Source organism: Arenibacter lacus (assembly GCF_008711145.1).
Lineage (GTDB): Bacteria > Bacteroidota > Bacteroidia > Flavobacteriales > Flavobacteriaceae > Arenibacter > Arenibacter amylolyticus.
Genome location: NZ_VVIN01000028.1, coordinates 1 through 49,242 on the forward strand (window position 1 = coordinate 1; position 49,242 = coordinate 49,242).

42 protein-coding genes are annotated in these 49,242 nt (G+C 41.1%); 15 read left to right on the plus strand and 27 right to left on the minus strand.

Annotated features, from left to right (window positions below):
* The 5 genes from F1E73_RS09740 to F1E73_RS09760 form a co-directional block, all read right to left on the minus strand.
* A partial coding sequence (locus F1E73_RS09740) for an isocitrate/isopropylmalate family dehydrogenase (RefSeq protein ID WP_262714302.1) occupies nucleotides 1-665 on the minus strand: 665 nt, incomplete at its 3' end.
* A 54-nt stretch (nucleotides 666-719) separates the two neighbouring features.
* Nucleotides 720-2,237, minus strand: coding sequence for an alpha-isopropylmalate synthase regulatory domain-containing protein (locus tag F1E73_RS09745; RefSeq protein ID WP_086477657.1), 1,518 nt, complete (start codon nucleotides 2,235-2,237; stop codon nucleotides 720-722).
* A 136-nt stretch (nucleotides 2,238-2,373) separates the two neighbouring features.
* The gene (leuD, locus tag F1E73_RS09750) at nucleotides 2,374-2,970 is read right to left on the minus strand and encodes a 3-isopropylmalate dehydratase small subunit (RefSeq protein WP_086477656.1); all 597 of its coding nucleotides are present in this window, start codon (nucleotides 2,968-2,970) and stop codon (nucleotides 2,374-2,376) included.
* Nucleotides 2,971-3,039: 69 nt separating this feature from the next.
* Complete coding sequence (gene leuC / locus F1E73_RS09755) at nucleotides 3,040-4,449, minus strand: 3-isopropylmalate dehydratase large subunit (RefSeq protein ID WP_086477655.1); 1,410 nt, start codon at nucleotides 4,447-4,449, stop codon at nucleotides 3,040-3,042.
* Between the two features lie 329 nt (nucleotides 4,450-4,778).
* Nucleotides 4,779-6,341, minus strand: coding sequence for a M28 family peptidase (locus tag F1E73_RS09760; RefSeq protein ID WP_150451798.1), 1,563 nt, complete (start codon nucleotides 6,339-6,341; stop codon nucleotides 4,779-4,781).
* Nucleotides 6,342-6,637: 296 nt separating this feature from the next.
* On the opposite strand from F1E73_RS09760, the gene F1E73_RS09765 reads away from it, so the two are divergent.
* From F1E73_RS09765 to F1E73_RS09780, 4 genes are all read left to right on the plus strand, one after another.
* Nucleotides 6,638-7,543: a dihydrodipicolinate synthase family protein gene (locus tag F1E73_RS09765; RefSeq protein ID WP_086477653.1), complete on the plus strand. Its 906-nt coding sequence runs from the start codon at nucleotides 6,638-6,640 to the stop codon at nucleotides 7,541-7,543.
* Between the two features lie 132 nt (nucleotides 7,544-7,675).
* A complete protein-coding gene (locus tag F1E73_RS09770; RefSeq protein ID WP_150451799.1) occupies nucleotides 7,676-9,259 on the plus strand; it encodes an aldehyde dehydrogenase (NADP(+)) in 1,584 nt (527 codons plus the stop codon).
* A 6-nt stretch (nucleotides 9,260-9,265) separates the two neighbouring features.
* On the plus strand, nucleotides 9,266-10,273 hold the full coding sequence (locus F1E73_RS09775; protein WP_150451800.1) for a 4-hydroxyproline epimerase: 1,008 nt from the start codon (nucleotides 9,266-9,268) through the stop codon (nucleotides 10,271-10,273).
* Between the two features lies 1 nt (nucleotide 10,274).
* Nucleotides 10,275-11,525 carry an NAD(P)/FAD-dependent oxidoreductase gene (locus tag F1E73_RS09780; protein WP_150451801.1) on the plus strand — a complete coding sequence of 417 codons (1,251 nt, stop codon included), beginning with the start codon at nucleotides 10,275-10,277 and terminating at the stop codon, nucleotides 11,523-11,525.
* 128 nt (nucleotides 11,526-11,653) lie between these two features.
* On the opposite strand, the gene F1E73_RS09785 is transcribed toward F1E73_RS09780, so the two are convergent.
* The 4 genes from F1E73_RS09785 to F1E73_RS09800 all read right to left on the minus strand — a co-directional run bounded on the left by F1E73_RS09785 (nucleotide 11,654) and on the right by F1E73_RS09800 (nucleotide 18,585).
* Complete coding sequence (locus F1E73_RS09785; RefSeq protein WP_086477649.1) at nucleotides 11,654-12,814, minus strand: efflux RND transporter periplasmic adaptor subunit; 1,161 nt, start codon at nucleotides 12,812-12,814, stop codon at nucleotides 11,654-11,656.
* Between the two features lie 10 nt (nucleotides 12,815-12,824).
* Nucleotides 12,825-17,162: a CusA/CzcA family heavy metal efflux RND transporter gene (locus F1E73_RS09790; protein ID WP_150451802.1), complete on the minus strand. Its 4,338-nt coding sequence runs from the start codon at nucleotides 17,160-17,162 to the stop codon at nucleotides 12,825-12,827.
* Between the two features lie 69 nt (nucleotides 17,163-17,231).
* The gene (locus F1E73_RS09795) at nucleotides 17,232-17,630 is read right to left on the minus strand and encodes a hypothetical protein (RefSeq protein WP_086477647.1); all 399 of its coding nucleotides are present in this window, start codon (nucleotides 17,628-17,630) and stop codon (nucleotides 17,232-17,234) included.
* Between the two features lie 250 nt (nucleotides 17,631-17,880).
* On the minus strand, nucleotides 17,881-18,585 hold the full coding sequence (locus F1E73_RS09800; RefSeq protein ID WP_086477662.1) for a LytR/AlgR family response regulator transcription factor: 705 nt from the start codon (nucleotides 18,583-18,585) through the stop codon (nucleotides 17,881-17,883).
* A gap of 357 nt (nucleotides 18,586-18,942) precedes the next feature.
* Here F1E73_RS09800 and F1E73_RS09805 point away from each other — a divergent pair, with 357 nt between their 5' ends.
* A complete protein-coding gene (locus tag F1E73_RS09805; RefSeq protein WP_223883403.1) occupies nucleotides 18,943-19,860 on the plus strand; it encodes a hypothetical protein in 918 nt (305 codons plus the stop codon).
* 264 nt (nucleotides 19,861-20,124) lie between these two features.
* Here the strand turns inward: F1E73_RS09805 and F1E73_RS09810 are convergent, their stop codons facing one another.
* The 3 genes from F1E73_RS09810 to F1E73_RS09820 form a co-directional block, all read right to left on the minus strand.
* Complete coding sequence (locus F1E73_RS09810; protein WP_086477645.1) at nucleotides 20,125-20,658, minus strand: hypothetical protein; 534 nt, start codon at nucleotides 20,656-20,658, stop codon at nucleotides 20,125-20,127.
* A 122-nt stretch (nucleotides 20,659-20,780) separates the two neighbouring features.
* A complete protein-coding gene (locus tag F1E73_RS09815) occupies nucleotides 20,781-21,485 on the minus strand; it encodes a Crp/Fnr family transcriptional regulator (protein ID WP_086477644.1) in 705 nt (234 codons plus the stop codon).
* Between the two features lie 385 nt (nucleotides 21,486-21,870).
* Nucleotides 21,871-22,518 (minus strand): alpha/beta hydrolase, encoded by a 648-nt coding sequence (locus tag F1E73_RS09820; RefSeq protein WP_150451803.1) that lies wholly within the window; start codon nucleotides 22,516-22,518, stop codon nucleotides 21,871-21,873.
* A gap of 71 nt (nucleotides 22,519-22,589) precedes the next feature.
* Here F1E73_RS09820 and F1E73_RS09825 point away from each other — a divergent pair, with 71 nt between their 5' ends.
* The 8 genes from F1E73_RS09825 to F1E73_RS09860 all read left to right on the plus strand — a co-directional run bounded on the left by F1E73_RS09825 (nucleotide 22,590) and on the right by F1E73_RS09860 (nucleotide 29,783).
* A complete protein-coding gene (locus tag F1E73_RS09825) occupies nucleotides 22,590-23,012 on the plus strand; it encodes a PaaI family thioesterase (protein WP_086477661.1) in 423 nt (140 codons plus the stop codon).
* A gap of 1 nt (nucleotide 23,013) precedes the next feature.
* On the plus strand, nucleotides 23,014-24,126 hold the full coding sequence (locus F1E73_RS09830) for a chorismate-binding protein (RefSeq protein ID WP_150451804.1): 1,113 nt from the start codon (nucleotides 23,014-23,016) through the stop codon (nucleotides 24,124-24,126).
* A 55-nt stretch (nucleotides 24,127-24,181) separates the two neighbouring features.
* Complete coding sequence (gene menD / locus F1E73_RS09835) at nucleotides 24,182-25,951, plus strand: 2-succinyl-5-enolpyruvyl-6-hydroxy-3-cyclohexene-1-carboxylic-acid synthase (protein ID WP_150451805.1); 1,770 nt, start codon at nucleotides 24,182-24,184, stop codon at nucleotides 25,949-25,951.
* Nucleotides 25,952-25,974: 23 nt separating this feature from the next.
* On the plus strand, nucleotides 25,975-26,319 hold the full coding sequence (locus tag F1E73_RS09840; RefSeq protein WP_086477640.1) for a DUF2853 family protein: 345 nt from the start codon (nucleotides 25,975-25,977) through the stop codon (nucleotides 26,317-26,319).
* Nucleotides 26,320-26,405: 86 nt separating this feature from the next.
* Complete coding sequence (locus F1E73_RS09845; RefSeq protein WP_150451806.1) at nucleotides 26,406-27,236, plus strand: CvfB family protein; 831 nt, start codon at nucleotides 26,406-26,408, stop codon at nucleotides 27,234-27,236.
* 241 nt (nucleotides 27,237-27,477) lie between these two features.
* A complete protein-coding gene (locus tag F1E73_RS09850; protein ID WP_086477638.1) occupies nucleotides 27,478-28,086 on the plus strand; it encodes an SPOR domain-containing protein in 609 nt (202 codons plus the stop codon).
* A gap of 1 nt (nucleotide 28,087) precedes the next feature.
* The gene (gene menA / locus F1E73_RS09855; protein ID WP_150451807.1) at nucleotides 28,088-28,993 is read left to right on the plus strand and encodes a 1,4-dihydroxy-2-naphthoate octaprenyltransferase; all 906 of its coding nucleotides are present in this window, start codon (nucleotides 28,088-28,090) and stop codon (nucleotides 28,991-28,993) included.
* A 37-nt stretch (nucleotides 28,994-29,030) separates the two neighbouring features.
* Nucleotides 29,031-29,783 carry a LytR/AlgR family response regulator transcription factor gene (locus F1E73_RS09860; RefSeq protein WP_086477636.1) on the plus strand — a complete coding sequence of 251 codons (753 nt, stop codon included), beginning with the start codon at nucleotides 29,031-29,033 and terminating at the stop codon, nucleotides 29,781-29,783.
* Nucleotides 29,784-29,833: 50 nt separating this feature from the next.
* Here F1E73_RS09860 and F1E73_RS09865 read toward each other — a convergent pair whose 3' ends face one another.
* The 13 genes from F1E73_RS09865 to F1E73_RS09925 all read right to left on the minus strand — a co-directional run bounded on the left by F1E73_RS09865 (nucleotide 29,834) and on the right by F1E73_RS09925 (nucleotide 42,934).
* On the minus strand, nucleotides 29,834-32,386 hold the full coding sequence (locus F1E73_RS09865) for a c-type cytochrome (RefSeq protein WP_150451808.1): 2,553 nt from the start codon (nucleotides 32,384-32,386) through the stop codon (nucleotides 29,834-29,836).
* Between the two features lie 107 nt (nucleotides 32,387-32,493).
* Nucleotides 32,494-32,865: a VOC family protein gene (locus F1E73_RS09870; RefSeq protein WP_150451809.1), complete on the minus strand. Its 372-nt coding sequence runs from the start codon at nucleotides 32,863-32,865 to the stop codon at nucleotides 32,494-32,496.
* A gap of 163 nt (nucleotides 32,866-33,028) precedes the next feature.
* Nucleotides 33,029-34,009: an urea transporter gene (locus tag F1E73_RS09875; RefSeq protein WP_086477634.1), complete on the minus strand. Its 981-nt coding sequence runs from the start codon at nucleotides 34,007-34,009 to the stop codon at nucleotides 33,029-33,031.
* Between the two features lie 20 nt (nucleotides 34,010-34,029).
* Entirely contained in the window at nucleotides 34,030-34,734 is a 705-nt protein-coding gene (locus tag F1E73_RS09880) for a hypothetical protein (protein WP_086477633.1), read from the minus strand.
* 5 nt (nucleotides 34,735-34,739) lie between these two features.
* Nucleotides 34,740-35,552: an urease accessory protein UreD gene (locus tag F1E73_RS09885; protein ID WP_150451810.1), complete on the minus strand. Its 813-nt coding sequence runs from the start codon at nucleotides 35,550-35,552 to the stop codon at nucleotides 34,740-34,742.
* Nucleotides 35,553-35,555: 3 nt separating this feature from the next.
* Nucleotides 35,556-36,197: an urease accessory protein UreG gene (ureG, locus tag F1E73_RS09890; RefSeq protein ID WP_150451811.1), complete on the minus strand. Its 642-nt coding sequence runs from the start codon at nucleotides 36,195-36,197 to the stop codon at nucleotides 35,556-35,558.
* A 31-nt stretch (nucleotides 36,198-36,228) separates the two neighbouring features.
* Nucleotides 36,229-36,924 carry an urease accessory protein UreF gene (locus F1E73_RS09895; protein ID WP_150451812.1) on the minus strand — a complete coding sequence of 232 codons (696 nt, stop codon included), beginning with the start codon at nucleotides 36,922-36,924 and terminating at the stop codon, nucleotides 36,229-36,231.
* Nucleotides 36,925-36,927: 3 nt separating this feature from the next.
* Nucleotides 36,928-37,431: an urease accessory protein UreE gene (gene ureE / locus F1E73_RS09900; protein WP_086477629.1), complete on the minus strand. Its 504-nt coding sequence runs from the start codon at nucleotides 37,429-37,431 to the stop codon at nucleotides 36,928-36,930.
* Between the two features lie 146 nt (nucleotides 37,432-37,577).
* The gene (gene ureC, locus F1E73_RS09905; RefSeq protein WP_150451813.1) at nucleotides 37,578-39,299 is read right to left on the minus strand and encodes an urease subunit alpha; all 1,722 of its coding nucleotides are present in this window, start codon (nucleotides 39,297-39,299) and stop codon (nucleotides 37,578-37,580) included.
* A complete protein-coding gene (locus tag F1E73_RS09910; RefSeq protein ID WP_086477627.1) occupies nucleotides 39,296-39,670 on the minus strand; it encodes an urease subunit beta in 375 nt (124 codons plus the stop codon). Before F1E73_RS09910 ends, ureC begins: the two co-directional genes overlap by 4 nt.
* Nucleotides 39,671-39,686: 16 nt before the next feature.
* Nucleotides 39,687-39,989: an urease subunit gamma gene (gene ureA / locus F1E73_RS09915; RefSeq protein ID WP_086477626.1), complete on the minus strand. Its 303-nt coding sequence runs from the start codon at nucleotides 39,987-39,989 to the stop codon at nucleotides 39,687-39,689.
* Nucleotides 39,990-40,562: 573 nt separating this feature from the next.
* Complete coding sequence (locus tag F1E73_RS09920; RefSeq protein ID WP_150451814.1) at nucleotides 40,563-41,414, minus strand: ChaN family lipoprotein; 852 nt, start codon at nucleotides 41,412-41,414, stop codon at nucleotides 40,563-40,565.
* 155 nt (nucleotides 41,415-41,569) lie between these two features.
* Nucleotides 41,570-42,934 carry a mercuric reductase gene (locus tag F1E73_RS09925; RefSeq protein WP_150451815.1) on the minus strand — a complete coding sequence of 455 codons (1,365 nt, stop codon included), beginning with the start codon at nucleotides 42,932-42,934 and terminating at the stop codon, nucleotides 41,570-41,572.
* Nucleotides 42,935-43,314: 380 nt separating this feature from the next.
* Between F1E73_RS09925 and F1E73_RS09930 the strand changes: the two genes are divergently transcribed.
* Complete coding sequence (locus F1E73_RS09930; protein WP_086477623.1) at nucleotides 43,315-43,905, plus strand: hypothetical protein; 591 nt, start codon at nucleotides 43,315-43,317, stop codon at nucleotides 43,903-43,905.
* Nucleotides 43,906-43,947: 42 nt separating this feature from the next.
* Here the strand turns inward: F1E73_RS09930 and F1E73_RS09935 are convergent, their stop codons facing one another.
* The gene (locus tag F1E73_RS09935; protein WP_150451816.1) at nucleotides 43,948-45,042 is read right to left on the minus strand and encodes a PepSY-associated TM helix domain-containing protein; all 1,095 of its coding nucleotides are present in this window, start codon (nucleotides 45,040-45,042) and stop codon (nucleotides 43,948-43,950) included.
* Between the two features lie 60 nt (nucleotides 45,043-45,102).
* Nucleotides 45,103-47,487 carry a TonB-dependent receptor gene (locus F1E73_RS09940; RefSeq protein ID WP_150451817.1) on the minus strand — a complete coding sequence of 795 codons (2,385 nt, stop codon included), beginning with the start codon at nucleotides 47,485-47,487 and terminating at the stop codon, nucleotides 45,103-45,105.
* 270 nt (nucleotides 47,488-47,757) lie between these two features.
* Between F1E73_RS09940 and F1E73_RS09945 the strand changes: the two genes are divergently transcribed.
* Nucleotides 47,758-49,035, plus strand: coding sequence for a hypothetical protein (locus F1E73_RS09945; RefSeq protein ID WP_150451818.1), 1,278 nt, complete (start codon nucleotides 47,758-47,760; stop codon nucleotides 49,033-49,035).
* Nucleotides 49,036-49,242: the final 207 nt, after the last annotated feature.

The following is a 49,242-nucleotide window of genomic DNA, read 5'->3' on the forward strand; positions in this document are numbered from 1 at the left end:
GCATCCACAAATTCGTAGGTAACGGTTACTTCTGGATAGTCCTTTTCCATGGCTTGTACGGTTTCGCGCCATAGTCTGGAAGTTTCCAAAACATTGGCTTTGTCTACACAACATAATTTTTTGGAGCGGGTCATAGCTAATTCAAATCCCTTTTTGGCCAAACGCTGTACTTCCTCACGAGAATAGGTACAAGTGTCATAGGCAGTATTGTCATTATCTTCCCTACCTCTTTTTCCAAAATAAATACCTCCTGTAAGTTCTCTTAAAATAATAAGGTCTGTCCCTTCTATTCGCTCTCGCTTTAGAGGAGATTTATCAATAAGGGAAGGAAAGGTAAAGGTGGGTCTTACATTGGCAAATAAGCCTAGCTTTTGTCTCATTTTAAGCAATCCTTGCTCTGGTCTTACCTTAGCAGACGGGTCGTTGTCGTACTTGGGGTCTCCAATAGCTCCAAATAACACGGCATCGGCAGCTTCACAAATGGCATGTGTCTCATCCGGGTAGGGCTCTCCTACGGCATCTATTGCCGCTGCACCAGTTAGGGCAGGAGTCCATGTGATTTCGTGATTGTATTTTTTTGCGATCGCATTGGATACTTTTACCGCCTGATCTATAACCTCAGGTCCTATTCCATCTCCTGCTAAAAGGGCAATGTTTAATTTCATTTTATGTGTTTTGGTTTATGATTTTATTAAGGCCGAAAACTAATTTCCTAGGCCCTAAATTATATTCAACATTTTTTCGGTGGCTTTAATCGCCGATACGGTCTGGTCAGAATCCAACCCTCTGGAAGTGAATTCCTTTCCATCCCTATCCCAAGTAATGATAGTTTCACACAGTGCATCCGAACTACTCCCTGGGGGAATCCGTACCGCGTAATCTACCAAGTTGGGTAATTTTAGTTTTTTGCTGGCATATACCTTTTTAAGGGCATTCATAAAAGCATCATACTGTCCGTCTCCTTGGGCATGGGCCTCAATTAACTCGCCATTAATCTCGATGGCGAGGGAAGTGGAGGGCATTAGGCCCTTGGAATGGGTAAGTACGTACGACTTTATAAAAACCTTTTGTTGATAGGCGTTGCTATCCAGTACATCGGAAATGATAAAGGGAAGGTCGTCCTTGGTGACCTTTTCTTTTCTATCTCCCAATTCAATGATCCTTGCCGTAACCTTTTGGAGTTCCTCATCGTTTAGGGTTAGTCCCAATTCCTGTAAATTCTTTTGGATATTGGCTTTACCAGAGGTTTTTCCCAAGGCATACTTTCGCTTTCTCCCGAAGCGTTCTGGCATTAGGTCATTAAAATATAAATTCTTTTTACTATCCCCGTCGGCATGGATGCCGGCAGTTTGAGTAAATACGTTGTCACCTACAATTGGTTTATTGGCCGGGATACCAAATCCGGTAAACGCAGATACCACCTTACTTACTTTGTGTAAGGATGTTTCGTTTACGCCAACGGATACCTCTGGCAAGAAATCGTTGATTACGGCAATTACACTGGCCATAGGAGCATTTCCAGCTCGTTCTCCCATACCATTTACGGTAAGGTGAAGCCCATGACAACCGGCCTTTACAGCCTCCATAACATTGGAAACACTTAGGTCGTAATCGTTATGTCCGTGAAAATCGAAATGCAAATCCGGATAAGCCGCTACAATTTCCGAGATAAACTCCTTGGTCTCATGATGGGTAAGAACCCCCAAGGTGTCTGGAAGCAATATTCTTTTTACGGGCTGAGTGGATAGAAAATCCAAAAACTCAAAGACGTAGGCTTTGGAGTCTTTCATCCCATTGCTCCAGTCCTCCAAATAAACATTGCTGTTGATGCCTTCCTGCTGCGCAGCAGCTAGGGTAGCTTCAATTTCTTTGAAGTGTTGTTCCGGGGTTTTCTTCAGTTGATGGGTCAGGTGGTTCATAGACCCTTTGGTCAATAGATTTTGAACTTTTGCACCGGCTTTTTTCATCCATTCCAAAGAAACGCCTTTATCTACAAAGGTTAGCACCTCTATGCGATCTAAATGTCCAACCTCCGCTGCCCATTCCGTAATCTGTTGTACGGCAGAAAGCTCCCCATCGGAAACTCTGGCCGACGCTACTTCAATCCTATCTACTTTCAGCTCTTCTAGCAAGAGTTTTGCCAAGGTAAGCTTCTCGGATGCTGAAAAGGATACCCCCGACGTTTGCTCGCCATCACGTAGGGTGGTATCCATTATTTCAATTTTTCTTTTTTTCATTTAAGCGGAACTAGTGTAGGTATGCCTATTACCCATTTAGCCACATAACCCTTATCTGCAACTCTCATACGTGGGAGTGCAGATAATGGGTGTAGTAAAGTGGGTAATTGTAAAATCAACTTTTTAGTAAAAAATATTATAAGGGAGCTTTTTCTGCAAACTCACGAATATCTTCCTTGATATTTAATAGATAGTCGATATCGTCAAAACCATTTAGCATGTTCTGCTTTTTATAGTCGTTGATGTCAAAGCTTTCCTTTTCACCGGTAGCGGTTAAGGTAATGGTTTGCTCTGGTAGACTTACCACAATCTCTGTCTTGGGATCTGCCTCAATCGCCGTGAAAATCTTATGAAGGAATTCTGGACTAACCTGTACTGGAAGCACTCCGATGTTAAGACAGTTGTTTCTAAAAATATCTGCAAAGAAGCTAGAGACTACACATCTAAATCCATAGTCGTAAACCGCCCATGCCGCATGCTCACGGGAAGATCCAGAACCAAAATTCTTTCCTCCAACCAATATTTTACCACCATAGATGGGGTTGTTTAAAACAAAATCCTTTTTAGGAGTATTGTCTGGATGGTATCTCCAATCGCGAAATAGATTATCTCCAAAACCTTTCCTTTCGGTGGCCTTAAGAAAACGTGCTGGAATGATCTGGTCCGTATCCACATTTTCTATAGGAAGTGGAACTCCGGTTGATTTTAAAACGTCAAATTTATCGTATGCCATTATTATTACTTTTTTTGCTTAGCGCTATGCGCTTAGTGCGAATTGTATTTTATTTCTTGTTCTTAGGATTTAGTGGGCCAATTCTTCCATCAACACCCTTGGATCGGTAACTTTTCCGGTAATTGCCGCTGCTGCTGCCACTAACGGACTAGCCAATAGGGTTCTAGCCCCAGGACCTTGTCTACCTTCAAAGTTTCTGTTAGAGGTACTTACCGCGTATTTTCCTGCAGGTATCTTATCATCGTTCATGGCCAAACAAGCAGAACAACCTGGTTCGCGCAAAGCAAATCCAGCTTCTTGCAATACTTCAAGGATGCCTTCCTCTTTTATGGCATTAACCACCTTATGTGAGCCTGGTACTAACCATGCCGTAACGTTATCTGCTTTTTTCTTTCCTTTTACAATAGAGGCGAAAGCCCGAAAGTCTTCAATACGCCCGTTGGTACAACTTCCTAGGAAAACAAAATCGATTGGTTTTCCAATCATATTTTCCCCTTCCTTGAAGTCCATATAATCCAAGGATTTTCTGAAGGTGTCTACAGCGCCCTCAACATCTTCGGCCATTGGGATGTCCTTAGATATTGCCATTCCCATTCCAGGGTTGGTACCAAAGGTGATCATGGGTTCTATGTCCGAGGCATCAAAGGTTATTTCTTGATCAAATTGGGCTCCTTCATCAGATTCTAAGGTACTCCAGTAGGCCATTGCTTTATCCCAAGCAGCTCCAACAGGGGTAAATTCTCTTCCTTTAATATATTCAAAGGTTTTCTCATCCGGGGCAATCATTCCACCACGGGCACCCATTTCTATACTTAGGTTACAAACGGTCATCCTACCTTCCATACTCATATTGCGGAACACCTCACCTGCATATTCAACAAAATATCCAGTAGCACCAGAAGTAGTAAGTTTAGAAATTATATAGAGTGCAACATCTTTTGGGGTAACCCCAAAGTTTAGCGATCCATGTACATTAATTCTCATGGATTTTGGCTTTTGTTGCATAATACATTGAGTGGCCAATACCATCTCTACTTCAGAAGTGCCTATCCCAAAGGCAATGGCACCAAAGGCTCCGTGGGTAGAAGTGTGCGAGTCCCCACAAACTATAGTGGCTCCAGGCTGGGTAATTCCATATTCGGGACCTACTACGTGAACAATTCCGTTCTTTTCGTGTCCCAATCCCCAATAGGAGATATTGTGTTCTGCCGAGTTTTCCTCCAAAGCCTTCAACTGATTGGCAGAAAGAGGATCTTGTACAGGTAAATGTTGATTGATGGTTGGGGTGTTGTGGTCTGCGGTAGCAAAGGTTTTTTCGGGATACATCACTGGGATGTTCCTGCTTTTTAGGCCACGAAAAGCTACTGGACTAGTAACTTCATGAATCATGTGGCGATCTATAAAAAGTACATCCGGACCATTTTCAATGGTGTGTACAACATGGGAATCCCAAACCTTATCGAATAACGTTTTCTTCATTTTCGTGTTTTATATACTACTTATTTTTTATTAGCAAGAGGTAATCGCTCTCAAATACAATCAAGCTAAATTAAGACTATCTTATAAAATCTTGAAATTAAGTTGGCGAGAATTACGATGTTCAACGTGGTAATTGGGGCTGTAGGGGAGCAAAAGTTGAATTAGTTCGCTCTGGAAATACCGCCAATCCTGTACCTTAGGAAGTAATGGTTGTGCCTATCACTAGTTGATGAACATCGGTGTCTAATTAAAAACGGGGAACAAAAAATATTTTTTGTTCCCCGTTGGTAGTTGATATTTCTTGAAAAATCAACTTAAAAAACTATCCTTTATTTAGCTGCCTTGTCTACCACAATTCTAGCATCCCTATTGGCTAACTCCCAAGCGGTAAGGAATACCAACCTGGTTCTGTTTTCCAATAGATCGTAGTTAATTTTGTCTGGAGTATCCCCTGGTCTGTGATAGTCGTCATGGGTTCCGTTGAAATAAAATATAATTGGAATATTGTGCTTAGCAAAATTGTAGTGGTCACTTCTATAGTAGAAACGATTGGGATCGTTGTCATCATTATAGGTGTAATCTAGCTCAATATTCATATACTTTTGGTTTACCGCCTCGGAAATATCATGAAGTTCAGTACTTAACTTATCGGCTCCAATTAGATAGATGTAATTTCTATCCCCTGTTCTTTTAGGGTCTATTCTACCTATCATATCAATATTTAAGTTTGCTACGGTTTCAGACAATGGAAATATTGGGTCGTGGTCTGTATAATATCTAGATCCCAACAATCCTTTTTCTTCTGCGGTAACGTGTAAAAATACAATGGATCTCTTAGGACCGTGGCCAGCATCTGCAGCCGCTTTAAAAGCCTGTGCTATTTCTATCATACCAACCGTTCCAGAACCATCATCGTCTGCCCCGTTAAAAATTTCCCCTTCCTTGTTAACACCTACGTGGTCTAAGTGGGAAGAGATAACAATGTATTCGTTCGGCTTCTCCGATCCTTCGATGATTGCTACCACATTTTCAGATTGTACATCCTCATTGCTGCTCTCAATATTTAAAACCAATTGGGTGGCAATGGTCTTGGAGGAATTTTCCTCTAGAATATTTGGCAATAAGGCATTAGCTATAGAGCTGTCTACCAATAAGTAAAAGAAATTCTCATTGTTGTCTGCCTTAAGACCCATACGGCCGCTATCATTAGCTTTCATATGGTTATACCTATTCTTAAAGCGGCCGTAGTTGTCCGTGTCAAAGTAAATTACACCCAAGGCACCTTTGTCTTGTGCCAACTCCATTCGCTTACCAATGGACTCGGACATATTGCTCCATACAGATTTCTCGGTAGTCCCGGAAACAAGGTAGTTGCCTTGTGCATCAACAGGTTCCCCTGCCTTCATCAAAACAATTTTACCTGCAACGTCCAATCCAGTATAATCCGAGTAGTTTTCATCCTCTATTCCATGGTCTACATATACAATCTGGTCATAATTACCCATTGCTTGTGTAAAGCTAAGGATACCTTCTCCATTCGCATATTCCTTTCCATTAATAGAAATACCTCCTGTAGGTAACTTGTTAATGGTTAAGGGCACGTCTTGATAATAGTTTCCATCTTCCTTGGCTGCAGGAATTCCCATTTTAACATATTCAGCCTTTATATATTCTACCGCTTTCTTTTGTCCAGGTGTTCCGGTATCTCTTCCTTCAAACTCGTCTGAAGCATAAATGTAGAGATGCTCTTTTAATTCCGATTCCGTAATGGTCTCCGCATAGCTAAAGGGGTCCACGTTTTCCAACGGTTCTACCGCTTGCTTGGAAACGGTCTTTTGCGATGAATTGCACGCCATGGTGAGTCCTAGCGCAACAAACAAAATTCTTTTCATTGTGTGATATTAATATTAATAGATTCTGAATTTGTCAAAAATAGGTAAAATAAAAGGGATACTTATGTAGTATTATTAGAAAACTGGAAAGGATTATGCCTTATAGATCGTTTACGGTAAAAGGGGGGTAACTAGGTACCCTAAAATACTAAATGGGTATCAGAGGGATCCTGTTACATACCGTGCAGGGGCTACTGCGATTAGTATTGGGTTATCTCCCCTTCTATTTCTCTAAAAAACTCTTGTGTTGTTGATATTGAATGAATTACATTTAAGGACCAATTAAACTTTAACTTATGGAAATAAAATGGGAAGGGGTAATGCCCGCAGTGACTACCAAGTTTACAGAGGAGGACAGCTTGGATTTAAAAATGTTCGAGCTAAATATCCAGGCGCAGCTAAAAGCGGGCGTTAACGGAATAATTCTGGGAGGTACCCTTGGCGAAGCCAGTACCCTTTTGGATGAGGAAAAGAAAACATTGGTTCTGGAAACTGTAAGGATGGTAAGCGGTAAGGTGCCGGTTATAATCAATATTGCAGAACAAACAACCAAAGGCGCCATTGAAGCTGCACATAAAGCAGAGAAATATGGGGCTAGTGGATTAATGGTGCTCCCACCCATGCGCTATAAAGCAAACGATTTGGAAACCGTTACCTATTATAAGGCGATTGCCAAAAGTACGGACCTGCCCATTATGGTATATAATAATCCCGTGGATTATGGTATTGAGGTTACTTTGGATATGTTTGAAGAATTACTGACTATCCCCAATATTCAAGCCGTTAAAGAATCTACGCGCGATATTTCAAATATAACCCGAATAAAAAATCGTTTTGGAGACCGATTAAAGGTGCTTACTGGAGTAGACACCTTAGGTTTAGAGAGTATACTTATGGGGGCCGATGGTTGGGTTGCCGGTTTGGTGTGTGCTTTTCCCGCAGAGACAGTAGCTATTTATAAATTAGCAAAAGCCGGAAGAATTGAGGAAGCCCTTGCCATTTACCGATGGTTTTTGCCCTTGTTGGAGTTGGATATTACCCCACAACTTGTTCAAAATATTAAATTGGCAGAGGTGGCTACGGGATTGGGAACGGAAATAGTCCGTGCCCCCAGACTGCCACTATCCGGGGACGAGAGGAAACGGGTATTGAAAATTATCGAGGATGGGGTTAAAAATAGGCCTACACTTCCACAATTATAAGAATACTCTTTTGGGGTCATAGACTTCTAGTATCATAATTTAACACTGCCTTTTATAAGCTAGGTTAAAATGTTACATTAGTGCTAGAAAATCTACTTGGTAGCAGTTGGTTAATTAAACAGCAATTAAAAAATGATTACAGGAAAGAACTATATAGGGGAAGCGCAGTCAGGGAAAGGTGATAAAACCTATCACACGTTTAACCCTAAACTCAATATTCCCACGGAATGGACTTTTTATGAAGCCAACCATGAAGAAATTGAGGCTGCAGTTGAAAAAGCATCTAAGGCCTTCAATTCTTATAGTAAACTTTCACACAGCCAACGGGCCAGTTTTTTAAATACCATTGCCGATGAAATAGAGGCCTTGGGAGAGGAATTGATTACCGTGTATACGCAAGAGTCTGGATTGCCGGAAGGCAGGGCTAGGGGGGAGCGCGGTAGAACCATGGGCCAATTAAGGGCGTTTGCCACCTTGTTAATGGAAGGTTCCTGGGTAGAGGCAACCATCGATACGGCCTTGCCAAAAAGGGAACCGCTTCCCAAGGTAGATCTGCGTAGCATGTTGATGCCCATAGGGCCAATTGCGGTCTTTGGATCTAGTAACTTTCCATTGGCATTTTCCACGGCAGGTGGAGATACCGCCAGTGCCTTAGCAGCAGGTTGCCCGGTAATTGTTAAGAGTCACCCTATGCATGCTGGTACCGGAGAACTGGTGGCATCTGCCATCATTAAGGCCGCAAAGGCCACGAATATGCCAGATGGTGTTTTTTCCAATCTAAATAGTAGTGATGTTACCGTGGGCCAACTATTAACCATGCACCCTAAAATTAAAGGTGTTGGCTTTACAGGAAGTATCAATGGGGGCATGGCACTATATCGCCTAGCTAATCAGCGAAAGGAACCCATTCCTGTTTTTGCCGAGATGGGTAGTATCAACCCCGTAGTGGCCTTGCCGAAAGCCTTGGAAGAAAAGGGAGCTTATTGGTCTGCCCAATACGCAAACTCCATTACTTTGGGAGCAGGACAATTTTGTACCAACCCTGGGTTGATACTGGGGATGAAAGGAACGGAATTTTCCAATTTTGTAAACAAGCTATCCAAGGAAATAGAAAAAATTGAGCCCGCGTGTATGCTTCATCCCAATATTTATGAAGGCTACCTAGAAGGGAAACAGGAATTATCTTCCCAGGCCAATACGAAGCAAATTGCCGATTTTAAAGGGGATACTCCCCCTAATTATGCGGCCCAAAGTGTAGTTACCGTAGAAGCAAGCACATTTCTAGAAAATCCTATCCTTCACCGGGAGGTCTTTGGTCCATTCTCTATAGTGGTAAGCTGTACGGACCAAGAGGAATTGCTCCAAGTTATTGGTGCGTTAGAAGGGCAACTTACTGGAACCATCTTGGGTACGGAAGAAGAATTAAAAAATTTCCCAGAGCTGCCCAATGCTTTGATGCAGCGGGTAGGGCGTATTATATTCAATGGAGTCCCAACAGGGGTAGAGGTCTGCCCGTCTATGATGCACGGTGGACCCTTTCCCGCTTCCACGGATAGCCGATTTACTTCGGTAGGGACCTCGGCCATAAAACGATGGGTGAGACCGGTATCTTTCCAAAGCTGGCCAGAGGATCTATTGCCCCAGGCATTGCAAAATAACAATGTGTTAGGGATTATGAGGCTGGTAAATGGAGAAAATACGGATCGTAATATCTAAGGTTTAATGGCACGAAAAACATTCTTTTGTGTTGATGCGCATACCTGTGGAAACCCAGTTAGGGTTGTGGCAGGTGGCGGTCCGCAGCTTCATGGGAATTCCATGAGTGAAAAACGGCAACATTTTTTACGGGAATACGATTGGATAAGGAAAGGACTTATGTTTGAGCCCAGGGGGCACGACATGATGAGCGGGAGTATATTTTATCCCCCACAAGATCCCGAGAACGATTGTGGCATCCTTTTTTTGGAGACTAGTGGATGCCTGCCCATGTGTGGCCATGGTACTATTGGTTCTATTACTATAGGGATAGAGGAAGGCTTATTATCGCCCAAAACGCCAGGAACCATCAAATTGGAAACTCCGGCAGGATTGGTAAAGATCAGGTACCAACAAACAGGAACAAAGGTAGATTGGGTACAGTTGACCAATGTAAAATCCTATCTAGCTGCTTCCGAACTTACTATAGATTGCTCGGGATTGGGAGAATTGGTTTTTGATGTAGCCTATGGGGGCAACTTTTATGCAATTGTAGATCCCCAAAAAAACTTTCAAGGTATTCAGGAGTATTCAGCAGCCCAATTAATTGGCTATAGTCAAGAAATACGGAAAAAAATCAATCTAAAATACCCAGATAAATTTGTTCATCCAGAAAACGATACCATAAGGGGACTAAGCCATATTCAATGGACAGGTAAAACCTTAAGTGCCTCGGCTACTGCTAGGAACGCGGTGTTTTATGGCGATAAGGCAATTGATAGATCTCCCTGTGGTACTGGTACATCGGCAAGGATGGCGCAATGGCATGCCAAAGGAAAATTAAAGTTGGGCGAACCTTTTGTCCATGAGAGTTATATTGGGTCTCAATTTACGGGGATTATAGAGGAAGAAACCTCTATAAACGGAATAAAAGCAATTACCCCTAGTATTAAAGGGTGGGCAAAAGTATATGGATATAATTCCATCATAATTGATGATGAGGATCCTTATGCCCATGGATTTCAAGTTTTGTAATATGGAAAAAAATGTATTGATCGTTGGTGGAGGTATTGCCGGACTCTGTTCAGCGTATTTTCTGCAAAAAGAGGGGCATCAGGTTACCGTTTTGGATAAGTCGGACATGAAATCTGGAGCATCCCATGTAAATGCAGGTTATATCACCCCCAGTCATATCATTCCCTTGGCTTCCCCAGGGATGATCTCTAAAGGGATTAAATGGATGTTTAATCCTACCAGTCCCTTTTATATGAAGCCGCGTTGGGATAAAGACTTTATTAAGTGGTCTTGGTATTTTCATCGTTCTTCTACCAAGGAAAAAGTGGAAGTGGCCGGTCCCTGGATCAAAGAAATCAACATAATGAGTAGGGAGCTTTTTACGGATATAAAAAATTCGGGCGATTTAGGGGATTTCCAGTTGGAGAGAAAAGGCCTTTTAATGCTTTATAAAACAGACAAGGAAGGCGATCATGAAATGCAAGTGGCCAATAAAGCCGCTTCCCTAGGATTGGAAGTACAGTTTTTGGATAAGCAAGGGTTAGATGCGCTGCAACCTAATGTAACCATGGATGTAAAGGGGGCTATACACTACGAATGTGACGGACATACCACGCCTACGGAATTTATGGAGAAAATGATTGCTCACTTAAAGGAGGTGGGCGTGCAAATAAAACCCCATGAGGAGGTGATAAATTTCCAGTTTGCCAACGGAAAAATAGACCAGGTAATTACCGATAAGGATACCTATGCGGTAGATGAGGTGGTGCTGGCCTCTGGAACATGGAGTGAAAATCTTTCTAAAAAATTAAATATTAAACTGCCCTTACAGGCAGGGAAAGGGTATAGGATCAATGTGCACAGACCTACCGGAATTACCATCCCGGCTATTCTTATGGAGTCTAAGGTGGCGGTTACCCCTATGACCAATTACACTAGGTTTGCGGGAACTATGGAGTTTTCTGGGATCAACTCAGTGATTAGAAAAGAGCGGGTAGCAGCCATCGCCGATGCCACTTCTAGGTATTACCCCGATATTAAGATCAATCAAGAAGAAAAGGAAGCTGCCGAGAGTGGGCTACGGCCTATATCCCCGGACGGACTGCCCTATATTGGGAGATCTAAACATATAGATAATCTAACCTTTGCCACCGGGCATGCCATGATGGGGTGGAGCCTAGGGCCGGCCACCGGAAAATTGGTATCGGAAATCATCTCGGATAAAAAGACAGGTATGGATATTAGTGGTTTCTCCCCAGATCGGAAGTTTTAAGGCTTAAGGGCGGTAAGCAGAACAGCTTTAAGGGAAAAGGTAAACCACCCTTGTCATTTTTATCCGTTATGAAATTATTTTCTATATGGGTTTATATGTTGTCTAATCAGTTTAGGCGGAATTAATGGTCATTCCCCAATTTCCCCGATTAAATTAAAGCCGCCCTTCACAAGTAGCCTATCACTATCCTTTACATCGCCCCAATTGGTTATGGCAGTAAACCCATTATAACTATCACCTATGGCAACCTCTTTGGCCTCAAAAGTATAGCCTTCCTGGTCTTCGGCCACCAAGACCAAAACATAATGATCGTTAGCAACGGATATAATACCATCGTTCAATATTCCTTTAAGTTGCTTACTGTTTGTTATGATACCTGCCTCTACAAACATACCAACAGCAAAAGAGTGGCTTTCTCCTTCGGGTAGATGTCCATGGACCCTAACCGTCCTATTTTCCATATCAATGGAAGTACCTACCAGGTATACCTCTGCGTTGTATATTTGATTAGAGGCTTCGGGAATCTTAAATTGTATGTTTTGCCCCTTTTTAATTTCCATGATGTCCTTTTCAAATACCGATAATTCTAAATGAATATGATCGGTATTTATTATCTCCATAATTTCATCGGAAGGCGCAACATATTGTCCTGGACTAACATTCACCTCGGTTATGTTCCCTGCTATAGGGGCAAAGATGGTTACTTGGGAGACTATATTTCCATTTTCTACCTTATCGGGTGAAATGTTCAGCATTTGCAGCTTTTTCCGCAGGCCCTTGTATAATGCTAAATTTCGCTTGTACTCGCTTTCTGCCCTTAAAAAATTCTTTTGGGAGGTGATCTTTTCCTTTAAGAGGGATTGTTGCCTCTCAAATTCCGATTTAAGGTAGACAAGCTGCTCTACAGATTCCATGTATTCTTGCTGTAATTCAATAAACATCGGATTTTCCAAGCTCAGCAAGGGTTCTCCTTTTTTTACTTTATCGCCAACCAATAAGGGAGTTTCTTTTATATAACCCCCTATAAAAGCGCTTATAATAGCCATGTTTTGAGGCGGCACGTCTATGCTTCCCCTAACTTCTACCAGCTTCGGAAATTCTTTTTCAACCAAACTTCCCAATAGCATATTCTCTCCTTCAAACTGTGCTTTGGTTACCCTAATGGAGGTCTCGGCCTGGGCCTCAGCTTCTTCAGGGGTAGGGAGATTATTTTTGTTGTTCTTGTTTCCACATGCCGTAAGGATAAGCAGCAGGGAAGTGGCAATAAGTTTATATGGTACACTTAACATAGTAGTTTTTTTATAGGTTTAGGTAATTAATGGCGATGATGGTCTGATTGTAGGCATTGAGGTTCTCTAGGTAACTGAGATTAATCTGATACCCATTTTCCATACTTTGGATGTATTGAAAAAAATCTATTTCCCCACTTTGATAACTCAAGGTCGCTGTTTTAATAATTTCATCTGCAAGTCCTTGCCCTTCGGTCTCATAATAGGAAAGTACTTCGCTGTATTTGTTTAATTGGCCCATTAGGGTTTCATATTTCGCCCTGAGACGTATGGTGTAATCTTCCATTTCTGTGCTTGCCACCTCTTTGGCTATTTTAGACGCCTTAATTTTGGAGGCATTACCATTAAAGAACAAAGGGATTTTTACCCCTACCTGAAAGCCATAGAGGTTTTCCCCCAAGGTGGCATTGGTACCCTGAAAATAGTTAATACTTAAATCGGGTAACAAATGCTGTTGTTCTAGATTGCGCTTGGCACGAAATAGTTTATTTCTATTTTCAAAAAACCGTATTCCTGCATTATCTTCTATTGGGGAAGGCTGTAATTTTAATTTCTCCATAGGCGTGCTCCTTACAGAAAACAGGGTGTCTGCTTGCACCATATTAGACAGTTCGTACAGGGCTATTTTAGAATCTTCAACAGCTTTTTTAAATAGGGCCTGTAGTTCTTTTTGTTTGGCCTGAGCGGTTATTTTTTCCAGGTAGTTGCTCTCGCCAAGTTCAAATTTACGTTGGGCGGCATGTGAAAACCGTTCATAAATAGCGTTTAGCTCACTATAGACTTTTTCTTTTTGTCTGGCGTATTGGAGCTCGTGGTAGGCAGCGGCTACCTCTTGTTGCAAAAGAAGCCGTTTTATATCATACGCACTATTTTCTATTCTATAATGGGCCTTGTTTACGCCTTTTTCGGCAAAGTACACCGTGGGAAACATGAAATTTTGTTGAATGCCGAATACTTTTAAGGGCTTGTTATTAAAAGCCATATTATTTTGATCGTAGTGGTAGTACACTTCTGTTTTGTCAAAATTAAAGGCGCTACCTATCAAGGCCTTAGACTCTTGTGTCCTTAGATCTGCTGCTTTAAGACTGGCATTATTCTTAAGCGCTAGTGCGTGTATATCCTCATAGCTTAATCCCTGTTCCTGTGCGTGTATAAATCCAGTGCTAATCAATAGTAGCAATAGGGTGCTAGGAAGTTTAATGTTGGTTTTTCTATTATTTGCGTCATGCTTATCCTTTCTGTGAAATAGGGAGTATAAGATAGGAAGAACTACAAGCGTTAATAGGGTAGCACTAATTAGTCCGCCAATGACTACCGTGGCCAAGGGTCGTTGTACTTCTGCTCCAACATTTGTGGAGATGGCCATTGGTAAGAATCCCAATGCTGCTGCAGAGGCAGTAAGCAATACTGCCCGCAACCTATCCTTAGATCCTTGTATAATAAGTTGGTCCGAATATTCCATACCTTGCTGTTTTAATTCCTTGAAATGTTCTATTAGTACAATTCCGTTTAACACGGCGATTCCAAAAAGTGCTATAAAGCCAACCCCTGCAGAGATGCTAAAAGGCATATCCCTAATCCATAGAAGAAAAATACCTCCAACGGCCGATAATGGAATTGCCGAATAGATTAACAGTGCGTCTTTTACCGATTTAAAAGCAAAATAGAGCAATATAAAAATGAGGAATAAGGCCACTGGAACCGCTATTAATAATCGGTTTTTGGCACTCTGTAGATTTTCAAATTGCCCTCCATAATCTATGGTATACCCTACGGGCAACTTTATATTGGCATCTATAAGGTCTTGCACATCGTCTACTACAGATTGCAGATCCCGGTTCCGTACATTTACACCCACTACAATCCTTCGTTTGGTATCGTCCCTAGATATTTGAGCTGCTCCTTGGGTATACGTAATAGTGGCAAGTTCACTCAAGGGAATTTTTTGGCCGGTGGGGGTATCTACGTAAAGATTTTTAAGATTAGAGATGTCCTTTCTGCTTGTTTTATCCAATCTGAGTGTTAGATCGAATCGCTTTTCACCCTCAAAAACACTTCCTAGACTTGTCCCAGCGAATCCCATAGATATGATCTGGTTGAGGTCTGCAATATTAAGACCATATCTGGCGATTTTGGGCCGATCAAATTTCACGTTCATTTGTGGTAGTCCCTCCACTTTTTCAACGATGATATCCGCGGCACCCTCTACATTTTGAATCAGGTTTTTTATTTCATTCCCCTTGCTTTGTAGAATGCTTAAATCCTCCCCAAATATCTTTATGGCGATATCGGCACGTACACCGGTGATTAATTCGTTAAATCGCATTTCGATAGGCTGGGTAAATTCTACTTCCATCCCGGGGATTACGGATAATGCTTCCTTAAATTTATCGGCCAATTCATCCTTAGTTTCGGCAGAAACCCATTCTTTTTTGGGATTAAGGGTAATAATGACATCACTTTCTTCCATAGACATGGGGTCTGTTGGGACTTCTGCGGCGCCAATTCTGGTAATCACCTGATTTACTTCTGGAAAATTCTCCAATAGTATCTGTTCTATTTTTGTAGTAATCTCAACAGTTTTACTTAAGGAGGTTCCCGTTTTTAATACAGGTTGAATTACAAAGTCGCCTTCATCCAAGGTAGGGACAAATTCGCCTCCCATGGTGGTGAATAGGTAAATGGAAGCTGCCAGGAGTAGTGCAGAAATTCCCAATACCACCTTTTTCTGATGTAAAGCCCATTTAATGACCGGATCGTAGGCCCTGTTTAGTAATGCCATTAACCTTACGGATATATTTTTAGGAGAGGTGTCGGAGGGCTTAATCCATAAGGAGGCAGCTACCGGCACATAGGTAAAGCATAGTAACATGGCACCCAGCAAAGCAAAACTAAAAGTAAGTGCCATGGGTTTAAACATTTTACCTTCTACGCCACTAAGCGATAGAATGGGAATAAAGACAATAAGAATAATCAATTGTCCAAATATGGCCGAATTCATCATTTTAGAAGCACCTTGAAAGGTGATCTTGTTTCTTAATTCCTGTCTTTTACCTAGGGCAATAGTAGTCAGCTCGTGTCTATTTGTGGTCATTTGATAGGCGATGTATTCCACAATGATCACCGCCCCGTCTATGATTATCCCAAAATCTATTGCACCTAAGCTCATAAGGTTGGCATCTACATTAAATAGGTACATCATGGAAAGTGCAAACAATAAACAAAGGGGAATCACGGATGCTACTACCAATCCAGAGCGGAGATTACCCAACAATATAACCACCACAAAAATTACGATTAAACACCCCAAGATGAGGTTTTCAGAAATCGTATAGGTGGTTTTCTCAATAAGTTCGCTCCTATCCAAAAAACCGTTGATATAGACGCCTTCTGGCAAGGATTCCGAAATTATATTAATTCGTTCGTGAACTGCATCGATCACTTTTTTGGAATCGGCATCTTTTAGCATCATAATCTGCCCCAATACCTTTTCGCCCTCGCCGTTCCCGGTGATGGCTCCAAAGCGTGTGGCGCTACCAAAACCAACTTCAGCAACATCCTTAATATAAATTGGAAGAGAATTGGTGGTTTTAATTGCGATATTTCTTATGTCTTCTAAAGAGGAGATAAGTCCTTCGCCACGTATAAAATAAGACTGATTAACTTTCTCTATATACCCACCCCCAGAAACGCTGTTGTTCTTTTCCAAGGCCGTAAAAATATCGCCAATGGAAATATTCATGGCATGCAACTTATTGGTGTTGATGGCCACTTCATATTGTTTTAGATGACCACCCCAGGTATTCACTTCCACAACACCGGGTATTCCAGAAAGCTGTCTTTTTACCACCCAATCTTGAATGGTTCTAAGTTCCATTAGAGAGTATTTGTCCTTATATCCTGGTTTAGTATCCAAGATATACTGATATATTTCACCCAAACCGGTGGTAATGGGGCCCATTTCCGGGGTGCCAAAGCCTTCGGGGATTTTTTCGGAAGCGGATAGTAGCTTTTCGGAGATTAGCTGCCGGGGCAAATAAGTGCCCATTTTTTCCTCAAAAACGATGGTGACTACCGAAAGTCCAAATCTAGAGATTGACCGTATTTCTACCACTCCGGGTAAATTGGCCATTTCCAACTCCACCGGATAGGTAATAAACTGTTCCATATCTTGGGTGGATAAATTTTTAGAGGTTGTGATTACCTGTACTTGGTTATTGGTAATGTCTGGGACGGCACCAATAGGAATCTGGGTAATGGAATAGAGTCCAAAACCGATAATAAATAAGGTGAGTAAAAGAACAAGTAACTTATTCTTTAAACTGAATTGAATAATTTTGGATAGCATAATTCATATATAAAAGATTTACGAGCTATGGGTGTATAGCGCGATATAAAAAAGGATGCCTGAAATGAATTATGCGTGTTTGGGAGGCTGAAAGATATTGGTATTCGTTATCTCTTCGTAGGATTCTTGATAAAAAAAGCCAGACATAGTATCTATGGCAGGGGGTGTTTTTGGTATTTTAATTGAAGTCTCGCATAAAACAAAGGCCGTAGCGGCATATATACAAGGTTGATGGTTTAAGGGAAGTCGCTCATGATCTTTATGCTCCTCTTGGTGCTCCAAATGATGCTGCACTTTTTGGGATCCATAATGCTTGGAAACAAAATCGATCAAGTTATCCCCATATTTCTCTTTATGGAACTGGGCGTGGGAGAAAAAATCTTGTAGTTGTACAATGTTCACCATATCCATGTGAAGGCTTTGGACAAAAAGCAAGATCGATAGTGCTAAAGAAAATAATTTACCCATCGGCGTAAAGGTAAAAAATTATTGGGCAATAACCATAAGACTCTTGTTAACCGATAAGGATAGTATTACTAAACAGACCCTAACCAACTTAATAACCTACCCTATACTAGTATGACGGTCTGTAGCGTCTTAATTTTCACAAACTACAAAGCTTACCCTTATGAAATACTCCCTTAATTGCCCTACTAGATTAGCGGAAATCTTAGGTGTATATCTTCTTCCAAGAATCTAAAAGTGGATCATAAATAGTTTAGTCTTTATTCAATAATGCCTGCTGTAATAACTCTTTTTTATGTCTGCTTAAAGGAATTGACTTTTCTTGAATAACTACGCTAGAACCATTGTACTCCTCTATTTTTTCTAGATTGACTATATAGGATTTATGAATGCGTAAAAATTTATCTGCAGGTAATTGCTGGGCAAAGGACTTCATGGTTGAAAGAATAAGAAGTCGTTTTTCCTTACAGAAAATCTTGATATAATCGCCATAAGCCTCTACCCAAAGAATCTCATTTAAAACCAGTTGGGTTTTCTTTAGTTGGTGGGTGATATAAATGGATTCTGGTGCGGTTTTGTCGGTAAGTTCTAGCTGATGGTTTTGGAGAGCCTTTTTTACGGCATCATTGAGCCTGTTTTTGTCCAATGGCTTTTTTAAATAATCCGTAACATTATAATCAAAAGCCTTTAAAGCGTGCTCTGCACTAGATGAAATTACGATGATTTGTGGTTTTTCTTCCAAGGACTCCAAGAGGTCAAATCCGCTTACCAAAGGCATTTCAATATCCAAGAAAATTAAATCTACTTCGTGTTGCTCAAGATAATCCTTGGCTACTTGGGCATTTTCAAACTCTCCCAATAAATCGAGACGGATATTTTTACTTATCAGCTTGGAAATGCTGCGTCTTTGGATGGCCGAATCGTCTATTAATATACATTTAAGTCTATTTTTCTTCATATGGTTCATTTTCACAATACACCACACTCCCCTAATTTTTGGGAAAAAGCTTAAATCACCTTTGGTCATTCCTACCGTGACAAACACGGTAAAGATGCCTCAAGATCAGGAGGATGTAGCGGGGGTTACTAGGCTAATATACGCTACATTCCATTAAATGGATGTTGAAATTATAAAACTAGTTCTAATTTAGAACGATTTCAGTCTACTGAAGTCATGACGAAAAGCGATCCAAATCGATTATTAATAAATCTCTAAACTGCATATATTTGGGGATGTTCAATGCTATTATGGGTTTGCTTTTTTGTTTTATTAATGACATTATATAGCTAGTTTTGTAGTATGGTAAAAAAATACTTGACAATTTTTATTTCTGGAGTTTTTTATACGCTGGCACTGCTTTCCTTTGAGAGTCTTAGGGCTCAGGAATTGGAAGTGTTTAGGTTGCAGGATTATAATTTAAAGGGAGCTGTTAAATCCTGTTTGGTATTTACCAACTATGGGAAGGAGGAGTACGAATTTAACAGAGAGGGCCTACTTACCAAGTCGGTAACCCGGTATAATGATGAAGATTATGATATTACCCTTTATACCTTGAGAGATGGTCAACTACTGGAAAAGCGCGTTGAAAATTATAGGGACGGCGAATTTGTTAGGAATACTTCCTTAGCCCATGTCTTTAGAGTGGATACCATTGGAAACATGAGAATAACGGAGAAAATCCTTTCTTATAATAAGGAATTTTTAGATTTATACGAATATGGGTATGACGAGCAGGGGAAACTGATTTCCATTAAAAGAACCAACCGAAGTGGCATAGATGAAACAACCATAAGCTATGAAGAGGGTACAGAAGCGTCTACCGAAACCCATTATTTAAACGATGTGGTTTTAAAATCTATCCACACTTCAGCTATTAAGGACAAGGAAAAAAACCAAAGGATAAGGATTTTGACTAAAGAGTTTATGGAAGGGGAGCCGTATAGGGCCCTTGAGCAAATCTATATCCCATTAGACACTTTGGTGACGGAGGTTAAACTTTCCTTCAATAAAAAGAATAACGACTATCTCCCCACCGAAAGGATCTATTATGAGTACAACTCCCGTGGGGATGTAAAGTCGGTAAGAACGGTTAAGAATAATAGGGAAACCGTAAAAAACTACCATTATCAGTACGATGGGGAAAACGGGAATTGGGTGAAAAAAATTGTTACCCCAGACAATACCTATGTTACCCGTAGAATAACGTATTACCCTGCGGAGAAAACAGAATAAATTACCCCTAAATAGGCATTTTAAAGGAAGTAACTACAAATAAAAGATCTCCGCTTTGTTGATTGAAACATAGTGGAGATCTCTCTAATACCTATTTTAATTAGGTATTCTATACTAGTGGATAATCCTTTGCTGAGTACGCTTTCCTCATTTCACACTTAGATTGTTAAGTGTATCTTTTTGCGTTTAGAGAATAGGTGGAGGCATGATTGATGACCTCTACCTATTAGCTTTAAGACAATCCGTAGCTAGTAAATTTAAAGCTTATAGAATATTCCCTTCTTCGTCAACTTTTATATTTTTTCTATCGTTATCACTTCTAATCTGTAATTGATAGAATTTTGTTGCTCCCTTATCTTCAAAATAGGTTACTCTATAAATATCCTTGTGGATAAGCCATCCCGGATACAGCTGATGAAGTTTATCTCTAACTGGTGCCGGAGGGGTAACATCTTTAAATTTCTCAAAAGTGGAAATTACTTTTCCATTGTTATCATAAGTGGCGATTATTCTACCATTGGTTTGAGAGAAGATAACTCTGAAATCGTCAAAATCCCCATTGAAATTAGGGTCTTCGGTTACGTCGTAATTAGCAACTTCTTTTTGTAGGTTTTGTACATACTCTGGCGTAGATTCGTTGCTTACCTTACTGTGATACGTAAAGTTGTACATAGGGGTAATGGTAACCCCTTCCAATTTAACTTCCTTTCCCTGTTCTTCTTTGTCATTTCCATTGGTTTGCGAGAACCCAACAGTGACCAGACAGCCCATTGCCAGTAATAAAAGTGATTTTTTCATGATTGATGAATTTATTGATTAATAGTACTTAAAATTAACGTTTTAGGCTATTTTTTAATGCTACCTAGGTAGCACAGACCTACGCTTTATCAAAACATTAACGCATCACTATTGGTGGAAGGCTACTTTATAGGGAATGTGCTTATCTTACGGGATAGGAGGGAAGGATCTATAATTTCTATCTGTTTTCTTTTGATGTGCAATATCCCCTCTTCCTTAAATTCCTGAAGATGTCTGTTTAAGACCGCTCTTGTAGTTCCAATTAAGGCAGCCAGTTGATCATGGGTAAATCCATTGATCAATTCTATTTTACTGGTAGATTTATTGGTTAATTGTAGCAAAAGTTTAGCCAATCTGGTTGAGGTGTCTTTTAAGCACATATCCGACGCCACATCTTCTAGATGCTCCATTTTTTTAAGAACATAGACCAATATCTGCTTAAAAACTGCGGGATTGTGGTAGGTCCATTCGCGCATTTGTTTTACTGGGATATACAGGACTTGGGTAGGGGCCAGGGTCTCATAAAATAGATGGGTATTTCCTTCGCTAATTAGCGAGCATACATTTAGCACATCGTTCTGGCTAAGTATGGATAGTATTACTTCCCTATTGTTGGAAGAATCGTAGTCATAGGCCTTCACCATTCCAGATAGTATAATGTAAAATCTATGTATGGCTTGGTCTGTGTGCAAAATACAGGTCTTTGCAGGCCATTTCTGAGGCGAGGCAATGGCAAGTAAATCTAGTAAGGATTCCTCCCTTATTTCAGAAAAAAGAAGATTGTTTCGCAAGGCCTTATAAAATGGTGTGGCTCTTTTTAAATTCATCTATTTGGTTTAAATAAAGTTGAATTCTTTAACCTAATTAAAATCAAGGAATAGGCTGAAATAAAAAAAGACTGAACGTCTGTCTTTATTGCATTTGGGGGATGACTTAAGGTACAAAAAAATAAGTAAGCATATGGGATAATACCCCTATTTTAACAGTTGAAAAACCCTTGTATTAGACCTTTCAAAAGCTGTATTTTATCACCATAAGCAAAAAGAAATATTGTGATTTTTAGGGAATGCTAGGACGTCCTTACCTTCCATCCAAATAAGAAATACCAGTGCCGCCTAATTAGTACAGGAGGAACTAACGGTAACCCTAAGCCTCTTCTGTGGGTCTTAGTTAACCCTAAAAAAAACTTCTTTTAGTATTCGGTGCATGCCTTTATTGGATTAGCTGGTTAATAACCGTTCTTTTCACCTCATGTCCTCCTTCAAAAGGGACAAGCTTTGCCTTTCCCTTAAAAAGGGATTCTATCCTTAAATGTTCCTTAGCCATCCGCTCCGGACTAAGAAATTGGTCACTATCTCCCACTACAATTTTAATCTCTGGGTTGGAGGGCATTAGAAACTCAAAATCCTCAGGGCTGAGTTCTGCAGGAATACCTCCTGCATATAGGATAAGCTCGTTGCAGGGTATTTTGCTTTTGGCAACCCACCTCGTTGCTACGGAGACTCCTTGTGAAAATCCTAGAACAATAAGCCGACAATCTTCGGGAACTTGTTCGTTTATCAGCACTTGATCTAAATATCGGAGTACATTCCCCGTTTCCAGGGTGGTTTTCTCCTTGGTGAGCCAGCTAGCACCTACGTGCTTGTAATTGTTGCCTAGGTAATACTTGGAGGGCGCCTGGGGTGCAATAATGTAATTTTCATTTTCAGGGAGACCCTTAAAGTAATTTATGAAATACCTGCTTAGAAAACCAATTCCGTGCAATACGATCCACACATTTTTGGTGTTATCGCTCAAGGTATTTAGGGTAAGGTAAGTGTTGGTACTGGTATAGGTGACTTCTTTTTCTTGGAAGGGCATAAGTGTTAAATAGGGATTAAAGGTTGCTCTTAATTGATTTTCTAATGCTTAATTTTACAAAAAAATACTTCATGGAAGAACAGCGGGCGAAAAAACTTCAGATTTGCAACGAAATATGCAAAGGTACCCTAATGGAAACTTTGGGAATTGAATATATAGAGTTGGGAGATAATTTTCTGGTAGCTAAAATGCCAGTTACTCCAATGGTTCATCAGCCCGATGGGGTTTTACACGGAGGGGCCACCGTTGCCTTGGCGGAAAGCGTGGGTAGTGCTGCTTCTTATATTTTTCTGGATCCCGAGAAGTTTTTTGTTCGGGGAGTGGAAATCTCGGCCAACCATGTGAAAAGTGTAAGGGAGGGAACCGTATTTGCTAAAGCAATACTCCTTCATAAGGGACGTACCACCCAAGTTTGGGATATTAAGGTGACTGATGAGGAAGAAAATCTGGTCTCTATTTGTAAATTAACCACCATAGCATTACCGAGAGAATAATATGTCTTTGAATTTATTGGACCGATTATCCCAGCAATATGTAGATGAGTTGCCCTTTGTGGCTTATAGAAAGCCACAAGAGGAAAGGGTCAATTTACTCCTGCAAAATAATTCGGAACTACATCATGTAGTAGATTATGAGGAAAGCGGTTTTGTTTTTGCCCCTTTCAATTCAAACGAAAAGGCCATTCTATTAAAAAACGACGCCTACTTTTCTGAACCTGTGTTTCCCAAACAGACGGCGGGAACTGCGATGCCGCAAAGGGGAGAAGAAGATGCATCAACCAAGGGCATCCATATGGACTTGGTCCAGAAAGGTATAGATGAAATTGCAACCGGTCAGTTAGAAAAGGTGGTGTTCTCTAGGCAGGTGGAAGTGCAAGCCTCTCAAAAACCGATAGAATTATTCCAGAATATTTTATCGCAATATCCTACTGCGTACTGTTATATGTGGTATCACCCAAAAGTAGGGATGTGGTTGGGTGCAACTCCAGAAATGTTATTGGAAGTGGAAAACCGAATGCTCAGGACCATGTCACTGGCAGGCACCATGAAAAGTAATGGGGAGGAGGAGCCAAATTGGGGTGCCAAAGAGTTGGAAGAACAGCGGATGGTGACCCAATTTATTAAAGATTCACTACAAGGGAAGGTAGCCGCCCTAACTGTTTCCGAGACCAGCAGTTCTCGTGCAGGTGAATTATGGCATTTAAAGACTGCTATCTCAGGAAGATTGAACAACGAGAGCAATTTGGGCGAAATAATCCTTTCCTTGCATCCCACCCCAGCGGTATGTGGCCTCCCTAAATTAAAGTCCAAGGATTTTATTTTAAAGCATGAAGGGTATCACCGAGAATTTTACACTGGTTTTTTGGGCGAGTTAAACCTAGTGGAAGAAGTAAATCGGCCAAAGAGAAGAAGAAATCAAGAACATAGGGCCTATAGGACCATAAAGAAAAGAACCTCGCTTTATGTGAACTTACGATGTATGAAAATGGAAGGAAAGCAACTCACTATCTACGTGGGGGGAGGCATCACCCTAGATTCCGATCCGGAAAAGGAATGGAAAGAAACCTGCGATAAGAGTCGCACTATGCTCAATATAGTGGGCCGTTAAATTTATTGGGAACTAGGATTGGTATTAATTAAGTGGAGATTGTATTTTTGTGTCAATGAAATACTCTATTATTCCATCCTCCCAGACCGTGGTTTACCATTGCAAGGCAAGAGGTATTAAAAACATCATCATCTCCCCAGGGTCTAGAAATGCCCCGCTTACGATTGGATTTTCGGAAGACCCTTTTTTTAATTGCTATAGCGTTGTTGATGAGCGCAGTGCTGCCTTCTTCGCTTTGGGAATTGCCCAACAGCTTCAAGAGCCGGCAGTAGTACTTTGTACTTCTGGTAGTGCCTTGTTAAATTACTATCCCGCTGTTTCGGAAGCGTTTTATAGCGATATTCCTTTGGTGGTCATTTCTGCAGATAGGCCCCCGTTTAAAGTAGATATTGGGGACGGACAGACCATTAGGCAAGAAAATGTTTATAAAAATCATATTGCCTATGGTGCCAACTTAAAACTAGACGTGTCGCATGCAACGGACCAGGTACAAAAATACGATCCGGCTAGTTTGGAAGGAAGCAATGTAGAGGAGGCGCAGCAAGCGGTACAGGCCTTTAATGAGGCTGCCTTAGACAAGGCCCTAAATATTGCCTGCACCCAAAACAGTCCGGTACATATCAATGTTCCCTTTGAGGAGCCCTTATATGAGTTTACCAAGGAACCTACTTTGCTCCCCAAAGTGAACCTTCCTAGCGTGGTAGATCACAGCTTTAACAGCGAAAAGCTAGCGGCCTGCATGGCTATGTGGAAGGATGCAAAGCGTAAATTAGTATTGGTAGGGGTTAATTTCCCAAATTCGGTAGATTCTAAATATTTGGAGCTACTGGCTTCGGACCCATCGGTGATTGTTTTAACCGAATGTACCTCTAATTTAAACCACCCTCAGTTTTTCCCAAGTATAGATAGTTTAATAGCACCCATAGAAAAATCCCCGGATAGGCAAGAACTCTTTCAGCAATTGCAACCAGAGATTTTGCTAACCTTTGGAGGGCTAATAGTTTCCAAGAAAGTCAAGGCTTTTCTCCGTAACTACGGACCAAAAGAGCATTGGCATATAGATGTCCAAAAGGCACCGGATACATTTTTTAGTCTAACCCAGCATTTTAAAACAGCTCCCAATAGGTTTCTAGGAGAATTAGGATCCCCAGGGGCTAGCACCCAAAGTACCTATCGCAACTATTGGTCTAAAGCCAAGGATTGGTATGTTGCCAAAAGGGAGGCGTATGTCCATCAAATTCCATTTAGTGATATGCTGGCCTTTCACCACCTTATGAAGCGTGTTCCTAAAAACTACAACTTGCAGTTGGGCAATAGTTCTGCCATCCGATATGCCCAGTTATTCGATTTAGATCCTTCCATAAAGGTTTTCTGCAATCGTGGAACCAGTGGCATAGAAGGCAGTACCTCTACGGCTATAGGGGCGGCCCTGCATACAGAAAGTCCAACCCTCCTGGTCTCTGGCGACCTTAGTTTTTTATATGATAGCAATGCCTTATGGATAAAATATGTGCGATCAGATTTTAGGATAATAGTGATCAATAATCAGGGGGGAGGAATCTTTCGAATTCTGCCAGGGAAGGACAAATCCGATAAGTTTGAAACCTTTTTTGAAACTACGCAGCAATTAGACCTATCCCTTATTGCCAAAACACACCAATTTAATTTTATATCCGTTTCGGATGAAGCATCGTTGGTTTTAGCGTTGGACGATTTTTATAAAGAATCCGACAGGCCAAAAATTATGGAGATTAAAACTCCAAGATTATTGAACGATGAAATTTTGTTGGGTTATTTTGATTTTATATCTTACAGCAAGAAATAAATTACAAACCAACAAATTAGATTATGAGTAAAAGAGACGAACTGATTGCAAAATATGCTGAGCATATAAAGGATAAATTTGGAGAGACTCCGGATATGGATCTATTGACCAAGGTTGCCATAGGGTTAGGACCCTCCATTTACAACGTGGATGCGTCAAAAGTTTCTGGCTCGGATGATAAGGAATTGGCAACGGTAAAGAACAACTTTCTAATTAAAAAGCTCGGTTTACAGGATGGTCCCAAATTAATGGAAGGGATAAATGCTGTGATGGAGCGATACGGCTCCTCGGAGCGAAGTAAGTATAGAGCAGTTGTATACTATATGCTTGCCAAACACTTTAAGAAGGAGTCTGTTTATAACAAATAAACAAAAGTAAACTAGACAATATAAGTCGCTTTTTAAAAAGAGCGGCTTTTTTTTATTGGGATTCTTTTAAAGTGTATTTTTGCAGCATGATAGCATTAGGAAAATATAGTAAATTAGAAATATTAAGAGATACTACCGTAGGTCTTTTTTTGGGAGATGAAGAAGGAAATGATGTGTTGTTGCCCAACAAATATGTTCCGGAAGAATTTGAGATCGGTGATTTTTTAGAAGTCTTCTGCTATCTCGATCACGAGGAGCGAATTGTAGCTACTACCTTGGAACCCTATATAATGGTAAATCAGTTTCGTTTGCTTCAGGTAGCTGAGGTAAATGAATACGGGGCATTTATGGATTGGGGCTTGGAAAAACACTTGTTGGTTCCTTTCCGTGAGCAGCGAAATAAAATGCAAGAAGGCCAATGGTATGTGGTATATTGTTATTTGGATGAAAAGACCAATAGACTGGTAGCTTCCAATAAATTGGATAAATTCTTGTCTAATGATACCCTTACCGTAGAGGAAGAGGAAAAGGTAGCGCTTACAGTCACTAGAGCTACCGATCTAGGATGGGAGGTAATTATAAATGATAGCCACAAAGGATTGGTATATGCCAATGAAGTGTTTAAAAAAATATCCATTGGCGATCAAATTAACGGGTATATTAAACTCATTAGGCCCGACAATAAGATAGATGTGTCCCTGCAACCTATAGGTTACAAAAGCTTGGAGCCGGCCGCCAATTTAATTTATAATAAGTTAAAAGCCTATGGCGGTTATCTTGAGCTCCATGATAAATCTGCTCCAGAAGATATTAAACGCGTACTTCAAATGAGTAAAAAAACCTTTAAAAAAGGGATAGGAGTACTTTATAAAGAGCGTAAAATAGAAATTGGTACAGACGGGATACGTTTGGTATAAAAGGGTGGGAAGCTGGTTAGGGCCCAAAGGAGGGAAATACCTTTTGCCAGGAATAGTCAAAACAAACTTCTCCCTTTGCTTTTTTCGTGTAGTTAGAAACGACAGATTTTAAAAAATTATATTGCAGGTATGTCCCTGTTTTAATACTAATTAGGTTATTTTTACAACAGTATGTTTAATAAAATTAGTACATGCCTATTTTGTGTTATAGTTAAGTATTCACCCCTAAATTAATACTTCAATGCCATTCATCGAAGAAAGCGATTTACTGGAATTGCATAAAGACATTGATAAGGCTCAATTAATTAACGAGCGTTTATTAGATCAAATTAAATTTAAAAACAAGGAATTGAGGCGCAGTAAAATCCAAAGGAATATTTTTGGTAGTATTACCGTTCTTTTTTTCCTCGTTTCCTTGGCTGTTTTCTCATATAACGCCGGTATTGTAAAATCGGCTAACCTAGAGCGCCAATACAACAACCACAACCTACTTGTTTCCATAGACAGTTTGGAGGTAATTAAGGAAAGAATAAATAATTTGACCCAAAAGAACCAAGAACTTAGCTTGGTTAAGGAGTTTTATTTGGCCAAGAAATTTTTGGAAAAGGAGAAGATATACTCCGTACAGGTGAAATCTTTTGTGGACAATAATCTTGCCCTAGCGTCTAAGACCATAGGAAATACGATCTTTGCGAAAACCAATTCTTTCTACTCTTACTCCTTGGGGAATTTTGAAACCTTGGAAGAAGCCCGTTCTTTTAGGTATCAATTGGTAAAGATGGGTTTTGAAGATGCTTTTGTGGCATCTTACCGAGATGGAAAACGAATAGAAATAGAAGATCCCTACTAATTTGCAGAAATCAAAAGCTTGGCTGAATGCGGCGCGGTTAAGAACCCTTCCGCTTTCGTTATCGGGGATTATTGTGGGTACGGCCATAGCAAGCATGTATGGTGCTTTTGACTGGCGTATCTTCATATTTGCTGTTTTAACTACTGTAGGGTTTCAGGTTATATCCAACTTTGCCAATGATTATGGGGACGGAGTAAAGGGAACCGATAATGAACATCGGGTAGGTCCCAAGAGGGTACTTCAGAGTGGCCTCCTTACTAGGGCGCAATTAAAACGTGGAATTATTATATCCATATTTATCTGTATTGGCTTGGTACTTGCCCTCCTGTACTTTTCTTTTGGGTTAGAACACCTTAAATACATACTACTGTTTGGATTGCTAGGAGCTTTTGGCATCTGGGCAGCCATTAGGTATACTGTTGGGGATTCTGCTTATGGATACCGAGGCCTAGGGGATGTTTTTGTTTTCCTTTTCTTTGGATTGATTGGCGTAGTGGGTTCTATGTTTCTTTATACCAAGGAAATTTATCTGTCTGCCTTTTTACCTGCAATTACCATAGGGCTTTTAAGCACAGGAGTGTTAAACTTAAACAACCTTAGGGATTACCGGTCCGATATGTTGGCTAAGAAAAATACGGTAATCGTGAAAATGGGCATAAGGAATGGAAAAATATACCACAGCTTATTGGTGGTAGTTAGTTTTGTTTGCATGCTTATCTATACCATGCTGCATTATGACAATTGGCTAAATACCTTACATTTATTGGCATTTATACCTATATTTATACATTTAATACGGATGCTGAGGGTGAAGAACACCGTATTATTAGATCCTGAACTAAAAAAATTGGCGCTGAGTACCTTTTTGGTAGCGATCATATTTTACCTTAGCTTCAATATTTTTTAGTATTTTTAAAAAACTAACCATACAAAAACCAGAAACTTTGGAACAACCAATTAGAATACTTATAGTAGAGGACAATGTGATCATAGCCGATGACATGCAGTCCATGTTGGAGGAAATTGGCTATGCCATAGTAGACAATGTAATTGTTTACGAGCAAGCGGTGGAGGTCTTAAAAACCAAGGAGGTAGATCTAGTTCTGATAGATATTATCTTGGCTTCGGATAAGACCGGGATAGACCTTGGGAAGCACATCCGGGATAACTACGATATCCCTTTTATATTTGTTACATCCAATTCGGACAGGGCTACCGTTGAGAATGCAAAAAGTGTAAAACCCAATGGCTATTTAGTAAAACCCTTTGAACAACAAGATTTATACACTGCCATTGAAATTGCTTTGTCAAATTTTATCAGTGTAGCCAAAACGGGCAATGATGCCAAGGTAGAGGAAGAGGACGAAGTTATTTCCAATACCGTATTAAAAGACTCCATATTTGTAAAAAAACAACATCTATATTATCGGATCCAATTTGAGGATATCCAATATATAAAGGCCGATAATGTGTACTTGGAAGTAAATACCGTAGATAAAAAGTTTTTGGTACGCTCTCCTCTCAAGGATTATTTGGAGAAACTTCCCAGGGGAAAATTTTATAGGGCCCATAAATCCTATATTGTTAATGTAGACCATATTGAAGCCATCAATTCTAGGGATATCTTGATCAATGAAACCCTCATCCCGATTTCCAAAGAGTTTAAGGACTTTATAATATCGGCAATGAATTCGTAAGAATATTTGCTTAAATAACTAATAAAAAAGGTGCCGCTAGGGCACCTTTTTTAGTTTTGTAAGTTGGTCTTCTGTGCCTGTGATTTTAAGAAGGCAAATAGGTCCATTACTTCTTGCTCATTCAGTCTGTTTAATAAGGCTGGCATCATCATAGACCGCTTTGAGGGGTGTCTGGATTGTATCTCCTTTTTGTTCAATTTTAATAATTGTTGTGGTTGTAGTGGATTTGTATTGAGGGTAAGGGTATCGGTTGTCTCATTGATTAACCGTCCCCAATATTCCTTTTCGTCGCTCATAACTACCTCTATGGCTTCATATTGATCCGAAATGGTTTTATTGGGGGTTACCAAGGCCTCGGCAATATCTTTGGCAGAAAACCGATTGCTTAGCTGGGTAAGATCCGGGCCAACACTGGATCCACTACCTTGTAGACCATGACAGCTACTACACAGCACGGCTTGATACATCTTTTCCCCGTTGGTGCTATTTCCATGCTCATCCGCACTACTGTAGAGCGAAACAATTTCCTCTATGTCATAATTTTTTCCGGGTCCTTGGGGTTGAGGAAGGGATGCCAGATCGGTACTTCCTACTTTAATCAACTCTTCCCCAGAGAGGGTGCGGAGACTTTCTTTCAGGTGCTCGGGTACGTTGCTGAGGGCTTGGTCTCTAATATGCAGTAGAAATCCAGTATAGCTCTCTCCTCCATTGGCAGCAAAAAGCTTGGCGAAGATTTTAAAATACTGTTCCCTTAGCGTCTCGTTCCAGCCAGTGGTGGCATAACTTAGGGCTTTTGCATAATGGATAAGCTCGGAGGGCGGGGTATTGCTTTTCATCCTTTCTATAGTGCCCCCATATTGTTCACTTCTTTCAGTGACCTCTTTTGCTATTATGGGAAGGCTGGTATTGTTGATGGCAAGGGTATCTAACATAGCCATGGTTTTTGGTACTGCGGTAGAATCGCCCAAATAAACCAGTAATTGTATCAATTCCCGATTAACCTGATTGCTAGTGGTAGGGTAGTGCGGTGCTAGCATTGTTGCCAGTTGTTGTTTCTGCTCCCTTCCAAAATCGCCCCTAATAAACAATAGGTCATAAGCTCTTATTAAATCTGTTTTTTGATTTTCTGACAGGGAGGGAAAGGACATTGAATTTAATTTTTCCATAGCAAGTTGTTGCCCTGTTGTTTCCCCAATTCTGGCTAATGCGATGGCCGATTGTATCAGGGCATCCGGTGCTGTCTCAGAGGAAAGTTTCTTTTCTATCTGCCCTGTTTCTATATACTCCAAGGCTACGCGGGCGGCATACCTAACGGCTCTGTCCGGATGCTGCAAGGAAGACCAGATCAACGCTAAATCTGCGGGTGCCCCCATGGCGAAGGATTCCAGGTTTCTTCTTAGCTGTTGTTCTTCCGTAACAGGCTGGGGCGCTGGGCTGGCGGTTGAATTGTTTTTAGGGTGATACACGCGGTAGAGGCCAGACTCTAACCGTCTTCCCCCAGTTAGGAAGTACATGGCACCGTCTGCTCCTGCAATGCCATCCGTAAGCGGTAGGGAATTGCCCGATAAAAACTCTTCTTTTTCAGCCCTGTAGGAAGCTCCCTCTGGAATTAGGGTTATATAATACATGGTGCCAAAACTCCAGTCGTATACAAACAATCCATTTTTAAACCGATCGGGGAAATCTAGGGTTTTTCCGGAAATTACCCCCGTGGGCGACCCCTGGCCAATATCCAGTATTCCAGGGAGATTGTCCGGGTAATAGTCGGGCCACTTTCCCGACCCCGTACGCCATCCAAATTCGGCACCCATGGGGATATGACATACCCGGATGGGCCTATACCAGGGAGATCCCATATCCCATTCCATATCAGAATCAAAGGTAAAGAGCTCTCCGTCCTCATTAAATGCCAAATCATAGGCATTTCTAAACCCTGTGGCAATAACGGTGAGGTCCTTGCCATCCTTATCCGTTCTTGCTAGCCAACCGCCTGGCGCTACTACTTCGTTGGCATGGCCCCTAGGATCTTTTATGGCATCAAAAAGTTGGTCTTCGTCCCAAACAGGTTTTTGTACGGAATTAAATTTTTTGGGAAGTAAGGTGTGATTGCCTCCTAGCATATATAAATAACCATCGGGTCCTAGGACAATCCCATGGGGACCATGTTCACCTCTTCCCACAAATTGTTGTAAAAAGTCAATATGGTCTAATTGTCCGTTCCCATCAGAATCGGTCACTCTATACAAACCACTTTCTTCCTGATTGTCCGAGTTTTTCATTACGTATAGACTGTTATGGGCCCATAACAATCCGTGGGCCTTACCTATATTCACAGGGATGGAATCTACCTTCACAGCCTCTTTAGAGCCTAATTTAGGCACCTGTATGTAGTATAGGGCCCCATACTGGTCCGACGCAATTAACCTTCCCTGGTTGTCCTTGGTAATGGATACCCAAGAGCCTTGGCTGTTTTCACTGGGGCTGTATAATTTTTCTACTATAAATCCTTCTTGCACCAAGATATTGGGGTCTGAAGTTGCCGGAGTGCTACAGCTATAAATTAAAACAAGTAAGAGGAGAGGGTATAGTGGGCTTTTGCTCATGGGTTGGTTGGTTGGTTGGTTGGTTGGTTGGTTGGTTGGTGAAATATGCCAGGAATAAGAGTACTAGGCAGTATTAAAAAGGGCTTACTTCTTAATATGACACCCTGTTATACATGTTGATCTATTAATATGGTATTTCCATCGGGATCTATTAACACTATGCTGGCTGGACCGCTAGTGTTCTCTCCAGTTTTTCGAACCAGTTGGATTCCTTTGTTTTCTAAATCCTTTTCAATCTCCCTTACATCGGAAAAGGAACATAAGGTATTAGCATTTTCATCCCACCCAGGATTAAAGGTCAGAATATTGCCTTGGAACATTCCTTGAAACAATCCGATGAGGGATTTACCATTTTTCATGATCAAGTAATTGTTTTCCATTTCGCCTGCAAAGACCGAGAAGCCCAGATTTTCATAAAACAATTTAGAGGCGTTAAGGTCCTTCACATTTAAACTTACCGAAAATGCACCTAATTCCATTTGAAGATTTTTAAGGTTAATAAGTTCTAAGGTACATAATTTAAAAAAAATAAAAAGCTCAACTAACACTTTTTGTCCATGGCCCCCAGTCCATACAAAAACACCTTCCAGAGTCAATAGCTTGCATTGGGATGGAGTAATAGGTGGCAACTTATGGAGGAATTTACGGGGGTGGTTTTCTTTTGGGCCTAAACCAGGACGCTAGCAGTTTAGAAATTCCAGAGATACCACTTCTAGATATCAGCAAGATCCAGGTGGTGGCTACAAAAGGAAAGGTATAGGGGGGAACGTCAATACTTATCATAAAATCGTCCACAATTACAGTGATGATGGTAGCGACTACCACCCAGAAACCATCCTGTTTTCCAGTACCTGCGAAAGCTAGGGCACAAAGAACAGCGTTAAAGCTAAACATACCGGTATCGGCATCGGTTTCGGGCCTATTTAATAAATGTGATACTGTCATGGCTAAAATGGAGGCAAATATTCCGTAGAGTGCCGAAACAGGTCTACTAACGTATACTCCCAGGAAGAATAGAACACCGGCAATAACACTTCCTTGAAACATCACCTGTCCAAACCCGTGGGTGGCAAAAATAAGGTCTTCGTCTATTTCGTCTTCGTCATATTCTATCCCAACCAGCTCCAAGGTTTCCTCAAAAAGTTCGGCGGTTGGTTCTTGTAAAAAATTTTCAGCGGCTGTGGGGTGGGTCACCCTAGGCATAATATCCCCTGCATTAATCAGGGAAACTATAATCCAACTAAACACTACAAAAGGAAAGGTGAAAATCTCCAGTTTTTTAACGATGGCATAATGCATCATAAGGGTAGCCAGTACCGAAGCGATTATGATGGCTACAAAAGACAATCCAGTTAACCCGTACTGGTAAACGATTATTATTCCCAATAGTGCAGCATTAAACCCGTATAGACCTTGATTTAGTGCAACCCTATATTTCTTTTTAAAAAAAAGCCCTATACAAGTTCCTATTAAATTGGCTACTAATAAGCCAATTGCCATAAGCCAAGAACTGTATAGGACTCCTATAAGTAGGATGAGACCGGTCAATGATTTTTCCTGTAACATTATCTGCGCAATGCCCCTAAGGTTAACCTGGATAAACCATTTTATTTTAGTCATCATACCATGTCACTTACATTCAATTACCAGCCAAGAAAAATCATCCCTGCGGCACAGACTACAATAGCACCCCCTGCGATAGCGGTCATGTATTTTTCCAGAAATTCGGTTTTTATCAAACTATAACCATAATAACCTAGCACTACCATAATTACCATCATCAACAGCGTAAAAAATAGAAATACTGCGGTGATTATAATTATTCCAGTGGTGGAGTTTAAAATAGCGGGGTAGGTTAATAGGGGAATCATGGGTTCACAGGGACCAAGGAGAAAAATCACCAATAACACCCAAGGGGTTACTTTTCTTCTTTCGGAAGGCATTACCGGACCTTGGTTGTGCCTGTGTTCATAGACATAGACTTCGCCCCCTTCATAAACATCAAAATGTTTATGTTTTTTATTCCGATAGGCCTGGTAAAGTCCAATTATGAGGAAAATAAAACCAAAGATAAATAAGGCCCATGCCGCCAAACCGCCCCTTACTTCCTCAAACCAGCTGAGTTTACTAAGGGAAAATCCAAGGGCTACACCCCCTAAAGCCAAGAGAACGGAGCTAAGGACATGTCCAATTCCACAAATGACTGTCCAAAATAGCGTGCGTCCCAAGGTCCATTTTTTTGCCTTTCCAATGGCAATAAACGGAATATAGTGGTCTGGACCCGTAAGCGTATGTAGAACACTGATAGAAATTGCGGCTATTATTAATGTATTTAATTCTGGTACCATAAAAATTAAATTTTTAAATCTATTTGCTGTTGCCGTAGGTCACCGGCTTGCTTATCTAATTGTTTTTGAATTTTCTTCAGGGCTCTAAAAAGTTGTTCTCCAGAATTACCCAGCACCCGAAGTACGCAGGCATCATCTGAAATTTGGGAAAACCCGAAAATAATATCCTCTTCCCCCTCTAATTTTTCAGCCATATTGGCCATGTGCTCTTTAGGGGAATGGTGGGGATCTACACAGATAAAGTTTGCCTGATAGCTAAACTCCTCGTACTGTCCCATGGTCTTATAATTAACTTTTGAAGGGTTTAGGTATAGATTGTCTTTGTACAGCAACTTGTCATTGCGAAAAACCTGCGTTAAACTCCTATACTTTTTAAATGCGAAAGACTCTCCATTTAGTTTTCGTCCACAAGCCAAGATCTCTCCCCAGATAAGGACACTGGTATCGCTGAGATAAATCCTATTATCGCTTTCAAAAATAGCCCCCTTGTGGGGTACGGAGGGATGTGGTAAGTGACTGAAGTAGGCGTTGCATTCCACATTCACCCGCATGTGCTGCTGTGCACCATCCGGGGTGTCGTATATTCTTTGATAGGATTGTGTTTGTAGGTTAAGCAAAGTTTCTTTTTTCACCTTAATGTCTATTTGATAATTATCATTGTTGAAGAACCCTGGGGAGGAGCTCATTATCATGAGTTCCAATAGGGGATTTTTCTTGTTCTCCCTAACTTCCACCACATTAAAAGGAGGCGTAAAATAGGTATCCTTTAATATGGTTATATCCTTGTATAAGTCGGTCTGCACGCTGTATCTTCCCATCAGTTATCGTTCTAGTACGGGTTCAGAAGCATCTTCCTCAATCAAAGCATATTTCTTAATCCAATTAATTACCTGATCTACCCCTATGTCGTTCATAAGGTCCGTAAAGATGAAGGGGTTACCAGCTCTCATTTTTTTCGAATCACTCCTCATTACCTCTAAATCGGCATTTACGTAGGGTGCCAAATCTATTTTGTTGATTACCAATAGGTCCGATCGGGTGATTCCTGGGCCTCCTTTTCTTGGTATTTTTTCACCTTCCGCTACCGAAATCACAAAAATGGTAATATCGGCAAGGTCAGGACTAAAGGTGGCAGACAGGTTATCGCCCCCACTTTCTATAAATACAATTTCTATCCCGGGATGCCGGGTTACAATCTCGTCTACCGCTTCCAAATTCATACTAGCATCTTCCCGGATAGCGGTATGCGGGCAACCTCCTGTTTCCACGCCTATAATCCTATCAGCTGGCAAGAGGGAGTTTTTAGTAAGGAACTCAGCATCTTCCTTGGTATAAATGTCATTGGTGATTACACCTATGCTGTAGTCTTGTGCAATTTTTCGGGACAACTTTTCTATGAGGGCAGTTTTTCCAGAGCCTACCGGACCGGCAACCCCAATTTTTATATAGTTTCTTTCAGACATTCTATTTTGTTTTTATTAGTGAAATTATTTTTTAAGACATATATAATCGAGAGTAGAGGTGTTCGTGCTGCATACAGCGGATATCGAAGGCCGGATTGCAGAGTCCGCGTAACTCCTCATCAATGGTTAGGGTTTCATGGGCCACCTTATCGATAAAATCGTGGAGTTTGTACAAAATCTCCTGCCCATCCATCTGTCCCAAGGGAACCATTTTAACGCTATTGGTTACCATATTCACAGCGGCATTGTAATAGAAGGCACTCAGTACATCCACTAGTTCTGCCCCCATTAGGGCGGTAATCATACCAAAGGCAACAGGAAAATGGCCTGGGGTTTCCTTTTCTTTTACCCGTTGGTAATAGCTGTGTAATAATTCATGATCCTGTAAGCGTACATATATTTTTAGAAGTCGCACCCCCAACTTCAGACTTCCGTCGCGGACTTCCATCGGGGCCCTTAGGGCGTGGCACTCATTATCTAAGTCCAATAAACTTGATAGCTCGTTTTTTTGGGCCGCGTAATAAGCGTCTCTAACGAATATGCCGTCGTTGTATTTATAATTATAGTTCAGCATATTCCGTACAAATTCGGCGGTGGTATCCACATCCTTCACTATGTTTTGCTGTATATAGGTTTCCAATCCGTTAGAGTGGGAGTAACCGCCTATGGGGAGCGTAGGGTCTGAGATGTGGAGCAGCTCCAAAAGTAAATTGTTGGTCTTGCTCATAGTTTAAGTTTTTGTAGTTAGGTCTAAAATCCTGGAAAAAAGGGAGGGATTATTGCTGCCATGGGAATGGTCTATATTGGCTTTCAGCATATTTACCAATTTGCAATGCTTCTTTTCTACCTGATAGCCAGTAGCAATCAACAGACGTTCTAGCGGCTTTTCATAAGCTACCAGCACTTTATCGTCCTGAATAAAAAGCGGGAGGTGTTTGTTTCCGATTTCGTAGCATACGGTACCCATTTCCAATAGGTTGCGGGGTGTAACCTCCAAACTTTCACAAGGGAGTACTTCTACGATTACGATACTGTCCTCATCTTCAAAAACAATATCGCCCTCTTGTAGGCGTTGTCCTTCCCGTAAAAATTTTATGGCTACCTCTTTTCCGTTTTTAGAGCGTTTTCGCATAATGCGTTTAGGCATTTCAAACCATTCCAAATAGAGTCGGTCCACCTCCTTGGCTCCGTAATCATACGTTTTTACGTTTCCTATTATTTCTTTACATACCATATATTAAACCAGTTTAAGTTTATGGAACTGGCACGGGGGCCTTAGGTATTTTTAAAGGGTAAAACCATGCGGTTCCAAGAAGCTTTAGATGCTTTAATCACCCCTAAGGACGACTTAGGGGAGACTGCATTTTTGATCACAAGCTGTTAGAACAGGAAATAGCGTTGGGCTAAGGGTACAATATCGATTGGATCGCAGGTAAGCACCTTGCCATCTACCTTTACCTCATAGGTTTCCGGATTTACTTCTATAACAGGCGTTTTATCATTATGGATTAAATCCTTTTTGGAAACGCTTCGGCAATTGGTTACTGCGTACAACGTCTTTTTAAGTCCAAATTTCTCCTTGATATTATTGTTCATTGCCGCTTTGGAAACAAAGGTGGCGCAGGTTTTATGGACTGCACTACCTAAACTACCGTACATAGATCGCATTAAAATAGGTTGTGGGGTAGGGATAGATCCGTTGGGATCCCCCATTTTACTAGCTATGATCATTCCTCCTTTGATAATCATTTCTGGCTTGGCACCAAAGAGTGCCGGTTTCCACAATACCATATCGGCCATTTTATTAGGCTCTATGGATCCCACATGTTGGGAGATACCGTGCGCAATAGCCGGATTTATGGAATATTTTGCCACATAGCGTTTTGCACGGAAATTATCGGCCTTTATTTTCTTGTCTTCTTTTAAAAAGCCTTGTTGAATTTTGTTTTTGTGGGCGGTTTGCCAAGTACGGGTAATGGTTTCCCCAACGCGACCCATGGCCTGGGAATCCGAACTCATAATACTGAAAACTCCCATGTCGTGAAGAAGGTCTTCTGCAGCAATGGTTTCTGGGCGTATCCTAGAATCGGCAAAAGACACATCCTCAGGAATGTTTTTACTTAAATGGTGACAGACCATTAACATATCCAAATGTTCGTCTATGGTATTCTTGGTAAACGGACGAGTGGGATTGGTAGATGCCGGTAACACATTGGGATACATGGCTGCTTTAATAATATCGGGGGCATGGCCACCACCGGCTCCTTCCGTGTGAAAGGTGTGGATGGTTCTCCCATTAATAGCATCCATGGTGTCTTCTAAAAATCCGGCTTCGTTAAGGGTATCGGCATGCAGCGCTATCTGAATATCATATTTATCGGCAACCCTTAGGGAAGCATCTATAACTGCTGGGGTAGCGCCCCAATCCTCATGCACCTTCAGGCCAAGAACTCCGGCTTCTACCTGCTCTTCCAAGGGAGCCTGTAAGGAACAGTTCCCCTTTCCAAAGAACCCTAAGTTCATGGGCAGGTTGTCCGTAGCTTGGAGCATCCTTTTAATATTCCATGCACCAGGAGTTACTGTGGTGGCATTACTTCCGTCTGCAGGGCCCGTACCACCTCCAATCATAGTGGTAACACCACTATATAGAGCGTGTTCTATTTGCTGGGGGGAAATATAGTGTATGTGGGTGTCAATAGCTCCAGGGGTAACTATGGTGTTTTCACCGCTATGTACCTCCGTAGAAGCGCCAATGATCATATGGGGGTTTACGTTTTCCATGGTATCCGGATTCCCGGCCTTGCCTACCCCCACAATTTTCCCGTCTTTTATTCCTATATCCCCTTTAACAATACCCCAGTGGTCCAATACAATGGCATTTAAAATTACCAGGTCTAGCACCCCACTGTCACGAGTAGCAGTACTGGATTGGGCCATTCCGTCCCGCACCGTTTTTCCACCGCCAAACTTGTTCTCCTCCCCGTAAAAGGCGTAGTCTTTTTCAATTTCAATGAAAAGTTCCGTATCCCCTAATCTAATTTTATCGCCAACGGTGGGACCGTACATATTGGCATACTTTACTCGATCTATCTTAAAGCTCATGATTTTTTATTTTTAAATGCTTCCTGTTCTATACTAATCATTGATCTTCTTAAATTCTGAGGATTCATGGTATCACCATTGGTGAGGTTGTTAAGGCCAAAAGAATTTCGCTTGCCCCCTAAACTGATTAATTCTACTTCTGTAGACTCGCCTGGTTCAAAGCGAACCGCCGTACCGGAAGGGATATTTAATCGGTACCCATAGGCCTTCTTCCTGTCGAACTCCATTTCTCGGTTAACCTCAAAAAAATGATAGTGAGACCCTATCTGTACCGGTCTATCTCCTTTGTTTACCACTTTAATTTTAAATACATCCCGGAAAGGATTACATTCAATATCTTCCTTTAATAATATATATTCTCCTGGTATCATAGTATGTGGCTTTAAGTTAGCGAATTGGATTATGGACGGTTACCAGTTTGGTTCCGTCCGGAAAGGTGGCCTCTATTTGCACATCGTGGATCATTTCTGGGATACCCTCCATTACATCGTCGCGTGTTAAATACGTAGCGCCTTCCTGCATAAGTTCGGCAACGGTTTTACCGTCCCGTGCAGCTTCTTGTAATCGATGGCTGATTAGTGCAATAGATTCTGGGTAGTTTAATTTAAGGCCTCTGGCCTTTCGTTTTTCGGCAAGTTCTCCCGTCATAAAGATGAGGAGTTTCTCGGTTTCCCTAGCTGTTAAATGCATAATTGCTGTATTTAAAGGTTAAAATCTAATCTCTTGTATAAGGATGGACAACAAAAGTCATTTTCTTCTTAGGCATTCAAAATATGGGGAGTTTTTGCAATGGGCCTATTTCATAAATGTCATTTTAAACGACGTAGGTTGTCAGTTATTTAATTTTCGTGTTAAAAATATACGATAAATCCATTAAAAAGTAATTATGGGTGTCGAATTATTTTTTGATATTTTGATTGAAATATGTAATATAACTGTGTTTTTTTGAGGTATGATGGGAGTAGCTACTTAGCTAATAGCGTTATTTATTATTCCCGAGCCTTCCTAAATAGGGAAGTTTCTTTAGATTGTCTAAAATTGTCCTCTAGAGAGAGCCATTTCAGCTAGAAATGTGGCCCTTAGAAAGTAACTCTAAAGATTTTATTTGGTGGTTGCAACAATAGTATGGAACATACCTCCACGGTACTTCTAAATAAAAAGAGGCATAAATAGTAGGCACCTGCTTCCTTAAAGAGCTATAGGGTTGCTGTAAGGAAATTTTACAGGAAATCTTTGGGGGTAAATAAGATGATGTAGCTAGTCTTAATAGGTAGTGGTCATATCACTATCTACACAGATAATAAAATCTGCCTTATTTCTATTTTCGGGAAGTAGTTTATGGATGTTTTCTTGGGACACCGTACTTATGGTGAGGTAGTTAAGGGGGGTAGTGTTCTGTTTTAAGTACCATAGAATTCCCTCGTGGAAGTCCGAGTGGTAGGCCCCGTTAAAATGTAAAAATAGATTTTCCTTTTTATAATTGTTTAGGATAAAATACGCCATAGTAGCATCTTTTATGGCTTGTGCCATAACCAGTTTTGGACTCCCATGGTCTCCCATCATAGAAAGGATATTTTTATAGGTAGGCAATTCACTATCAAAGGGAATGGGAAGGGGAGCTATCCATGTTTTCTCTTCAGCAGTTAAGGAGTCTAGTACGGAAAATCCGTTCCTGTAGACCATACTGGCAAATCTTCTGGGGATATTGGTGGCTATAAACGGCAACTGGTTTGCCTTTGCAAAATCTACTAAAGGGGCGTAATCGGTTTTGTAGTTGGGCCAGAGTCGTGCTAAAGAATCCAACCCCTTTTGGGTAATTTCTCCCTTTAAATATTGGTTTAGGGGTATTTGGTTGTCCGCTTCAAACATTTCGGCACCCAGGATAAGGGGGCGCTGCGTGTGTAGCTTTTGGGTTACCTTTAACTGTAACCAATGGGCAATGGGATTGTTGTGCAATTCGCCAAAAAGTACCATATCTGCCTTGGCTAATTTTCGCATCATTTTACTATAGGAAACCTTCTTGCCGTTGGAGTTGTATAGGTTATAAGATTTTAATTGCCCCGTTGCAGGACTGCATAAAAGAAGAAAGAACAAAACGAGTATAATTCTAGGCATAGGGTTCTTGTTTACATGGGGTAAGGTCGGTACTATTCAAATATGGGAAATTTTGGGATATAAGGGACTTTTTGGTGGAGAATTTTATCGTTTGCCTAGGAATTTTGTAGTGTCATAAAACGCTTTTAACTTAATAGATGTCTTTAGAAAACAACTTATAGCTCGGAGGAGGTTTCTAGCATGGTAGGAAGCAATTCGCTAATGGTTGGGTGAATGTGGATGGCATCCCGGACGGTCTTATAAGTAGCCCCTGCGTACATTTGATCAATGATGGTGTGGATATACTCATCGGCACCAACACCTAAGAAGGTAGCCCCTAGAATACTATCGGTGTCTACTTCATGGAAGATCTTCAACTTCCCTTTGGTTTCTCCCATTTCCTTGGCCCTAGCAATTTTACTCATAGGAATTTCGGATACCCTAGCCATCAACCCCTTTTTTTTAATATCGGCTTGGTTGAGTCCAACCCTAGCTAGTGGCGGGTCTATAAAAGCGGCATAGCAGGTAAATCTATCGGAAAGAAAACGTTTTTGCGATAAAAATAATTGGGAGTTCACAATCTGATAGTCGTTATAGGCTGTATGGGTAAAGGCACCCTCTCCATTGCAATCGCCCATAGCCCATATATGACTCACCGAGGTTTGTAAAGTATCTTCTACTTTAATATATCCCTGGCGGGATCGTTTAATATCCGTGTTTTCCAATCCCAGGTCATCCGTATTGGGAATACGTCCAGTGGCCAAAAGTAAATGGCTGGCCTTCAGGGTTTCGGTCTTGTTATTGCAGCGATAACTAATCTCTAGTAGGTCTTGGTGTAGCTTGGCGCCAATACAATTAGATTTCAGCTGTACCGCAAGCCCACTATCCTCCATAATTTCAGTGATTAGGTCACAGATATCCCCATCCTCCTTTTTCAATAATTTATCCCCTCTTTCCAATAGGGTTACCTTGCTACCAAACCGACGAAACATCTGGCCAAACTCCAGTCCAATATAGCCTCCGCCCACAATCACGAGGTGTTCCGGAATTTTTTCCAAGTCCAGAATACTTTCATTGGTAAGGTAGGGTACCTCTTTAAATCCATCGGGGATACGGGGTCTTGCGCCCACGTTAATGAAAATTTTTGGGGCAGCATACTCCTTGCCGTTCACCGCTACGGTATGGTTGTCTACAAAGGTGGCCTTCCCACGGATTAGGGTAATAGATTTATTTTTGGTCAGCATTTCTTCCAAACCCTTGCGCGATTCTAGGACTAAGGCATCTTTGCGCTGTTTAATTTTTTTTAGGTCGATAACTACCTCGCCCTTAATAGCGACGCCAAGGGTGCTGCTATTGCCTGCCATATAGGCTCGTCTGGCCGATGCCACATAAGCTTTGGTGGGCGTACAGCCTACATTGATGCAGGTGCCGCCCAGATGATTCTTTTCAATAATAGCTACCTTTTGGCCTTGATTGGCCAAACTTTGGGCTAGGGGAGCTCCCGCTTGTCCAGTTCCGATTATAATTGCATCAAAATCCATAGGTACTCGTATTAATTACTATTTATTCGTGGACATTACTGTCCAAATAGTATCCATTGTATCTATCTTATTCTTCCTTAGCTTCGCTAAGTGGCTATATGTACATACGCTCATAGCTATTCCTTTGACGGAATTTAGTACTGTTCTTAAATGGGTGGGGTGTCTTTTTAGTGAGCGCTATTATATTTGCGCTGTGCAATACACTGGGGAGGAGTATAATTGGTGCAACAGCAGTGTTCTGCCTTAAAGTTAATCATTTATTTATAAGTGAACTCCCCAACAACGGTAAGGTTCGGATTTAGGGGGTTAATGGGTAGAAAAAAGAGCATATGAATAAATTGCCTTAAATTTAGCATCGAATTAAAATCAGGAAAATAGCTATGCGATCCTTAATAGTGCTTCTTTGTTGTATAATAAATAGCAACCTTTATTCTCAGGAAGATAGACGGGAATGGTCCCCTAACCATCAATTAAAAATTGAAGATTTCAAGGGAACCGATACCGCTATTGATCCCTCTGTTACAAGCGTGATGGTACAGTCTGGCGTAGTCTTGGAGTTTGCTTTCGAAATGTCCCAGATCCAATTTGTGTTCACAAAGAATTTCAACGACAAGGTAAGTTGTGCGTTTCTACCGGATACTGCTGTAATTAAGGCCAAAGACAGTGTGCAGGCAGAAAGATTATTGGCCTTAGCGGCTTTTGATTTTGATCTGTCGGAATTGTATGCCCGTAAGATAAGAGAGGAGCTTTTCCGCAATAAAAAGGCTTTTTCCAATACAGGTTTCTTTCAGCCTTTTTTCGACAAAATGGTAGCGGAGCGTAATAAAATTAGTGCTAGGGTTTATACGGCGACCAACTTTGGGGAAAAGGTAGATTTGTTGGCAGAGGAACATGCGGCCGTAAAAAAGGAAATAGATACCTATGCCCATTTCTGCAAGGAGTGCAAACCTCCTAGAAATAGGGGCAATTAATGCTTAAATAGAGCTTTTAGTAGGTTATTATCTTTCTAAGGGTTACTTAGGGGAGAATACATTAGGGGCCGACTTTTTAGTTCGATTCTTTTTTTTAAACCAATACATTCTAATTCCGGTAATGTAAAGGATAAGGGGAACCAATCCAGAAATAAAGACTAGTATCCTCCCAGCTAATCCCGCTATTTCCCCGGTATGTATCGGATAAAATTGCAGGGCAATCTTATCGCTGTTGGGGGCCAATTCATAAGAGGTTTCGCTGATGACCTGGTTCGCTTCCGTTATTTTTAATTCCTTGCTTTTTCTTAAGCCTGGACTAATAAATCGTCCCTGAATATATCTAAAGTGATAACTATCCGTGCCGTCCTTCGGAAAGTAAATAGCACGTAGGGCATAAGTTGTGTCCGGTATTCGGAACAGCTGGGTAAAGGTGTACCGACTTTCTATTTGCTGGTTTTGTGCTTTCTTAGTACCGTCCAGAAGGCTCAAAACCGATTTATAATAAGTAGGATAGGTAAAGTAGGCCCCGGATAAGGCAATTAGTATAAGTGGAATAAGGAAATAGACCCCCAATACCTTATGGAGGTCATAGTTTAGTCTCTTTTTCTTCCCCTTCCATTTTATTTGGAATCCTTTTTTTAATCTGCTCTTATAGGCTTTCCACCAAATAAACATACCGCTACCAAGGATAATCACCAAAAAGATAATAGTACTGCCGCCCATGATGTACTTGCCAATTATGGGGATGGCAAGGGTACGGTGAACGTTTAAGAGTTGCTCGAAAAAATGTATGGAGGCCGATTTTGTTCCTAGAAAGCTTGTGGTTTTTGGATGATAATAACGGGTGGTTCCATTGTTAAACAGTAAAGATATGGTCTGCTGCTCTCGGTAGGGTAAATTTACGCGCACTAGGCTATCCTTGTGTACTTTTATCAGTTGGGATGCCGTTTGCATCAATGTTTCTTCAGGGAGACTATCTACCTGTCTTACTGTTAACAACCTTGGATTGAGTGCAGCAGTTATTTCTGGTTGCCACACGTATAGCGCCCCGGTAAGTCCAGAAAAGGATGCCAAGAGTCCGCAGCTGATGCCCAACCAAAGGTGGATTTTTCTTATTGTTTTATTAAGATGGTTCAAACTATCTAGTTAGTATTAAAATACCCCCTAGCTTCATCATGAAACTAGGGGGAGGTATATTTAAAAATTATACTGTACGCTCAGTTTGGCATGCGTGCCTTCCCCAGCTCCGGTAAAAGTAGTTAAGGGGGAGGCCCACTGCGATCTTGCTGGTAGGTAGTATTCGTTCAATAAATTATTGATACCAAGGGAAACGGTGGTATTGGACTGTAGTTGATAGGCCATGGAAAAGTTTACCAAGGTGTAGCCGTTTACGGGAAATTGGGTATGCCTATAGGCCAATTGGTCATTGGCATCCAAGAACGGATCAAATCGCTTTCTATCGCCCAAATTGGTCATTCTAACAGAGGTGTTCAGTTTTTCTGAGGGCTTCCAGGTAATGTAGGCGGTCCATTTAGGGGCAGAAATAACATCACCCCCTAAAAAAGAAAGGGTATGTGGATCGTCTACCGCATGCTTTACCCCCTCTACATAGGAGTAGGAGGTTCCAAGCTGCCATTGGTTGTTATAACTCTGGAAATCGATAGAAACTTCCCCTCCATAAATTTGTTGTGGTTGTTTGGAAGGAACAAAGGTGTTTATCTCATCTACAAAAACCACTCCCGTTCCTAGGTTGGAGGTGCTATAGTACCCCACGGCTTCCAATTGTACTTGGGGGAATTTGGACATAAATCCAAATTCATAATTATTGGTTACCGCGGGCTCTAATTGAATATCGTTTATATTACTGGCCACCGCAGAGCGTAATACGGAACCAAGATCTGCAATGGAAAAACCTTGGGAATAACCAATATAAGGAATAAAAGTCTCGTGTGCTATGTAGCGCAACCCGAGGTTAAAGGCTAAGTTATTAAATGCCAGCTTTCCACCTTCCACGGATACGGACGGATTATAGTTGCCGTCCCCTTTGGGCGAATAGGGTAGGGTATTGTAATCTGCGATATCCATATGCATCTCATCATAACGGAGTCCGCCTTTAAACACCCATTGGTTATTAAGTTTAACGGTGGTCTGTGCGTAGGGTGCCCAGTTGGTCAATGCGATATTGGGTACCCATAACCTACCATCTAACAACCCTTGATTGGTTTTGTCCTTTAAAAAATCCAATCCGTAGGTTAATGACACATCCATGTGGGAGTAGGAACCGAATTTTGAATTAAAATTGGGACGTATTCCATATTTTTCCGCATTGATAACAGACTGTCCCCCATTTTCAAATTTGTCCGAATAGAAAAAGATGTTTTCCGTGTTTTGGTAATAGAGATCGGTATTAAAATTGGTGGTCCCCTGAAAAATATTGTGGAGGCTATAGGTCAACTGACTATTTATTAGGGTAGATCCCGTAGGTTCCTCACCTGGGATACTGCCTTTTACCCCATAACCTGCCGTAATATGGTAATCACCAGCTTCATTAAATACCTGTACGGTTGCCGGTACTGGGATAAAGGGGGTATCGTGAATGGATTTATAGATATTAGCGCCCAAAGAAAGTTGCTGGTTTTCGCTCAACAGGTATTCCAATTTTCCAAAAGCACTGTAGATGTCGGTATTATCAAATCCGTAGGTAGGGAGGAGGGGTAGGCCTTTGGCATCGTATTTAGTTCCGGTCTGCTCCATACTTCCGCTGATATAATACCTGAATTTGTTCAGATTTCCCTTTAGGGACTGGTAAACACCCCATCCCAAAGCATCCTTGGTCTTTGCTAGATTGCTGGTACCCCATAGCTGGGTAGTTGCTTCCAACTTTTTGTTGGACACCGGTTTTTTGGTGATGTAATTGATGAATCCTCCGTTACCCCCATTTCCAAAAATAGAAGTAGCCCCTTTAATTACCTCTACACGTTGTATATCTTGGGGGTTTACAGATTTTATCCCCAACTGTCCATTCCTAAGGGGCGTAGATTGTGGGATACCGTCTACCATAACTAAGAGTGACCTACCCCGTAGGGTCTGGCCCCAGTTGGAGAAAGTACCGGTTGAAACCGCTAATCCGGGTACGGTAAACTCCAGGATGTCGCTTATATTGGTAGTAATCTGCGATAATTCTTCCAGTTTCGCCTCACCTACCACAGTGACCGAAGCCGGAATCTGAGAGAGGTATTGAGAATGCCTACTGGCGGAGACCACCACTTCATCCAAATTACTGATGTCTTCTTCCAAGGTGGTATTTAGTTGCAGTGGGGCAGTTGTGGTAACTGTAATTTTCACCATGCTGCTTTTATATCCCAGCATGCGAAAACTGAGGTTGTATGTTCCTGGCGGAATTTCTGCTAAGGTGTACTCCCCATTAAAATCGGTCATAGTGCCCTGTTGCAGTTCTGGAATGTAAACGGTGGCACCTGCGATGGGTTGTTGTAATTGATCTGATACCTTTCCCTGGATCAATGCTTGTGAAAACGCGGAAAGGGACATCAACATGGAGGTGGCAAATAGTATAAATTTCATTTATTCTTATTTAGATTAATTAAAAATAAAGGTAAATATAGGGTCGGGCTTCCATCCTTACAAACTATTTTTTTGTTTTTTTTAAGAGGGTTGAAATCCGTGTACTAGGCTAATAATCGTAGTTGGTACTACAACAAGGGATGAATACCATGGAGGTGGGAAGCATTTTTATAAGTTTGTTTTTGGGTTAATTTTATTGTTGATGCAAGGCGATAAAACTTGATTGGTTTTCGTAATTTGTTGAAAAACTAATAGGGCAATACTATGAAAATGAAGAAAATACTACTGTTTTTTGCCCTGATCGTTTTGGTTTTTATAGGGCTTGTTTACCTGTCGGTATCCAGCACCAAAAAAGCATTTTCTACCTGTGAGATTCTCAGTCCAACAAATTTGGATTCTATAGATTTTAGGAAGCACGATTCCGTATTGGTGGCGGCTAGTTTGCTCTATGAGGGGAACCAGTTAAAGAAAATAATACAAGGAGATCAATACCGGGAGGCATGGGCCACCCCAGTAAAAGTACCCATAGTATTTTTAGATACCCTGCATGGGGGCTTAAAGGTGGTAGCGCAGGGGGGAGGTAAGCAAACCCACTCCTTAGAGTTGGAATCTGGGACAGGCACGGTGTATAGTTTACGAAGTGTTACCAAAAATCCAGAACCCTTAATCCCAGACTTTGTAAAGACGCTGGGGCTAGAGAATATTGTTGTAGACGGAATCTCGGCGCAACACCCTTATGCCGCCTTGGTAGTGGCACCACTATCAGAAGCGGTTCACATATTAAATACCAGGCCAAAGTTGTACTTCCTTCCCAAGCAATATGCTTTGGGAACGTATAACGATACGTATGGAAACCGACTCTTTTTACTGGAGTATGAAACGGAGGGGAATGCTACTTGGACGGGAATAGAGAATGCTACCCAGGTAATGGATACCGAAGATTTACAGGAATTAAAGTTAGAAGAAGGGGAGCGACTATCCATTGATGAAAATGCGTTGGTACGTGCTAGGTTGTTCGATCTGTTGATAGGGGATTGGGACAGGCATGCCAAGCAATGGGGGTGGGTGGTACAAAGAAACGGGGAGGTAAAAAAGGCCATACCCATGGCCTGCGATAGGGATAATGCTTTTTTTAAGGTAGAGGGATTAGTGCCTTCTATCCTTTCCAATAAAAATCTGTTGCCCGGTCTTCAAAACTTTGAAAGAGATATAGATTATCTTCCAGGATTGGTGATGGATTTTGATCGCTATTTTCTATATAAAACGGAATCGAGGATTTTTGAGGAAGAAGCAAGGTATCTTCAAAAAAACTTGACGAACGCTGTAATTGCGGAGGCCTTTAAAGTATGGCCAAAGGAAGTTTATGATTTAAATGGGGAAGAACTGATAGGCACCATCCAGGAAAGACGCGATAACCTTGTTGAATACGCAAAACGGTTCAAGGAGGTTTTGGATGAAAAGGGGGTGCTTACAGAGAAACTAAAAGGCTCTAGGGATTTGGAATTGCCAGAAGGATTGATGGCTTGTTTTGAATGTGGGGAGGAATAAAGGATCAAGCTCAAAAGTTGTGTGTAGTCAAAATTATCAGGTAAGCTCAACAACAATAATCCACCTTTCAACAGGCCTTTCAATACTTTTTTCCATCGCTGAAAAAAGTATTCAAAAAAATCTAGGCTGATTTCTCCTTTCTTGAAATCTACGAGCTTTCCACAGCCGCAGCGCCCAGGCCGCTTTCACTTAGGTGAAATGCTCTTT

Coding starts and splice junctions, on each gene's coding strand:
- F1E73_RS09745 (WP_086477657.1), bottom strand. CDS start 2,237: ATGAAAAAAAGAAAAATTGAAATAATGGATACCACCCTACGTGATGGC.
- leuD (WP_086477656.1), bottom strand. CDS start 2,970: ATGGCATACGATAAATTTGACGTTTTAAAATCAACCGGAGTTCCACTT.
- leuC (WP_086477655.1), bottom strand. CDS start 4,449: ATGAAGAAAACGTTATTCGATAAGGTTTGGGATTCCCATGTTGTACAC.
- F1E73_RS09760 (WP_150451798.1), bottom strand. CDS start 6,341: ATGAAAAGAATTTTGTTTGTTGCGCTAGGACTCACCATGGCGTGCAAT.
- F1E73_RS09765 (WP_086477653.1), top strand. CDS start 6,638: ATGGAAATAAAATGGGAAGGGGTAATGCCCGCAGTGACTACCAAGTTT.
- F1E73_RS09770 (WP_150451799.1), top strand. CDS start 7,676: ATGATTACAGGAAAGAACTATATAGGGGAAGCGCAGTCAGGGAAAGGT.
- F1E73_RS09775 (WP_150451800.1), top strand. CDS start 9,266: ATGGCACGAAAAACATTCTTTTGTGTTGATGCGCATACCTGTGGAAAC.
- F1E73_RS09780 (WP_150451801.1), top strand. CDS start 10,275: ATGGAAAAAAATGTATTGATCGTTGGTGGAGGTATTGCCGGACTCTGT.
- F1E73_RS09785 (WP_086477649.1), bottom strand. CDS start 12,814: ATGTTAAGTGTACCATATAAACTTATTGCCACTTCCCTGCTGCTTATC.
- F1E73_RS09790 (WP_150451802.1), bottom strand. CDS start 17,162: ATGCTATCCAAAATTATTCAATTCAGTTTAAAGAATAAGTTACTTGTT.
- F1E73_RS09795 (WP_086477647.1), bottom strand. CDS start 17,630: ATGGGTAAATTATTTTCTTTAGCACTATCGATCTTGCTTTTTGTCCAA.
- F1E73_RS09800 (WP_086477662.1), bottom strand. CDS start 18,585: ATGAAGAAAAATAGACTTAAATGTATATTAATAGACGATTCGGCCATC.
- F1E73_RS09810 (WP_086477645.1), bottom strand. CDS start 20,658: ATGAAAAAATCACTTTTATTACTGGCAATGGGCTGTCTGGTCACTGTT.
- F1E73_RS09815 (WP_086477644.1), bottom strand. CDS start 21,485: ATGAATTTAAAAAGAGCCACACCATTTTATAAGGCCTTGCGAAACAAT.
- F1E73_RS09820 (WP_150451803.1), bottom strand. CDS start 22,518: ATGCCCTTCCAAGAAAAAGAAGTCACCTATACCAGTACCAACACTTAC.
- F1E73_RS09825 (WP_086477661.1), top strand. CDS start 22,590: ATGGAAGAACAGCGGGCGAAAAAACTTCAGATTTGCAACGAAATATGC.
- F1E73_RS09830 (WP_150451804.1), top strand. CDS start 23,014: ATGTCTTTGAATTTATTGGACCGATTATCCCAGCAATATGTAGATGAG.
- menD (WP_150451805.1), top strand. CDS start 24,182: ATGAAATACTCTATTATTCCATCCTCCCAGACCGTGGTTTACCATTGC.
- F1E73_RS09840 (WP_086477640.1), top strand. CDS start 25,975: ATGAGTAAAAGAGACGAACTGATTGCAAAATATGCTGAGCATATAAAG.
- F1E73_RS09845 (WP_150451806.1), top strand. CDS start 26,406: ATGATAGCATTAGGAAAATATAGTAAATTAGAAATATTAAGAGATACT.
- F1E73_RS09850 (WP_086477638.1), top strand. CDS start 27,478: ATGCCATTCATCGAAGAAAGCGATTTACTGGAATTGCATAAAGACATT.
- F1E73_RS09865 (WP_150451808.1), bottom strand. CDS start 32,386: ATGAGCAAAAGCCCACTATACCCTCTCCTCTTACTTGTTTTAATTTAT.
- F1E73_RS09870 (WP_150451809.1), bottom strand. CDS start 32,865: ATGGAATTAGGTGCATTTTCGGTAAGTTTAAATGTGAAGGACCTTAAC.
- F1E73_RS09875 (WP_086477634.1), bottom strand. CDS start 34,009: ATGATGACTAAAATAAAATGGTTTATCCAGGTTAACCTTAGGGGCATT.
- F1E73_RS09880 (WP_086477633.1), bottom strand. CDS start 34,734: ATGGTACCAGAATTAAATACATTAATAATAGCCGCAATTTCTATCAGT.
- F1E73_RS09885 (WP_150451810.1), bottom strand. CDS start 35,552: ATGGGAAGATACAGCGTGCAGACCGACTTATACAAGGATATAACCATA.
- ureG (WP_150451811.1), bottom strand. CDS start 36,197: ATGTCTGAAAGAAACTATATAAAAATTGGGGTTGCCGGTCCGGTAGGC.
- F1E73_RS09895 (WP_150451812.1), bottom strand. CDS start 36,924: ATGAGCAAGACCAACAATTTACTTTTGGAGCTGCTCCACATCTCAGAC.
- ureE (WP_086477629.1), bottom strand. CDS start 37,431: ATGGTATGTAAAGAAATAATAGGAAACGTAAAAACGTATGATTACGGA.
- ureC (WP_150451813.1), bottom strand. CDS start 39,299: ATGAGCTTTAAGATAGATCGAGTAAAGTATGCCAATATGTACGGTCCC.
- F1E73_RS09910 (WP_086477627.1), bottom strand. CDS start 39,670: ATGATACCAGGAGAATATATATTATTAAAGGAAGATATTGAATGTAAT.
- ureA (WP_086477626.1), bottom strand. CDS start 39,989: ATGCATTTAACAGCTAGGGAAACCGAGAAACTCCTCATCTTTATGACG.
- F1E73_RS09920 (WP_150451814.1), bottom strand. CDS start 41,414: ATGCCTAGAATTATACTCGTTTTGTTCTTTCTTCTTTTATGCAGTCCT.
- F1E73_RS09925 (WP_150451815.1), bottom strand. CDS start 42,934: ATGGATTTTGATGCAATTATAATCGGAACTGGACAAGCGGGAGCTCCC.
- F1E73_RS09930 (WP_086477623.1), top strand. CDS start 43,315: ATGCGATCCTTAATAGTGCTTCTTTGTTGTATAATAAATAGCAACCTT.
- F1E73_RS09940 (WP_150451817.1), bottom strand. CDS start 47,487: ATGAAATTTATACTATTTGCCACCTCCATGTTGATGTCCCTTTCCGCG.
- F1E73_RS09945 (WP_150451818.1), top strand. CDS start 47,758: ATGAAGAAAATACTACTGTTTTTTGCCCTGATCGTTTTGGTTTTTATA.